Source organism: Bacteroides sp. AF39-16AC (assembly GCF_003602735.1).
Taxonomy (GTDB): domain Bacteria; phylum Bacteroidota; class Bacteroidia; order Bacteroidales; family Bacteroidaceae; genus Bacteroides; species Bacteroides uniformis.
Genome location: NZ_QTLN01000010.1, coordinates 57672 through 115342, shown reverse-complemented (window position 1 = coordinate 115342; position 57671 = coordinate 57672). Strand labels below are relative to the sequence as shown.

General features: G+C 48.7%; 39 protein-coding genes and 1 pseudogene (2 of these 40 cut by a window edge). 10 read left to right on the top strand and 30 right to left on the bottom strand.

The window, feature by feature from the left end:
• Positions 1-34 (top strand): annotated as a pseudogene (locus DW039_RS21255) (glycoside hydrolase family 105 protein) (its annotated part extends 1076 nt beyond the left edge of the window); the annotation flags it as partial.
• A 1524-nt stretch (positions 35-1558) separates the two neighbouring features.
• Here the strand turns inward: DW039_RS21255 and DW039_RS10625 are convergent.
• Both DW039_RS10625 and mdh read right to left on the bottom strand, forming a co-directional pair.
• Positions 1559-4816, bottom strand: coding sequence for a S41 family peptidase (locus tag DW039_RS10625; RefSeq protein ID WP_117963363.1), 3258 nt, complete (start codon positions 4814-4816; stop codon positions 1559-1561).
• A 94-nt stretch (positions 4817-4910) separates the two neighbouring features.
• Positions 4911-5852, bottom strand: a complete 942-nt coding sequence (mdh, locus tag DW039_RS10620; protein ID WP_005829779.1) for a malate dehydrogenase — start codon at positions 5850-5852, stop codon at positions 4911-4913.
• Positions 5853-6082: 230 nt separating this feature from the next.
• Between mdh and DW039_RS10615 the strand changes: the two genes are divergently transcribed.
• The 5 genes from DW039_RS10615 to DW039_RS10595 all read left to right on the top strand — a co-directional run bounded on the left by DW039_RS10615 (position 6083) and on the right by DW039_RS10595 (position 12028).
• A complete protein-coding gene (locus DW039_RS10615; RefSeq protein WP_005829777.1) occupies positions 6083-6961 on the top strand; it encodes a hypothetical protein in 879 nt (292 codons plus the stop codon).
• Between the two features lie 121 nt (positions 6962-7082).
• On the top strand, positions 7083-8549 hold the full coding sequence (locus tag DW039_RS10610; RefSeq protein ID WP_008664221.1) for a TolC family protein: 1467 nt from the start codon (positions 7083-7085) through the stop codon (positions 8547-8549).
• A 45-nt stretch (positions 8550-8594) separates the two neighbouring features.
• Positions 8595-9584: an HlyD family secretion protein gene (locus DW039_RS10605; protein WP_005829771.1), complete on the top strand. Its 990-nt coding sequence runs from the start codon at positions 8595-8597 to the stop codon at positions 9582-9584.
• Between the two features lie 27 nt (positions 9585-9611).
• Complete coding sequence (locus tag DW039_RS10600; RefSeq protein ID WP_009037852.1) at positions 9612-10790, top strand: ABC transporter permease; 1179 nt, start codon at positions 9612-9614, stop codon at positions 10788-10790.
• Positions 10790-12028: an ABC transporter permease gene (locus DW039_RS10595; RefSeq protein WP_005829766.1), complete on the top strand. Its 1239-nt coding sequence runs from the start codon at positions 10790-10792 to the stop codon at positions 12026-12028. Before DW039_RS10600 ends, DW039_RS10595 begins: the two co-directional genes overlap by 1 nt.
• 220 nt (positions 12029-12248) lie before the next feature.
• Here the strand turns inward: DW039_RS10595 and DW039_RS10590 are convergent, their stop codons facing one another.
• Complete coding sequence (locus tag DW039_RS10590) at positions 12249-13316, bottom strand: SGNH/GDSL hydrolase family protein (RefSeq protein WP_005833392.1); 1068 nt, start codon at positions 13314-13316, stop codon at positions 12249-12251.
• 146 nt (positions 13317-13462) lie between these two features.
• Here DW039_RS10590 and DW039_RS10585 point away from each other — a divergent pair, with 146 nt between their 5' ends.
• Entirely contained in the window at positions 13463-15364 is a 1902-nt protein-coding gene (locus DW039_RS10585) for a TlpA disulfide reductase family protein (protein ID WP_120381926.1), read from the top strand.
• 69 nt (positions 15365-15433) lie between these two features.
• Here the strand turns inward: DW039_RS10585 and DW039_RS10580 are convergent, their stop codons facing one another.
• On the bottom strand, positions 15434-16972 hold the full coding sequence (locus DW039_RS10580; protein WP_005829763.1) for a Gfo/Idh/MocA family protein: 1539 nt from the start codon (positions 16970-16972) through the stop codon (positions 15434-15436).
• A gap of 289 nt (positions 16973-17261) precedes the next feature.
• On the opposite strand from DW039_RS10580, the gene DW039_RS10575 reads away from it, so the two are divergent.
• Positions 17262-17624 (top strand): BlaI/MecI/CopY family transcriptional regulator, encoded by a 363-nt coding sequence (locus DW039_RS10575; RefSeq protein ID WP_005829755.1) that lies wholly within the window; start codon positions 17262-17264, stop codon positions 17622-17624.
• A 2-nt stretch (positions 17625-17626) separates the two neighbouring features.
• Positions 17627-19447, top strand: a complete 1821-nt coding sequence (locus DW039_RS10570) for a M56 family metallopeptidase (RefSeq protein ID WP_120381925.1) — start codon at positions 17627-17629, stop codon at positions 19445-19447.
• Between the two features lie 92 nt (positions 19448-19539).
• On the opposite strand, the gene DW039_RS10565 is transcribed toward DW039_RS10570, so the two are convergent.
• From DW039_RS10565 to DW039_RS10520, 11 genes are all read right to left on the bottom strand, one after another.
• Complete coding sequence (locus tag DW039_RS10565; RefSeq protein ID WP_005829749.1) at positions 19540-20640, bottom strand: Mrp/NBP35 family ATP-binding protein; 1101 nt, start codon at positions 20638-20640, stop codon at positions 19540-19542.
• 74 nt (positions 20641-20714) lie between these two features.
• Positions 20715-21473 (bottom strand): tRNA (guanosine(46)-N7)-methyltransferase TrmB, encoded by a 759-nt coding sequence (gene trmB, locus DW039_RS10560; RefSeq protein WP_005829747.1) that lies wholly within the window; start codon positions 21471-21473, stop codon positions 20715-20717.
• A 162-nt stretch (positions 21474-21635) separates the two neighbouring features.
• Positions 21636-22655: a branched-chain amino acid aminotransferase gene (locus DW039_RS10555; protein ID WP_005829743.1), complete on the bottom strand. Its 1020-nt coding sequence runs from the start codon at positions 22653-22655 to the stop codon at positions 21636-21638.
• Between the two features lie 53 nt (positions 22656-22708).
• Positions 22709-22924 carry an exodeoxyribonuclease VII small subunit gene (gene xseB / locus DW039_RS10550; protein ID WP_022401344.1) on the bottom strand — a complete coding sequence of 72 codons (216 nt, stop codon included), beginning with the start codon at positions 22922-22924 and terminating at the stop codon, positions 22709-22711.
• A gap of 12 nt (positions 22925-22936) precedes the next feature.
• A complete protein-coding gene (locus DW039_RS10545; RefSeq protein WP_022401343.1) occupies positions 22937-23335 on the bottom strand; it encodes a lipocalin family protein in 399 nt (132 codons plus the stop codon).
• A gap of 78 nt (positions 23336-23413) precedes the next feature.
• Positions 23414-24646: an exodeoxyribonuclease VII large subunit gene (gene xseA / locus DW039_RS10540; RefSeq protein ID WP_005829738.1), complete on the bottom strand. Its 1233-nt coding sequence runs from the start codon at positions 24644-24646 to the stop codon at positions 23414-23416.
• A 4-nt stretch (positions 24647-24650) separates the two neighbouring features.
• On the bottom strand, positions 24651-25499 hold the full coding sequence (locus DW039_RS21485; protein WP_227239148.1) for a S8 family serine peptidase: 849 nt from the start codon (positions 25497-25499) through the stop codon (positions 24651-24653).
• 155 nt (positions 25500-25654) lie between these two features.
• Entirely contained in the window at positions 25655-25699 is a 45-nt protein-coding gene (locus DW039_RS21480; protein WP_366244142.1) for a hypothetical protein, read from the bottom strand.
• 315 nt (positions 25700-26014) lie between these two features.
• Entirely contained in the window at positions 26015-27109 is a 1095-nt protein-coding gene (gene mnmA, locus DW039_RS10530) for a tRNA 2-thiouridine(34) synthase MnmA (RefSeq protein ID WP_005829733.1), read from the bottom strand.
• Between the two features lie 563 nt (positions 27110-27672).
• The gene (locus DW039_RS10525) at positions 27673-28707 is read right to left on the bottom strand and encodes a C1 family peptidase (protein WP_005829726.1); all 1035 of its coding nucleotides are present in this window, start codon (positions 28705-28707) and stop codon (positions 27673-27675) included.
• A gap of 103 nt (positions 28708-28810) precedes the next feature.
• Positions 28811-29719 carry a YafY family protein gene (locus DW039_RS10520; RefSeq protein ID WP_005829725.1) on the bottom strand — a complete coding sequence of 303 codons (909 nt, stop codon included), beginning with the start codon at positions 29717-29719 and terminating at the stop codon, positions 28811-28813.
• A 131-nt stretch (positions 29720-29850) separates the two neighbouring features.
• Here DW039_RS10520 and DW039_RS10515 point away from each other — a divergent pair, with 131 nt between their 5' ends.
• A complete protein-coding gene (locus DW039_RS10515) occupies positions 29851-30639 on the top strand; it encodes a hypothetical protein (protein WP_005829722.1) in 789 nt (262 codons plus the stop codon).
• Positions 30640-30766: 127 nt separating this feature from the next.
• On the opposite strand, the gene DW039_RS10510 is transcribed toward DW039_RS10515, so the two are convergent.
• The 15 genes from DW039_RS10510 to DW039_RS10440 all read right to left on the bottom strand — a co-directional run.
• The gene (locus DW039_RS10510; protein ID WP_005829720.1) at positions 30767-31546 is read right to left on the bottom strand and encodes a hypothetical protein; all 780 of its coding nucleotides are present in this window, start codon (positions 31544-31546) and stop codon (positions 30767-30769) included.
• A gap of 40 nt (positions 31547-31586) precedes the next feature.
• Positions 31587-31808, bottom strand: coding sequence for a DUF6140 family protein (locus tag DW039_RS10505; RefSeq protein ID WP_005829718.1), 222 nt, complete (start codon positions 31806-31808; stop codon positions 31587-31589).
• Positions 31809-32343: 535 nt separating this feature from the next.
• Positions 32344-33432, bottom strand: a complete 1089-nt coding sequence (locus DW039_RS10500; protein ID WP_005829712.1) for an acyltransferase — start codon at positions 33430-33432, stop codon at positions 32344-32346.
• A gap of 76 nt (positions 33433-33508) precedes the next feature.
• Positions 33509-35566, bottom strand: a complete 2058-nt coding sequence (locus DW039_RS10495; RefSeq protein WP_005829711.1) for a beta-L-arabinofuranosidase domain-containing protein — start codon at positions 35564-35566, stop codon at positions 33509-33511.
• 8 nt (positions 35567-35574) lie between these two features.
• Positions 35575-37059 (bottom strand): glycoside hydrolase family 125 protein, encoded by a 1485-nt coding sequence (locus tag DW039_RS10490; RefSeq protein WP_120381924.1) that lies wholly within the window; start codon positions 37057-37059, stop codon positions 35575-35577.
• A 35-nt stretch (positions 37060-37094) separates the two neighbouring features.
• Positions 37095-38099, bottom strand: a complete 1005-nt coding sequence (locus DW039_RS10485; RefSeq protein ID WP_120381923.1) for a glycoside hydrolase family 43 protein — start codon at positions 38097-38099, stop codon at positions 37095-37097.
• 129 nt (positions 38100-38228) lie between these two features.
• Positions 38229-40535: a GH92 family glycosyl hydrolase gene (locus DW039_RS10480; protein ID WP_120381922.1), complete on the bottom strand. Its 2307-nt coding sequence runs from the start codon at positions 40533-40535 to the stop codon at positions 38229-38231.
• A gap of 17 nt (positions 40536-40552) precedes the next feature.
• Positions 40553-43048, bottom strand: coding sequence for a glutaminase domain-containing protein (locus DW039_RS10475; protein ID WP_120381921.1), 2496 nt, complete (start codon positions 43046-43048; stop codon positions 40553-40555).
• A 59-nt stretch (positions 43049-43107) separates the two neighbouring features.
• Complete coding sequence (locus DW039_RS10470) at positions 43108-45288, bottom strand: hypothetical protein (protein WP_009037839.1); 2181 nt, start codon at positions 45286-45288, stop codon at positions 43108-43110.
• A gap of 121 nt (positions 45289-45409) precedes the next feature.
• Complete coding sequence (locus DW039_RS10465) at positions 45410-46225, bottom strand: DUF3823 domain-containing protein (RefSeq protein ID WP_005829701.1); 816 nt, start codon at positions 46223-46225, stop codon at positions 45410-45412.
• 28 nt (positions 46226-46253) lie between these two features.
• Positions 46254-48320: a RagB/SusD family nutrient uptake outer membrane protein gene (locus tag DW039_RS10460; RefSeq protein ID WP_120381920.1), complete on the bottom strand. Its 2067-nt coding sequence runs from the start codon at positions 48318-48320 to the stop codon at positions 46254-46256.
• 34 nt (positions 48321-48354) lie between these two features.
• A complete protein-coding gene (locus DW039_RS10455) occupies positions 48355-51525 on the bottom strand; it encodes a TonB-dependent receptor (protein WP_005829697.1) in 3171 nt (1056 codons plus the stop codon).
• Between the two features lie 18 nt (positions 51526-51543).
• Positions 51544-53001 carry a glycoside hydrolase family 76 protein gene (locus DW039_RS10450; RefSeq protein WP_005829695.1) on the bottom strand — a complete coding sequence of 486 codons (1458 nt, stop codon included), beginning with the start codon at positions 52999-53001 and terminating at the stop codon, positions 51544-51546.
• Between the two features lie 103 nt (positions 53002-53104).
• The gene (locus DW039_RS10445) at positions 53105-54946 is read right to left on the bottom strand and encodes a carboxypeptidase-like regulatory domain-containing protein (protein WP_120381919.1); all 1842 of its coding nucleotides are present in this window, start codon (positions 54944-54946) and stop codon (positions 53105-53107) included.
• Positions 54947-55512: 566 nt separating this feature from the next.
• Positions 55513-57671, bottom strand: the 3' portion of a protein-coding gene (locus tag DW039_RS10440) for a hypothetical protein (RefSeq protein ID WP_120381918.1). Its footprint extends 379 nt past the window's final position; only the last 2159 of its 2538 coding nucleotides appear in the window; its start codon lies off the right edge, out of view; its stop codon occupies positions 55513-55515.

Here is a 57671-nt window from a genome sequence, read left to right as displayed (position 1 = left end):
TCTTGCAGCAGGATGCCAGATATACAAGATGGCTGTAGATACGGAAGCTGATTATATAAAAATCTGGCCAGACAGAAAAACCATGCAGGGAAACCCTTTAAGTGGTTGGGTTGTTTATGCAAATGAGAATGTCAGCGATGACTTCTGGAAGAAATACGACCATATCTATGTACCGGAAAAAGGAACAACCGTGAAAATCTCCGATTATGCACGCGCACTCTATATCCGTACGCATTGGAGTACCTTCAATCCCGCCGAAGGAGTCTACGGCTGGGATACCAACGAAAAGTTGAAAAAAGTAATTCAAGGGGCACTCGACAGAGGTATGCGTCTCTCTTTCCGTGTAGTTGTCGACAGCCGCGACCGAAAAAATGAAGCCACTCCGGCCTATGTATTCGATGCAGGAGCCAAATACTATACAGACAATGGAAAACGCTCTCCCTATCCTGATGACCCTATCTTCCAGGAGAAATATGCAAAGTTCATAGAAGCATTTGCCCAAAAATACAATGACCCTGACCTGGTGGAATTTATAGACGGCTACGGTCTTGGCAAATGGGGTGAGGCACACACTATGAAGTACATTGACCCCAAGAACCGGGAAGCTGTGTTCAATTGGATTACAGACCTCTACGTCAAACACTTCACCAAAGTACCTTTAGTTATCAACTACCATCGTTGGATGGGTGCAGGCAAAGACTGGGCAGGTGAGGAGAATTTTGATCCCGATAGTAAACGCTTGTTGGACAGCGCTTGCGAGAAAGGCTTTTCCTTACGTCATGATGCTTTCGGAATGAGAGAGTATTACGGCCAGTGGGAGCGAAACTATGTGAAACCTTGGATTATGAAACGCCCGGTTCTACTGGAAGGTGGATGGATTGTGAGCAAGCACCCTTATCACAATGACCCGAGCGGTTACAAAACAGCCAAAGATGTGCGTATCGGAGAATTTGAAGACGGTCAGGAAGCTCATGTCAACATGATGGATTTCCGTGTAGGAGACGAAACCATGAGTTGGTTCCGTGATGCCTATCCTTTGGTTGAGCGTTTCATCTCCGAAGGAGGTTATCGTTTATATCCCGATTCCATTGTAGTTCCCAAAGAAATGAAGAGTGGTTCAAGAATAAAGATAGTACATCGCTGGAACAACTTAGGCTGGGGATATTGCCCAACCAATATACCACAATGGAACCAAAAGTATAAAGTAGCTTTCGCATTATTGAACCAAGACAATCAAGTAGTCTACTCTTATCTGGACAACAATACTGATTTATCCGTCTGGATAAAAGGCTATCCCACTTCCTATGAGTTCACTCCCAAACTTCACGGGGTAAAAAAAGGAACCTATACCTGGGCAGTAGCTTTAGTCGATACAACCAAAGGCAATGGAAGCAATGTTAAGGGGCTGGATATCTCTGCCAAGGGAACCTTCACTAATTCTGGTTGGTTAAAACTGTCAGAAGTAACTGTAAAATAAATAAGACACCCCATCGACTTTATAAACAAGAGGCTGAATTCAATCTTGAATTCAGCCTCTTGTTTATAAAGTCCAATCCATCTATTTCTTTTGCGGCAACCTCTTCAGCAAGTGGTCCACCGCCGCTTTCAGCTGTGCATCTTCTCCCTTCAAAACAGCTTCCGGTTCATTATAGACCAGGATATCAGGCTGCAACGTGCGGTTCTCCAGATAGTTGCCCTGCATATCCATGCAACCTACCTGCGGAATACCGAATACAATACTTGGATCGATCTGGCTTTCCCACCAGACAGCAGTCATGGTTCCTGCCACGGGAGCACCTATCAGCTTACCGATACCCAACGTCTTGTACACAAAAGGAGTACCGTGGGCATTGCTGTAATTATCCTCGCAAACCAGCATACACGAAGGTTTCAGCCATCTGTCAAAAGGATCGCTGCCGATGTACTGGCCACGCGGCACAAAGCGTTCATACTCCTTGCCGCTAAGTAACGTCGCTACTTGTTCGTGCAGCCACCCGCCTCCGTTATGGCGGGTATCCACCACAACAGCCTCTTTCTTACGACTGCTTTCGCTCAACAAATCGGAGTAAATCTTACGGAAGCTCGGACTATCCATACCTTTGATGTGAATATAAGCAATGCGTCCGCCGGAATATTCATCCACCTTCTTGCGGCAGTTTTCCACCCAGCGCTTATACAACAGCTCATTCTGGGCACCGTAAGATATGGGCTTCAAGGTTTCTTCAAACCGCTTTCCGGTAACAGGATCATAGACCGAGAGAATCACCTTGCGGCCTGCCTTACCTTCGAGTAACGGGAAATAATCAGCGCCAGCCTTAATGGCAACACCATCCACTTTCTCGATAATACAGCCCGGCTTGACATCCGTCTTTTTCTTCGTCAATGGACTCTGAGCTATAATTTCTTTAATCTTCAATCCATCGCCCGCATAAGCTTCATCATAGAACACTCCCAAAGCAGCCGTAGGAAGTGCTGCGCCCGAAGCATAATAACGCGCTCCCGTATGAGAACCGTTCAATTCACCCAGCATCTCACTCAGCATTTCCGCAAAATCGTAGTTATTGTTGATATACGGCAAGAAGCGCTTATAAGTTTCTTTGTATCCATTCCAGTCCGTACCTTGCAAGTCTGCCACATAGAACTTATCATTTACCTGCTGCCAGATGTGGTCGAAGATATATTCACGCTCACCATAAGGGCGGTAATCGAAGAAAGCCTCAAATTCAATTGGAGAAATCTTGCTGCCTTCAATCTCTATCTTCTTCATTCCGTCGCGGGCACAAAGGAAGATATTCTTCCCTTCCTTGTCAGGCTGCAAAGCGCCTGCACCTACTTTCTTCAAAAGAACTTTTGTAACATTCTCTTTCAGATTGTGTTCCCAAAGATCGTACCCATCCTCGAAAACAGAAAGATAATAGAGTTTATCCCCTTTAGCAGAAAGCATGGCATCTGCCATATGCGAGGAGTTGACGGTCAGGCGTACAATACGGTCAAAGCGGTTTGCGAGGTCGAACTTTAACGGCTCTACCTTTTTCTCCTTATCTTTGTCGGCATCCCCTTTTTTCTTCTTGGCATCCTTTTCGTCTTTCTTCCCGGCTTTTTCCTTCTCTGCCTTCTCCGCTTCCTCGAGTAAAGCGGTTTCTTCCTTATTCATCAAAAAACGGTCGTATGCTTCAGCATCAAAGAACATGATATAAGTATCGTCTTCGGCTCCCCAACTGCCGTGGCTGCGATACCCCGCACGGTCACTGGTCCAAATCATGGCTTTTCCACCCAATACCCATTTGGCATTGCCATCGTTGTATCCGCTCTCGGTCAGGTTCACCATTTCACCCTTGCCATCGGCATTCAGCAGCACAACATCTTTGTTGTTCCATCCACCTACACCGATATAGTCCGAAAGAATCCATTTGCTGTCCGGACTCCACTGAAACCACTGGTCACCGTCCGAATAAGAGTATTGATACTTGCCATCCATAACGGTACGCACATCCTTTGTCTTCAAATTGATGACACGGATGGTGCTGCGGTTTTCGAGAAAGGCAATCTCTTTACCGTCAGGGCTGTATTGGGGTTGGAAAGAAGCGGCATCCGAGTTTGTCAAGCGTTCTTCCTTCAGCTCTGTGGCATAGGTAAACAGCTTTTCATCCTTACGCACAATCGTCGAAGTGTAAAGTTGCCAAAGCCCGCCACGTTCGGAAGCATAAACCAGTGTCCGCCCATCGGGGGCAAAGTCTACGGTACGTTCCTGACAAGGAGTATTCGTTATCTGCTTCGTAGTCTTATATTCCACTGAAGTGACGTAGACATCGCCGCGCAAAACGAAAGCCACTTCCTTACCATCCGGAGACACTGCCATTTCCGTGGCACCGCTACTCTTAATCTGGCGGATAATATCCTTGTCGTTTCTGTCGGAAACAATGCTGATGTTCACCTTTTGCGCTTCTCCACCGGGAAGCAGGGTGTAAATCTCACCATCAAATCCATAGCACAACCTTCCGTCCGTAGCGGCACTGAGATAGCGTACCGGATTTTTGGTATAGTGCGTCAACTGCACGGCCTTCGCATCTCCGGGAGTACGTCGGTAGATATTGAAAGAGCCGTTTTCCTCACTCAGATAGTAGAATGTTTTTCCATCAGGAGCCCAAACCGGTTCACGGTCTTCTCCTCCGAAAGTGGTCAGCTGGCGGTACTGCGGTTCTTTTCCCGGAGTATACATCCAGATGTCACGGGCAATGGGCGATACGTGATGTTTACGCCAGTAGTCCTCGTAACCTTTCTTATCTTGATACAACATCGCTCCCTCCTTATTGATGGAGATGCACTCCATAGGCATGGACGAAATCATCGTCGGGCGCCCTCCCTCCACTGATACTCGATAGACCTGGTTGAACTGCCCGTTAGAGGGAAAGACAACAGCCTCGGCAGACGGCATGATGCCCGCAGAGAACAAGACATGTCCGGCATCTGTAAAAGCAAGCGGCGTTTCGCTTCCCGAGTGGGTAGTCAGCCGTCGTGGTTCGCCTCCGTCTTTGGCCACAATGTAGACGTCCAGGCTTCCCATACGATCCGAAGCAAAAGCAATCCGCTTACTGTCCGGACTCCATACCGGAGCCGTATCATATGCGGGATTGGTAGTTATCTGCATGGCACGTCCACCGGCAACCGGCACCGTATAGATGTCTCCTTTATACGTAAAAGCAATGGTGGTCCCATCGGGAGAGATGACACTATGACGCATCCACAGCGGAGCATCCTGCGCAAAAGTAAAACCAGCCAGGCAAGCGGCAGCAATACCTAATAGTAGTTTTTTCATAATGATTCTTGTTTTTGGAGAATAAAAAAACCTCACGACTTTTCCTTTCGGAAAAAGACCGTGAGGTTTGCTTATCATTTTAAGTTACCCTCAATTAGAGAGCACCTACTTCCTTCAAAGCGGCATTTGTCTTGTGAACGGCAGCAGCGCTGGCAGCAAATTTAGCTTTTTCGTCAGCAGTCAGTTCCAGTTCAACGATTTTCTCGATACCGTTCTTGCCAAGGATTACGGGAACACCGATACAGATGTCTGATTCACCGTATTCTCCTTCCAGATATACTGAACAAGGAATCATCTTCTTCTGGTTGTGGATGATAGACTCAACGACATAAGCGCCTGCCGCACCCGGAGCATACCATGCAGAAGTACCCAGCAACTTAGTCAGTGTAGCACCACCTACCATAGTAGAAGCTACCACTTCGTTCAGTTTTTCTTCGCTCAGCAGTGTGCTTACCGGCTGTCCTTTGTAAGTAGCCAGACGAGCCAACGGAATCATGGTAGTATCACCGTGACCACCGATAACCATGCCTTCCACTTCGTTGGCGTTGCAGCCCAAAGCCTGAGACAAGAAATATTTGAAACGAGAGCTGTCCAAAGCACCACCCATACCGATGATACGGTTCTTCGGCAAGCCCAGAGACTTCAATGACAGATAAGTCATGGTATCCATCGGGTTGGAGATAACCACAAGGATAGCATTCGGAGAATATTTCAAGATGTTCTGTGCAACCGACTTAACGATACCTGCATTAACACCGATCAATTCTTCACGAGTCATACCCGGTTTACGGGGAATACCGGAAGTAATTACTACAACGTCGGAGTTGGCAGTCTTCTCATAATCGTTGGTACAACCTACAACAGTGGTGTCGAAGCCCAGCAGTTGAGCAGTCTGCATCATATCCATTGCCTTACCTTCTGAAACGCCTTCTTTCACGTCCAGCATTACCACTTCGTCAGCCACTTCATTAAAGGCTAACACATTAGCGCATGTAGCACCTACGTTACCTGCACCTACTACGGTTACTTTTGACATAATTTCTAAAGTTTTTTGTTTATAAGTGTTCTTTAAAGATGACGCAAAAGTACAGCGAACTTCGTAATTAGAGAAATATTTCCGTAATAATTTTAGTTAAATACACATTTAGCCAATGATTAGTGGACGATGATTAATGATTAATGATTAATTTTGCGGACGATTAATGAATGTAGGACGAATAATCAGCCACCAACCATTAATCACTTAACCATTAATCATTATCAAAAATGGCAGTTAAGAAGAATACACTTCTCATCGTGGCAGGCAGCCTCCTTATCTTATTATTAATAGGAGTTACCATTCTGCTGATTTCCGAAAAGCAAACCAACAAGGAACTGGTGATGGAATTCAATCTGGATAAAGAAGACCTTGAAAATCAATACACAGACTTCGCCAGACAATATGACGAACTGAAGTTGACAGTCTCCAACGACTCCCTCTCCGTACTCTTGGAGCAGGAACAATTGAAGACCCAACGTTTATTGGAAGAACTCCGCACCGTGAAGAGCAGCAATGCCACCGAGATACGCCGTCTGAAGAAGGAACTGGCCTCTCTCCGCAAAGTCATGATAGGCTATATCAACCAGATTGACTCGCTAAACCGCCTGACTGCTCAACAGAAGGAAATCATAGCCGATGTCACCAAGAAGTACAACGCCGCTTCCCGGCAAATCAGCAACTTGTCCGAAGAGAAGAAGAACCTGACCAAGACCGTGACACTTGCCGCCCAACTGGACGCCACCAACATCTCTGTGCAGCCCACAAACAAACGCGGCAAGACTGCCAAGAAGGTGAAAGACATCGTGAAGTTCAAAATAAACTTCTCCATCGTGAAAAACATCACTGCAGAGACCGGCGAACGTACCCTCTACATCCGCATCACCAAACCGGACAATGACGTGCTGACCAAAAGTTCCTCGAACACCTTCCCATACGAGAACCGGGAACTGGTATATTCCATCAAGAAGTATATAGAATACAACGGAGAAGAGCAAGCCGTCACCGTATATTGGGATGTAGAAGAATACCTCTATGCAGGCACCTACCGCGTAGACATTTTTGCTGACGGTACCCTTATCGGTTCGCAATCATTCAGCTTGAATTAATACAAAAAAATCTAAATTATTTTGCAATATCATTGAAAGCCTATACATTTGCATCGTTGTTTATGCAATTATTGTTGCTGTATAAACAACAGATTCATCACCTTAATTAATGTATAGCCCAATGAAAAAGTTCTTCTGTTTCATCTGTTTGGCATACCTATCCTTCCCCATGAAGGCCCAGGAAGCATTAAGCTTGGATAGTTGCCGTGCATTGGCAATCTCCAACAACAAAGAACTGCTGATAAGCCAGGAAAAAATCAACGCTGCCCACTATCAAAGGAAAGCGGCATTTACTAATTACCTTCCCAACATTTCGGCCAGCGGCGGATATATGCGCAGTCAAAAAGAGTTGTCCATCCTCAGCGACGCTCAGAAAGGAGCCTTGTCCGGATTGGGTACAAGTCTCAGCGGACCGTTACAGCAGGCTGCCCAAGTCATCGCACAGCTTCATCCAGAACTGGCAGGCCAATTGCCGGCTTTAGGACAAAGCCTGGTAGGTGCCCTCGACGGTGCAGGCCAATCCTTGGTTGACGCCTTTCGTACAGACACCCGCAACATGTATGCGGGCGCACTGACCTTGACCCAACCCCTATATATGGGCGGCAAGATACGTGCCTACAACAAAATTACCAAATACGCCGAAGAGCTGGCCCGCCAGCAGCACAACACCGGTATGCAGGAAGTAATCCTGAGTACAGACCAGGCATATTGGCAGGTAGTGTCCCTTGCCCATAAAAAGAAGCTGGCAGAAGGTTATCTGAAACTACTGCAGAAGCTCGACAGCGACGTTGACAAAATGATTGCCGAAGGCGTTGCCACCAAAGCAGACGGACTCTCCATCAAAGTAAAAGTGAATGAGGCCGAAATGACCCTGACCAAAGTAACCGATGGCCTGAGCCTTGCCCGGATGCTGCTGTGCCAATTGTGTGGTCTCGACCTTTCCACTCCCGTCATGCTCACAGACGAACAGAAGGAAGACCTGGCTCCTACTACTCCGGAAAACGGTGCCATCGACATCAACAATGTTTATGCTACCCGTCCCGAAGTGCGTAGCCTGGAACTTGCCACGCAGATTTATAAGCAGAAAGTAAATGTCACCCGTTCGGAATATCTTCCTTCCATAGCACTAATGGGCAGCTATATGGCAACCAACCCTTCCGTCTTCAACAGTTTCGAGAAAAAGTTCAAGGGGATGTGGAATGTGGGTGTCATGGTGTCGGTACCCATCTGGCACTGGGGCGAAGGCATCTATAAAGTAAAAGCTGCCAAATCGGAAGCACGCATCGCCCAATACCAGTTGGATGACGCCAAAGAAAAGATAGAGCTGCAGGTCAACCAGTCGGCTTTCCAAGTGAACGAAGCTGCCAAGAAACTGACCATGGCCGAAAAGAACCTGGAAAAAGCCAACGAGAACCTGAGATACGCCACACTTGGCTTTGAGGAAGGCGTTATACCTGCCAGCAATGTGCTCGAAGCGCACACCGCATGGCTTTCTGCCCAATCGGAAAAGATAGACGCACAGATTGACGTAAAACTGACGGAAATCTATCTGAGAAAGGCAACGGGGGAATTGACAATTGATAATTGATAGTTTCTTCAATCGTAAATAGTAAACAGTCAAATAGTAAATAATATGTTGGATACAAAATCACAAAACAGTAACATGTTGTTGGCATTCCTCACGCTGACGGGAGTGATTGCCATCGTTGCCCTTGTAGGTTTCTTCATGTTGCGTAAAGGGCCGGAAATTGTGCAAGGACAAGCAGAAGTAACGGAGTATCGAGTATCGAGCAAAGTGCCGGGACGTATTCTGGAATTTCGTGTAAAAGAGGGACAAAGCGTACAAGCCGGAGACACCCTTGCCATTTTGGAGGCTCCGGACGTGCAGGCCAAACTGGAACAAGCACGCGCCGCCGAATCGGCAGCCCAAGCCCAGAACGAAAAAGCTCTGAAAGGCGCCCGTCGGGAACAGATACAAGCTGCCTATGAAATGTGGCAAAAGGCACTGGCCGGACTGGAGATTGCCGAAAAATCCTACACGCGTGTGAAGAACCTGCACGACCAAGGCGTGATGTCTACACAAAAGCTTGACGAAGTTACCGCCCAACGCAATGCAGCCCGGGCTACGGAGAAAGCCGCCAAAGCCCAGTATGATATGGCCAAGAACGGTGCGGAACGCGAGGACAAAGCCGCTGCCGCTGCCTTGGTGGAACGTGCCAAAGGAGCTGTGGCCGAAGTTGAATCGTACATCAAGGAAACTTACCTGATTGCACAGACTGCCGGTGAGGTATCCGAGATATTCCCCAAAGTAGGCGAGCTCGTGGGCACGGGTGCTCCCATTATGAACATCGCCATTCTGGACGATATGTGGATAACCTTCAATGTACGCGAGGACTTGCTGCAAGGGTTGGGTATGAATACCGAATTCGAGGCGTTCATCCCTGCACTCGATAAGAATATCCGCCTGAAAGTGTACTATATGAAAGACCTCGGCACATATGCCGCCTGGAAAGCGACCAAGACTACCGGCCAGTTCGACCTGAAAACATTCGAAGTAAAAGCCGCTCCGCAAGAGAAGGTGGAAGGACTGCGTCCGGGAATGAGTGTTGTATTGAAGAAGTAAAGGAGTTATGAGTTATTGGAGAGGATGATGGAAAGAAATAAGAAACATACGGCTTTGTGGAATGTAGCAAGACGCGAATGCCGCCGTCTTGTTTCCCGCCCGCTCTATCTGTTCTGTATGGTGATAGCACCGTTGTTCTGCTACATATTCTTCACCACGCTGATGGACTCCGGGCTTCCTACGGACATGCCCGTAGGTGTGGTGGACCAAGACATGAGTGCCACTTCACGCCAGCTGATACGTAACTTGGACGCTTTTGAGCAGACAGCCGTCGTCGCCCGCTACCCTACCATCAACGAAGCCCGTACCGCCATGCAGCGCGGAGAGATTTACGGTTTCTTCTACATTCCCGAAGGTACCTCTGCCAAAGCGCAGGCCGGACGGCAGCCCAAACTCTCTTTCTATACAAACAATACCCTGCTCATCGCAGGTTCACTCCTCTTCAAGGACATGAAGATGATGAGCGAATTGGCATCCGGTGCCGCAGCACGTAGCACCCTATATGCCAAAGGAGCTACCGAGGAACAAGCGATGGCCTTCCTCCAACCCATCGTCATAGATACGCATCCACTCAATAACCCGTGGCTGAACTACTCCGTATATCTGTGCAACACCTTTGCACCGGGCGTATTGATGCTGCTTATCTTCATGGTAACCGTCTATTCCATCGGAGTCGAGATAAAAGACCGCACCGCCCGCGAATGGCTGCGCATGGGCAACAACTCCATCTGGATTTCCCTTGCCGGCAAACTGCTGCCGCATACCGCCATCTTCTTCCTGATGGGAATATTATATAATGTATACCTCTACGGTTTCCTCCATTTTCCCTGCAACAGCGGCATCCTGCCGATGCTGCTTGCCACCCTTTGCCTGGTGCTGGCATCGCAAGGCATGGGAATATTGATGATAGGAACCCTGCCTACCCTGCGTCTGGGACTCAGTTTCGCTTCCCTATGGGGCGTACTCTCTTTCTCCATGTGCGGATTGTCATTCCCTGCCATGGGCATGCACCCCGTATTGCAGGCATTGGCAAATCTGTTCCCCCTGCGCCACTATTTCCTGATTTATGTGGACCAGGCACTGAATGGATACCCCATGATTTACTCGTGGGTCAACTACGTAGCGCTGCTTATTTTCATGATGCTCCCGTTCCTCATAGCCCATAGGCTGAAAGGAGCGTTGGTTTACTATAAATACATGCCCTAATGAAAGACCTGACGTTCAGACAGAAAGTGATACAAGGCATTCATGACTTGTTCTATATATGGAAACGGGAATTCGGCACCACCTTCCGCGACCAGGGCGTGCTCATCTTCTTCGTGCTCGTTCCGTTGGTCTATCCGTTGATATACGCTTTCATCTATACCAACGAAACTATCCACGAAGTGCCCACTGTCGTGGTGGATGACTCACGCTCCTCGTTGAGCCGCGAATACCTGCGGAAAGTGGACTCCAGTCCCGAAGTGAGCCTCGTGAGCTACTGCGCTGATATGGAAGAAGCCAAACTGATGTTGAAGGACCGCAGGGCATACGGTATTATCTACATCCCCTCCACCTTCAGCGACGACATTGTACGCGGTAAGCAAACGCAGGTCAGCATCTTCTGCGACATGAGCGGACTGCTGTATTACAAAGCCTTGCTGACTGCCAACACCAACGTGTCGCTTGCCATGAACGCAGACATCAAAGTGGAGCGAAGCGCCAATACCACCGACCGCCAGGACGAGATTACCGCCTACCCGATAGAGTATGAGGATGTCGCCCTCTATAATCCAACCAACGGATTTGCCGCTTTCCTGATTCCGGCAGTATTGGTATTGATTATCCAGCAAACGCTGCTACTCGGCATCGGCTTGTCTGCCGGGACGGCACGCGAACAGAACCGCTTCCGCGACCTGGTGCCTATCAACCGCCACTACAACGGCACACTACGCATTGTGATGGGAAAAGGGCTGAGCTACTTCATGGTATATTCACTGGTATCGGTATATATACTGTGTGTGGTTCCATGGCTTTTCAGCCTCAACCAAATAGCGATACCCGGTGTCCTGACTCTGTTCACCCTGCCCTACCTGGCCGCTTGTATTTTCTTTGCCATGACAGCATCCATTGCCATCCGCAACCGCGAAACGTGCATGCTGCTGTTCGTGTTCACCTCCGTGCCGCTGCTGTTCCTCTCCGGCATTTCATGGCCGGGAGCTGCTATGCCCGCTTTCTGGAAGTACTTCTCGTACATCTTCCCTTCTACCTTCGGCATCAACGGCTACGTACGCATCAACAGCATGGGAGCCACACTCAATGAAGTCTCTTTCGAGTACCAGGCACTATGGATACAAACGGGCTTCTACTTCATCACCACGTGCCTGGTATATCGCTGGCAGATATTGCAGAGCAGGAAACATGTGATTGAAGAGTATAAGAAGCATAAGAGTATAGAAGCGTAACACATTGTTCCAAGCCTACGAAACAAAGTGTTCACATGCGTTTGAACACTTTGTTTCAGCGTATCAGAACAATTTGTTCCAATATATAAAAACAGTTTGTTCGCCATATTGAAACAGTCTGTTCCCTTATAGGAAACAGACTGTTTTGTTAAAGGAAACAAATAGTTGCCCTACAGCATCGGCAAGGCAGCAAACAGACAAACGGGGCTGTAATACCTAATTACGGTCGCATGTGTTTCTCCAATATCGGGTAAAGTATCTCAGCATACCTCATAAAGCCCAAATCGGTAAAATGAATGCCGTCTACTGTAGCCTCCCCGTCGTGGCCGATGATGTCACGGGAAGCAAGGAAATAGATGTTTTTCTCTCCACGTTGCTTCAAAGAACGGAAAAAGGCATTCAATGTCTCATTCTTGTCCTTTACCTCCTTGGCAATCCTGGTGTCAAAAGGAGAGTGAGTAAAGAGAGGGTCTTCCACGAAAAGGACAGGCGTATCGGGATGCTTGCTGCGGATAGTGGTATAGAATTTATCGGCACGCTCTCTCATTTGCTCCACGGTAGCATTGGGCACAAAGTCGAGGACAAACATAGAAGCGTCCACACCGGCTATGACATCGGCAATCTCCAGGTCGAGCAAGGCATTGCCGCTAAATCCCAGATTGATGCACTCACGATTGAGCCAACGTTCCAGAATATTGGTATGCGCCATGCCGGGACGGGAAGCGCAGCCTCCCTGCAAGATGCTGGTACCATAGAATACCACCGGCTTCTCACGTTTCGGCAAGTCTACTGCCGGCGGGGTAATGGCGGATAAAGAATCCACGCCGATGGAAAGCGAGGTAACCCCATCATATAAAGAAAGGTACAAAAGGTATTCGCGCTCCTCGGGCAACATATTGCTTACGATAGTCGCCTTATTGATTTTGCCCTGCGGACGTCCGCTACCGGCAAATATCCACTTACCGTCTTGCAAGCAGTAGAGGTCGAGGCCTTTAATGCCGGTCGGTGTCATGTGGTTCATACTCATATTGTTCCTTACTTCCCATTTGGCAGAAATGCTTGTAGAGTTGGAACGGAAGCGCACGGCGAGTCCGGCACTGTTGCGGCCTAAGTCCCACAATGGCTTGCGGGAGATGTTCTGCAGAGAGTCCGGCAGACGCTCATAGCGGGTAAGGGTAGATTCTGTTGCTTTGCCCAGAAGGGGGAAGGCGGAAGCATCATGATAGATAGTCTGGGCATTGGCAACAGCGGCCAACAACAAGCCCATCAAAAGAATTCTGGTTCTCATATGACAAGATATTAAGTGTTAAGTATCAGATGGCAAAGATACAAGGTTTCTTTGAAAAACGAAGAAATGGAAGTATTTTACATCAATTAACTCCCACATGCTTGTTTCTTTACGAAACATTCGTATTTTCGCAGAAAACAATTCATATGAGACACATCCATTTCCTCTTAGCAGGCTTCCTGCTGTGCATCTGCTGTACCCTGCAAGCCAAAAACCGTGTGATTGACCAACCACCGTTTATCGTAAGAAACACGACTTCCATCGAAGTGAGTAAAGTAGTCATCAGTGACACGGCAACCGTGCTCCACATCTATGCCAAGTATCGTCCCAAGTACTGGATACAGATTGCACCCGACAGCTACCTGACAGACAATAACGGAGAAACCTACCAACTGCGTTCCGGTATAGGCATCATACCAGGTAAAGAATTTTGGATGCCCGAATCGGGCGAAGCGGAATTCCAGCTGGTCTTTCCTCCCCTATCCGACAATGCTACCTCCTTCGACTTCACCGAAGGCGAAAAGGTGGAAAACGGATTCAGCATCTGGGGAATACAACTGAAAAGCAAGAAACTGCCGGAACTAGCACTTCCCCAGAACACCGTAGTACACAAAGCCGACCCTAATGCCAAACTTCCCGAACCGGTCATCCAATACGGAAAAGCCATGCTGAAAGGAAAACTCCTGGATTCACGCCCCAATATGGGAATGCCAATCAGTATTGCCGTGTGGGAGAATATCAAAGGAGACATCACGGACATACCACTCGACATCCAGCCTGACGGCAGTTTCACCAAAGAAGTAACATTGCCCGGCACTACCCCATGTACCATATATTTGGGTAGAGAGCATATGCTCCAGTTCTTCATGGAACCCGGCAAGACAACAGAAATATACGTCAATCTACGCGAAGCTTCCCGGCGCAAGTCTAAATTCCACAGCGAAGGGAAACCCTATGGAGAAATGGTATATATCAACGGACCGCTGGAAACCGTGGCACAAGAGTTGAACGGAAACCACCTCAGCATCGACATGCAAGACAAGCTCTATCAAAACATAGCTGCACTGGCTGGCAAGGATATTGATGCAGCCAAAGCATACGTACTTCAAATATCCGACGAAACACAAGAAGCAATAGACAAGTTGCCTTATAGTGCTTCTACCCGACAACTTTTGACTATCAATAACAAACTGATTACAAATGCCATGCTGTCTTCCGTTGCCAGCATCTTGACATCGGCTGCCCTACACGCCAATCTCATCAAACGGGAGGAAGCAAACAACTACTATCAGGAACTTGCCCGGAAAGTACCCGCCAACTACGTGTCCGACGAAGATATGAGTATATTGAATGTGCCGCAGGCAGTCTTGTCCAACCAGTATGTACAAATGGCTTCAAGGAATGTCGAACGGAGTGGAGAATTGGCCAAAGCCTGGGGAACCGACAAAGGTATCTTCTTCGATATAGCCCGTAATGTCACCCTCTACCGGGGTATCAAGAACTTCACCCCGCTCACCGACGAGCAAAAGGCCACCGTTGCCGCCATGCCCGCCGCATACCGTGAAATGCTGACTGCCGCCAATGACGAACTGCTGGCACAACTCGAAGCCAACAAGAAAAAGACGGGCTATACCATCAACCAAGTGGACGCCAACGTCAGCAACGAAGATTTGTTCACTTCTATCATCAGCAAATTCAAAGGAAAAGTATTGTTAGTAGATTTCTGGGCCACTTGGTGCGGTCCATGCCGTATGGCAAACAAGACGATGGCCCCCATGAAGGAGGAACTGAAAGACAAGGATATCCTATATCTGTACATCACCGGCGAAACCTCCTCCTTGAAGACCTGGGAGAATATGATTCCCGACATCCACGGCGAACATTTCCGTCTGACAGATGCCCAATGGAAATACCTATCGGATACATTCAAGATAGAAGGGGTACCGACTTATCTGATTGTAGACCGCGAAGGAAACACCACGTTCAGACAAACCGGCTTTCCGGGAGTAGAGAAGATGAAGGAAGAGTTGCTGAAAGTGACTAAATGACAAACTGATAAAACAAAAAAACAGCAGGCTTATCACCTGCTGTTTTTTTGTTTTATCAGTATACCGCTATTACTTTTCAGCCCATTCCTTGGCTCCCTGCTCTTTCAGTTTAGCAGTAAATGCCTTTGCCTTCTCCATAGCAGCCGCTTCCTCTTCCGGAGTTGCATATGCATGCTTGTAGCCCTTCACCACATTCCATTCACCACGGGTGAAATCGGGGAATGCCACAGCCGCACAACCGTTGTCCATAGAAAGTTCTCCCAATTCTGCAAGGCAGCACCACTCAGCAAGGTCGTATACATCCATATCCAAAGGAAGACCGTTTTGCAGGCAATATACCAGACGGCTGTCCATCACGAAGTCCATGCCACCATGACCTCCTACTTCCTTCGCCATCTCACCGTACTTCTTTAAAATGGGATGCTGGTATTTCTCCACGAGTGCCTCCATCTCCGTCTCCGGCAGGAAACCGTGTGAATTCAAATCATCCACTTTGGGCTGAACGCCCGATGCACTCAGCTGGTCAGCGTCAAGCGCATACCCTTCTACCGGATATTTGTTGGCGAATCCCTTGGTACCCGTAAGCTGATACAAACGGTTATAAGGCTGTGGTGTCATTACATTGTGCTGAATCTCAATCACCTTTCCATTGGCTGTACGAATCATGGTCGTGGTATGGTCACCGTTACGGAATTCCTTGCACTCCTCGCCGGTTCTTTTTTCTACCAGCTCCTTGCCCACTACAGACTTGGTATCCATGGCTACCAACGTTTCCATACGGTCACCACGGTGAATATCCAGTGCTTGCGCCACCGGGCCAAGGCCATGGGTGGCATACACGTCACCACGATGCTTCATGTTGTAGTCCAAACGCCAGCCCAGCTTGTCATTTTCTCCATTCTTCCAATAATGGTCCCAAAACGGGCTCAAATTATGTATATAAGCACCCTGCGCACGGATAACTTCACCGAACACGCCATGCTGCGCCATGTTCAGCGTATTCATCTCGAACCAGTCATAGCAGCAGTTCTCCAGAATGAAGCAATGCTTACGGGTAGATTCACTCAAGTTAATCAAATCCCAGCATTCCTGCAGATTCATAGCCGAAGGCACTTCTATCGCTACATTCTTTCCATTCTCCAACGCACACTTGGCAACGGGGAAGTGATGCAGCCAGTCTGCAGCAATATAAACCAAATCTATATCATCACGTTTGCAGAGTTCCTCGTATCCTTTGTCACCGGAATAGACGGCGGCCTTGGGCATGGATGCCTTCTTCAAGAGCTCCTGACATTTATCTGCACGGGCCTCTTCATAATCACAAAGAGCCACTACCTGCGTACCCGGAATATAAGTGAAACGCTCCACTGCTCCGGGGCCACGCATACCCAAACCAACAAAACCCACACGGACTGCCTCCAACTTCGGAGTAGTCAGTCCCAATACACTCTTCTGTCCTGCCGGACGCTCGGGAGTTTTGACAACAATGGTACCATTCTGCCATTCCCATTGAGTTCCCTTCTCTGTGGTTTGCACAGTAGAAGTCTGGCTTGTGCATGCACCCAATACGAAGCACATTCCCAGCAACAACGATTTAACTGTTCCCATATTTCTGCTTTATTTAAGGTAAAAGAATTCATTGCAACAAAGACAGCGCAAACCGAATGCAGGATAAAATGAACCCGTTCATTTTTTATGCTGAGGTGCCGCCAGTCTTCGCTTCTTCTGCAAAGATAGACAATCTTAGCCAAAAGAAGATTATCAACAGCCATGTTCTTTTCAATCCGGCAAAAGAATATACACACAGCAGGAGCATTTAGATTAATTAACTCACTGTTTGATGTTAGTTTACGAAATATTCGTAGATTTGCATTGAATTCATTTAAATACTTTATCCATGGAAAAGTTAACGATACAAGAAGAAGAAGCAATGTTGTACATTTGGGAACTGGGCAGTTGCTTCGTAAAAGACATTGTTGCCAAATATCCCAAACCGGCGCCTCCCTACACAACTGTAGCATCTATTGTGAAAAACCTGGAGCGCAAGCAGTATATCCGTGCCGCACGTGTAGGCAACACTTACCAGTATACCCCGCTTATACGCGAAAGCGAATACAAACGTACCTTTATGAGCGGTTTTGTGCGCAACTACTTTGAAAATTCTTATAAGGAAATGGTTTCGTTCTTCGCCAAAGACCAGAAGATTTCGGCCAATGACCTGAAAGACATTATAGACATGATAGAGAAAGGAAAGGAGTAAACATGTTAGCCTATTTTCTGAAAGTGAATGTAGCGATAGTACTGTTTTATGCATTCTATCGGCTATTCTTCTACAAAGACACGTTTTTCGGCTGGCGCAGAACCGCACTGCTCTGCTTCTTTGCCGTTTCTGCCGCCGTACCTCTGCTGAACATACAAACGTGGATTACGGAGCAGGAACCGATGGTGGCCATGGCAGACCTCTATGCCAGCGTTGTGCTACCGGAACTCACAATAGGCACCGAAGCGGCTCCTACCGACTGGAAAAGCATCCTTTCAGAATATGCCAATATCGCCTATTGGGGAATAGTGGCATTGCTGATGATACGCCTCATCATGCAACTGGCGGGCATCATCCACCTGGCATGCCGATGCCGCAAGGTACAAATAGGCAACACAAATATACATCTGCTTCCCAAAGCAGACGGGCCTTTCTCCTTTTTCCACTGGATTTTTATCCATCCGTCCTCGCATACGGAAGAGGAATTCAACGAAATATTGACCCATGAGCAGACACACGCCCGGCAATGGCACTCCATTGATGTCATCATCAGTGAACTGGTGTGCATTTTTTGCTGGTGCAATCCCTTTGCCTGGCTCATGAAACGGGAAATCCGCACCAATCTGGAATATATGGCCGATGCCCGCGTATTGGAGAACGGCTATGACTCCAAAACCTACCAGTACCATCTGCTAGGATTGTCACATCAAAAGGCTGCAGCAACTATCTATAACAGTTTCAATGTTTTACCTTTAAAAAAACGCATCAAAATGATGAACAAAAAGAGAACAAAAGGAATAGGAAGGACCAAATATCTGATGTTCCTTCCCTTGGCAGCCTTACTTATGATTATCAGCAATATCGAAGCAGTGGCGCGTACCACAAAGAAGATTGCAGCGGAAGTCATAGAGGCCGTAGATCCCAAAACCGAACAACCGGCACCGGAAGTTCAAGACCCTCAAGCAGCTCCCCAACCGGAACAAGACACGAAAACCGTGACTTACAAAGGAAAGGTAGTGGACAAGGATACTCTCGACAATCCTATTTTCGAAGTAGTGGAACATATGCCCGAATTCCCCGGTGGAGGCATGCCGGTACTAATGGAATATTTGAGCAAGAACATCAAGTATCCGGAAGCAGCCATGAAGAAAGGCACACAAGGACGGGTAACCGTACAATTCGTGGTGGAAAAAGACGGCAGCATCGCCAATGCGAGAGTGCTTCGTGGTATTGACCCCGAACTGGACAAAGAAGCCGTGCGCGTAATCAGTGCCATGCCCAAATGGAAACCCGGCACACAAAAAGGAGAAGCCGTGCGGGTAAAATATACAGTTCCCGTGATGTTCCGTCTGACGGAAAACAATACACAGGTTAAGTATGCTCCCATTGAAAGCAAAATAGATGAAATGGTGGTAGTGGGTTATGCTCCCGAAGAGGCAACCTACCCGGAGGAAGTAACCGTTTTCGAAGTCGTAGAAAAAATGCCGGAATATCCCGGCGGCATGTCCGCAATGATGGAATTCATCGGCAAAAATATCAAATATCCGGTAGCCGCACAAAAAGCTAAGATTCAGGGAAGAGTGGTCATACAGTTTATAGTGGATAAAGAAGGGAACATCATCTGCCCCAGAGTAATCCGTGGTGCCGACCCACTGCTAGACGCTGAAGCAATCCGTCTGACTACTATCATGCCCAAGTGGAAGCCCGGCATGCAAAGAGGACAAGCTGTAAACGTAAAATATACAGTCCCCATCATGTTCCGTCTGCAAGAACCGGAGAAAAGCCCTGCTGTCCAGAATGCCACTGTTACTCCAACTAAATAAACTAATTTTCTCTCTAAACAAGTCTAAATGAAAAAGGAGCAGTTACCCGTCGCCGGGTAACTGCTCCTTTTTCATAAGGAAAATATCCATGTTTATTTATGCACTTCCACAATCCGTGTCGGCGCCATTTCCATATTTCTGCGGTCTACCTGACGGACTACGGCAGCAGCCAGTTGCAGGAAAGCGCGCCCGGTCACCGTATTCTCATCCAAAGCAACTGGAGTCCCCTTATCACCGCTCTCGCAGATACTCTGCACGATAGGAATTTGTCCCAGCAAGGGTACGTTCATTTTCTCAGCCAGTCTCTTTGCGCCTTCTTTTCCAAAGATATAATACTTGTTTTCCGGCAATTCGGCAGGCGTGAACCAAGCCATGTTCTCCACCAAACCGAGAATGGGCACATTCACCTTATCATTGGTAAACATATTGATGCCTTTGCGGGCATCTGCCAGCGCCACAGCCTGCGGCGTGCTGACAACGATAGCTCCTGTCAGTGCCAAAGTCTGCACCACTGTCAAGTGAATGTCGCTCGTTCCGGGAGGAAGGTCGATAAGGAAATAATCCAGTTCTCCCCAATCGGCATCACCAATCAGCTGCTTCAAGGCATTGCTTGCCATACCTCCCCGCCACAAAGTGGCCTGGTCGGGGTCTACAAAGAAACCGATGGAAAGCAACTTGATGCCATACTTCTCTATCGGAACAATCAAGTCACGTCCACCAATGTTCTCTGCCACCGGACGGGCATCTTCCACTTGGAACATCTTTGGAACAGAAGGCCCGAAGATATCAGCATCCAGCAGACCTACTTTATAACCCAACTTTGCCAAAGACACGGCAAGGTTGGCAGCAACCGTGGACTTGCCTACCCCACCTTTTCCGGAAGACACTCCGATAACATTCTTCACCTGGGGTAATAGTTTACCCACTTCCGGACGTGCCGCCTGACGGCTTTCAGTCGTAATCACAACCTCCACCTCGGGAGAGACATACGTATGTATAGCTGTCTCGGCAGCCTTCACCATTGACTTCATGAACGGATCAGTCGGTTTCTCGAATGTCAACGAGAAGCTGACCTTCATCCCGTCAATCCGCATGTTATCGGCCACCATCTCAGCCTCAACAAGATTCTTTCCGGTACCGGGATAACGCACTGTTGCCAATGCATCAAGGATTAATTTTGGATATAATGTCATTGTATTTACTATTTGACGATTTACTATTTACTATTTTTATGCGAATCAGTAGTAGTTTTAACCACTGATTCACATCATTTGCTGGTTTGCAATCCGCTACGCTTGCTACGGTTATAACTGCGGTACTCATCCAGCTCTATCTCCACATCCGGTTCCTGCAACTCGCCCTCTTGCGGAAGATGGAACTTGATGTACTTGATATTCAAACCACGATCCAGCCATTGTTGTTCATAATAGGTCTTGATGCTGAGTATCTCATCAGCCATGCCGGAGTGGTACAAGTCTTCCGTCATCACATCCACCGGCAGCCGGTTTCTTTCAATCATGTACCGGGTATAGGTAAACATGAAGTTGCTGTCCGTCTTCAGATGGACTATGCCGTCATTCTTCAGGAACTTGCGGTAGCGCTCCATGAAATAAGTGGAAGTAAGCCTTTTGGTCGCCTTCTTCATCTGCGGGTCCGAGAAAGTGAGCCAGATTTCGCTCACCTCATCCATAGCAAAAAAGCGGTCGATGATTTCGATATTCGTACGCAAGAAAGCAACGTTCTTCATGCCCGACTCCAGCGACTCGGTGGCTCCCGTCCACATGCGGGCACCCTTTATATCCACTCCGATGAAGTTCTTTTCGGGAAACATGCGTCCCAATCCGACAGTATATTCTCCCCTACCACAGCCCAGTTCCAGGACAATGGGATGGTCGTTCTTGAAAAACCGCCCGTGCCAGTTCCCTTTCATGTCAAACGGCACATTATCCACCGCGGAATACGGATACTCGAAAACATGCGGATAACTCGCCATATCGGCAAACTTCTCTAACTTGTTCTTTCCCATTTAAGAAGCATTGAAACATAAAACATATTATTTTAGGCACGGATTACACGGATTTTCACGGTCTCTCTTCAATCTATCCGTGCTTTCCGCGCAATCCGTGCCTAAAAGTATAAAAAACAAAGTCCCGGCAAGTCTTATACGATAGACATTGCCATCACCGTATTATTCAACAATCGTCACCCACCCGTGAGTATCCGGCTCGTCACCATACTGGATGGCACGCAGCTTGTTGTAGAGCTTCGTACATACCGGTCCGGGTTTTCCATCCTTGGAAATAACGTATGACTTGCCGTTCTCTACGTCGTCTATACGTTCGATGGGGCTGATAACGGCAGCCGTACCGCAGGCACCCGCTTCCTCGAAAGTCAGCAACTCTTCTTCGGGAACCGGACGGCGTTCTACCTTCATGCCCATGTCCTCTGCCAGCTGCATCAGGCTCTTGTTGGTGATGGAGGGCAGGATGGAAGTGGACTTCGGAGTGATATATGTATTGTCCTTGATGCCGAAGAAGTTGGCGGCGCCACATTCGTCCATGTATTTCTTTTCTTTGGCATCCAGATAGAACTCGCAGGCATAGCCCAAATCGTGCGCCTTCTTGTTGGCACGCAAGCTGGCTGCATAGTTGCCTCCTACCTTATAGACACCCGTACCGAGCGGTGCCGCGCGGTCGAATTCGCGGATAATGACATACGGATTGGTTGAGAATCCACCCTTAAAGTAAGGACCTACCGGGGTCACGAACACCACAAACAGATATTCGCTGGCAGGATGTACGCCTACTTGTGCACCGGTACCCACCAGCAACGGACGGATATACAGAGAAGCACCCGATTCATAAGGCGGAATGAAACGCTCGTTCAGCTTCACCACCTTCAGAATAGCTTCTTTGAAACGCTCCGTAGAAAGTTCCGGCATCAAGATGCCACGGCAAGTGGATTGCAGGCGGGCTGCATTCTCCTCCAAACGGAAGATACGCACTTTACCGTCTTTGCCACGAAAAGCCTTCAAACCCTCAAACGCTTCCTGACCGTAGTGCAAACAAGTGGCAGCCATGTGCATAGGAATGGTTTCCTCACTGCAAACTTCCAGTTCGCCCCATTGTTCGTTACGATAGTAAATTCTCACATTGTAATCTGTCTTCATATATCCGAACGGCAGATTAGCCCAATCAAGTTCTTTCATATCTCAAAGTATTAGTTACTTCTATTACGTACATTTTGCAACAAAAATAGCTTTTATTCTTCAGATTTCCACTTCTCCGACAGTAATTTTTCAATTTCCTTATCGGCTTTGGTCAATTTATCGCTGCAAAATGCTATAATTCCGTTCGCCTCCTTTATCTTTTCGGCAAGCACATCTATCTCCAGCTCGTTGTTGTCTATCTGGCTGACTATTTTCTCCAGGCGCGCCATGGCTTCGGAGTAGGTTTCTTTTTTCTTGGTTACCGGCATAATTGAAATTAATTAATCGTTGTACTTCTCAAGCCGTTTGTCAGAATTCCCGTTTTTGGGCGATGCGTTCTCCCACTTCATCTCCTTGGACGTCAGTTTCAAAATATGATATTGTTCAGTATAATGTCCCTCTTTATCATACAACGTAATCAATTTTTCATCAAGACTTATGATATAAGTTCCACGAAAAGGGACTCCGTTAGATAACGGGCTTCCGGTATAAACTTCATAGGTCTTGTCTGCATTAAACGTATAGCAGGTCACAAAATCGTCCTGCAGGACTGGTTCTTTCACAATCCACTTACCTACCAGTTGAGGAATTTCGACCTTATCATCCTCATCCGTACATGAAATAAAACTAAATGCCATACTTATCAGTATCAGCATAAAAAACAAATTTTGTGTTTTCATCTTTGTTCATTTTAAATGATTTAAACAATATTCATAAAATGCAGAGATTTGCAAAACACTGCATGAATGAGAGGAGAGTTAAATATGTACTATTGAAACCACTTCACCATTCTGCAGACGGGTTGTTATCATATCATTCTCCTGCAGTTCATCTGCATTCTTCACTACTTTCCCATCTTTCAACGTAATGCTGTAACCGCGGGCCAACAACTTTTCCGGTGAAGCATCTGCCAATCGTTGTTGCAACAATTCCAGGCGATGGCGATGGCGGAACAAAGAGGAAGTCACAGCCTGCACCACATCTTTCCGCACAGTCAGCAAAGCCATTTTTGCATCGGATATACGATGGTATGCGGCAGAAGGAATCCGGTTCTTGTAACCAGAGAGTCTGCGCTGTTCCTGCTGCAACAGATTCCTGACACCCTCATGCAAGCGAGAAGCAAGCATTTCCAGTTCATCAGCAGCGCTGTCCATGGACTCTATTAAGAATTCGGCAGCCGCCGTAGGGGTCTTTACACGGGTATGTGCCACAGAATCCAGCACCGTGTCATCCCGCTCGTGACCGATGCCCGTTATGACAGGCAACGGAAACTGTGCACAAGCAGCAGCAAGCAGATAAGTATCGAAACCGGATAAGTCGGACGTGGCGCCTCCACCGCGAATAATGACAACCACATCAAACTCGGACAAGCGTGCATTTACCCGGTCGAGAGCAGAGAGGACAGACTCCTCCACACGGTCGCCCTGCATCAGGGCAGGAAACAGTTCCGTATAAAAGTAGAAACCCCGGGAATTGTTTTCCAGCTGATGACAGAAGTCACCATAGCCCGCCGCCGTCGGTGAGGATATGACGGCAATACGTTGCGGCAGGCGGGGCATATCCAGTTCTTTATTAAGAGTGAGCACCCCCTCTTCCTCGAGCTGTTTCAGTATCTCCCTGCGGCGGCGTGCCATATCGCCCAAGGTATAGGTGGGGTCTATGTCCTGCACCGTAAGGCTATAGCCGTAAAGTTCGTGGAAGCTGACGGTGACCTGCACCAGCACTTTGATGCCCGCAACAAACGCCTGCCCCGTGGCTTCCTCAAAATAGGGCTTCAGCAGGCGGAACACATTTGCCCAGATTGTTCCTCTCGCCTTAGCTATCAGGCTGTTGCTGCGAGGGTCTTTCTGCACAAATTCCAGATAGCAATGCCCCGTACTGTTGGTACGCACATCGCTCAACTCCGCCTGCACCCAACACTCGTCAGGAAGGCATTGTTCCAGACTGCGGCGCACAAGGGCGTTGAGCTCATACAAAGACAACGATTCCATATGGCTATCTTTTGAGCAGATAATCCTGATATGCTTTCCACATATCGGGCACGCCATAACCGTAGATGTTATCGGGAAAATCGGCACGGTCACCGGAACGGCGCACCAATTCCATCACTTCTTTTGCCGTAAGTTCGGGGCAAGCCTGCCACAAGCAGGCCACCATGCCGCACATAATGGGTGAGGCAAAAGAGGTACCGTTCGCCCTTCCCTGGTTGCCGTCCGTGCGTATCACGTCGGCACCCAGCCCGACGGCTACAATATCCGGCTTTATCCGATGGTCTGCCGTATTCCCTACAGACGAGAAAGGAGCCAGGACAGCCTCCTTGTCGACAGCGCCCACCGTCAACACATTCCCGGCATCGCCCGGAGGCGTAATCTTCTTCCAAGAACCGGCGCCCGAATTTCCGGCACTGCATACCAATACCATGCCCTTATCGGCTATGCGCGATGCCTGACGTGACATCAGCGCATGGTGCCCATCCAGATTGCGGAGCTTATAATTCTTGGATTTATCATCGAAAGCGTAATATCCCAATGAAGTATTGAGTACATCCACTCCCACGCTATCGGCATATTCCACAGCCGCAGCCCAGTAGTCCTGCTCTACCAGATGCTCGGAGTATTCGTCTTCGCTGCGCAGCAACCAGAAAGAAGCTTCGGGAGCCGTACCGGTCATGACACCGGGGCGGTTCATGGCGATGCACGAGAGCACCGCCATGCCGTGGCTGCTTTCGGCAAATATATCCGATTGGGGGTTCACAAAATCCTTCGTACCCAGGATGCGGATATTCTGCATGGCGGTTATCTTGTCGGCATTGTGGAAGCCCGCGTCGATAACGGCAATCGTCATTCCTTGTCCCTTGAAGCCTTCTTCGTGCAGCTTATCGCCATTGCTCAGCCGTATCTGGTCGACAGCCAGTCCATAAATGCTGTCGGGATGCACGCTCGGGCGGTTTATCAGAGAGTCGCGCTCCGTTGCCATGAACGGCCCGTCACCTCCGGGAGCTATCCATACCTTTTCCGTCTCCCGGACAAAAGGCAGAGCGGCAATGCGCTCCACCAATGCAGAGTCGTTGCAGGACACTGTAACAAAATTCTCCCACTTGCCGGTAACGACAATCTTCACGCCTTGCCTGCGAATCTCATCCACATACTTACGGCATACCGGAAGGTCTGTCGAGTCTATCGGAAGGTTCTGCTTGCGGCGGCGCTCAATCGCCTTTTCAGAAAGGAACGCTTCCGGATGTTCCAGCGAATACGTGGTGGCAGCCTTGTCCTTCAGGCTGATGCGATACTTCAAAGTGTCTTGCCGGGCCGATGCGCCTACAGCAGCCAAGATGAAAAGTAGAAGGAAAAAGAGTTTTCTCATATATCTGTGTTTTTATTATTTTCTGCAATATACATCCCGATGCCCCGTTGGGAAGCGATGAATGAGCCGCCAACCACACGCCGGCCGACGTAGAACACGGCAGACTGTCCCGGAGCAATGGCAGAAGCCTCCGACAAGAAGCGCACCAGCAGACGCCCGTCCTCCAGGCGCTTCACGGTGCAAGGGATGGGTTTGCTGCGGTAGCGGATGCGCACGGTAAGCTCTTCACTGCCAAAGAATTCCGCCTCGTCAATCAGGTTTTCCTCTTCGGCAAGCATGTATCCGGCTTTCAACTGCTCCGCATCGCCCAGCATCACGGTGTTCTTCTGCGGATTGATTTTCAGCACGTAGGCAGGTTTGCCCAAAGCAATCTCCAGCCCCTTCCTCTGCCCGATGGTGTAGTAAGGGAATCCTTTGTGCCCGCCCAGCTTGACGCCTTCCGAATTGACAAACCATCCCGGCCCCACCTCGCTGTCTATCTCCGGAGAGTGCTCGCGCAAGAAGTCGCGGTAGTCGCCCTTGATGAAGCAGACTTCCATACTTTCCCCTTCTTCCGCCTTGAGCGTATATCCTTTATCACGAAGATACCCGCGGACCTGCATCTTGGTGAACGCCCCCAGCGGGAAGATGCACCGCTTCAACACCTCCTGCCCCAGCCGCCAGAGGAAATAGGACTGGTCTTTCTTGTCGTCATCTCCGGCAACGATGTAAGTCTTCCCGTTCCGCTCCTCCAGACGGGTGTAGTGCCCGGTAGCGACGAACGCACAGCCCAGCCTGTCCGCCCACTCCGTCAGGATGCGGAACTTGAACAATGGATTGCACATCACACAAGGATTGGGAGTACGCCCCCGGCGATACTCATCAATAAAGTTCCGAACGATAATCCGGCGGAAAGCATCGCGCTCATCCGCCACATAGTGCTCAATTCCCATACTGTCGGCAAGGCTGCGGGCTTCCACCGGTTCGTCTCCCCACACCCACATGGTGAGACCGATTATCTCATAGCCCTGCTCCCTCAGCATCAGACAAGTGGCGGTACTGTCTATACCTCCGCTCATGCCGACCAATACTCGCTTCCCGGGTTTGTTCATATTCTGCAATTCATTTATATAGTCTGCAAAAGTACGCGTTTTCAAGCAGAATACACAGCTTTTTCGCTAAAGAGAAATGTATTTTCATCCTCCATCTCCTTCACCTTCTCCCTCAATCTTCCTATTCATCGGCTTTTGCGGTGAAACTCCTTTCCTTCGCGCTACCTCGCCCCGCAGGTGCTCCCGCATCTTCTTATCGACTGCGTACCGGTCTTTCACTGCACATTCCCTCCCCTCGGCATAACCATGTATGAATCAGCAGACAAGCACTGCAAAGACAGTGCATCCATTTTGCAGTAGCACTGCAACCGTATTTGCAGTGACGCTGCAACTGTTATGCAGTGACACTGCAACCCTTTTGCAGTGACGCTGCAACCGTTGTGCAGTGATGTTGCAGAAGTGAGGGAGTGAGGCTGATGAAGGGAGAAAGTGTCGCCGCGCCTTTACCGCAGTGAAGCCGGCAGCTGTCAATTGACGGCTGCCGAACCTTCAACGGGAAAGCGGACACAGAGTAAAAGCAGTTTCATCGCAAAAACCGATGAACGGGAAAGATTGGAGGGGGATTACTTCCTCAGCAGAACCGAGACAGTCTTCGCTCTGAAATAATCTTCGGACATGTAGAGCAGCCCTGCGTAGGCGCCATATCTTCCGTACGAATTCTTCAAGAGATAGTAGAAGCGTCCCGCCTCATCGTGCGCCGTGCCGATGAGGTGCATCATGTGGTCGTCTGTGGTAAGGAAACGCTCGAACTCATGTTGCCGCATCTCCTGTGTCACCGGATGCTGCGTCCAAAGAGCCATTCCCTGACGCGGACTGAAAGTATCTTCGCTCACATCTCCATGCCAAGCCACCGTCTTGCCGGCAGACAGCGCACGGCGCACCACCTGCTCCAACTCGTCCAGCGGAAGGTTGAAATAGCACTGATGCTCCCAGTTGTCCGGTACTTCCAATATAAAAGGGGTATAAAAAGGATGATGCGTGAAGCTCGTCAACTGCACATAATCCTCCGCCTTGAAGCGAAGCGAGTCGGCAAACGAACGGGCGGTATAGCTCCTGCCACGGTAGAGAAACGAATCGGGCACCGCCCCCATCTGCTCGTCCAGCAGGGCTACAGCGCGTTTCCTGTAGCCGGGGAGGTCGCAATGCTTCACGGCCTCCTCCGCCAGCTTCTTCAGTTGTTTCAGCAAAGCCCCGTGGTCATGCCTTTTGCTTCCCTGCCGTCGCCCCCGATATGCTTCCAACGGCAGCACACCGTCTTCCTCCAGCACACGGAGGAAAGAATGTCCCAGTCCGCCATTCCTGATTTCTTCCCTGCCGCAAGAGTAATAGTAGGCATCAAGCTGATTCAAGTATTTCTGCCTGACCATGTACATAGGCGACAGGCGCACGGTATCTCCGGGATGCCCCGCCAGCCAGTCAGACTCCAACAGAGAGGCCGAAGCATAAGTCCAGCAGGTAGAAGTGCGGCCCTGGTTCAGCGCCGGCGTATGGGCACACACTGCATCCGGTACGAAAACATGCGCCTCCAACCTCTTTTCCGTACGTGAACAGGCGGACAGAGCGAGGGAAAGGCATAAGAGGGGAAGTAATTTATTCATATGCAATCTATTAAATACAAAATTATTATTTCTTGTCTTGCCCTGCAAATATATTCATAATGAAATTAAAACTCAACCTATTCCGTACGCGTAATGCAAACCATTACGGAATATTGTAAAGAGCAACCATCTCTTTTGCTATATCACCCAACCGGCTACGCAACAATGAAGGCTGCAAAACCTCCACATCTGCCCCGTGCGAAAGCAACTCCTGCACAAAATCATACGTTGGCCGTATTCGGTATTCGTAAACGGTATGTCCTTCCGTAACTTCTACCGTACGTTGGGAATGATGCAATGGCAAGGCATCAAAATACTTGTCCTGAGGAGCGTAGACCTTCAACTGCACAGTCTCTATCCCTATATCATCATCTGCTACAATGCCAAAGCAGGCATCAAAATAAGACTGAGGATTGAATTCTTCCGGATAGTAAAACGTTTTCTCCGACACCTCCAAATCAAGAATACGGTCAAGCGAATAAATCATCACGCGATTATAATGCGGACTGCGTGCCACCACATACCAGCGCTGCCGGAACAATTTCAGACAATAAGGTTCTATTTCAAAGTTAGCAGGTACCTGTTGCCGAAAACTCTGATAGTCCACCTCAACAATCATACCGTCGCGCATCGCTTCAATCAGCGGAATCAGATACCGCTTTCCAGAAGGAACTTCTTCAAGCAAAATACGTGATTTTAGCTTACGGCTTTCAACTATCAGGTTGTCTACCGCAAACGAATTCAACAGCCACTTGCGCACACAACCTTTTTCCAATTCTTCTGTATCCTCTATATAATAGCAATAACCTCCACGCTTGATGCATTCAATATTGATGTCAAACAGCTCTTCTATCGCATCCCGATGATGATGAAAAGTACGGAGTGAAAGAGTTTCTCCACCACTTAGTTCCGAACGAAGCCAGCGAGCGTTGATTTCCTCGAATGTAATCTTACCCGCACGATGAATGGTCTCCAAGAGCCAAACATAACGACTAAAAAGTTCCTTACCCATATTGTTTTAACTTATAATTATTTATAGCCAAGTCTCAATCCTCAATTATCTTATACCAGAGTTCTGCCGCCAAATGGCATAATCCCTACCTACCTTTGCCGTAATCAAACCAATTCTAAAAACAACAGACCATGGACGTATACTCAAAAGAAACCTTTGAACTCATCCAATCAGAACGAGACACTGCCCGAAAACGGCACATACTGACAGCCATCGAGATGGAACTAAAACGAATTATCCCCACCACAACCATCCCGGGCCACCATTGCACTTATCCGCGTTTAGACAAAATCCAAGATAGAGAGACTTTGGATAGAATAGAATACCTCTTACACACAAGAAGCTATCTGCTGAACCAAATGTTCCTATGCAACCAGGCCGAAAAAGAACGTTTCAAACAAATCAATGAACTGCTTCTCGGACTGACCAGGCAAATGTATGCCCACACTGCTAATCTATATCGAGCCATGCACCAATCACTGAAAGACGAAACTTTTGATGATGATTGTGAGATTGAAGGTCGATTGCTGTTTAGCCACAACGGAAGCGAGTCCGTACTTGTTCTGGAAGAAGATATGTTCTATTCTTCGGACTTCAACCGCATAATCAAACTCATCGATACACTGCTCGATAAAAAAGGGCTTGCCGAGATAGAAAGTTGTTCCATTTCAAATGGCATCGACAATATACCGGATGTAACTGACAAAGCACTCGGTTTAACCGATGAACTCGATGACGAAACAAGCTGGGCAGAAGGCTGCTTGAGCAGGTCTGAACTGGAAGACATCTGCATTTGCCATGCAGTACACGACATTTGCACCCATAAGCCCTACTCTATCCCCGACCTATTGCGGATGAATGATTTCTGGGTGGAAGCCGAAGTGACATTCCAGCACTTTGCTTCCCAAACCAACGAGTAACGTCCAAACCCCTTATCTGCATCATCTTTTTCAGACATCAATAAGACAAGCTGTAAAAACATGCTGTTTGAAAAAACTGTTCCTACAATGTCTGAAAAAGATTTTGATTCCATCCACACTATCTTGGTCAGCGAATGGCGGCAAATGTATCAGCCAAGCTCCCTGCCATCTCTTCGATGTTGGTTCCTAAATAGGAATAACGCCGGGGATGGGAAGTCCATATCACCTTGGTAGAGTAGCCGGGCAAGGTATATACAGCCTGTAGCTTGTCCTTGTAATACACTTTCTGCCACTCAAAGTCCATACCCTCGAATACATCGTCACGTTCTTCCCAATTGAAAATGAAGATAAAATCCGGGTGGTAGGCTTCTATCACCGACTTCAATTTCTCAAAAGGGCGACCGGCTTCCCGGATTTGACAATAACCGTCCAAAGAAGTTATCGCTTCCCAATACCCTTCTTTCGATAAGCTGGTCTGCTGCTCTATGGCATTGATGTTTCCGTAACCAATCTCTTCGAGTATCACTTTGTCTGCGGCACTTATCTGCATTATGTCTTCAGTGTATCTGCCCGTGCGTATCAGTAGATGCAGTTTGGCAACCATTGTCCAAAAGGAACCGGCGTTATTTTTCCATCCCAACATTTTTTCAACATCTACACATGCCGCGTTTTTCCCCAGATAGTCTTCCAAAACATGATTCGTAAAAGCTTCGAAAAGTTCTTCTTGCTCCACCCAATAATAAGTATCCCTGCCCATATAGAATATTTTCACATCGGCATCGTTATATCGGGGCATCGTATAGGGCACAAATGGTCCCCATGGATACCCACAAGTATACAACGGTTGTGTCTTCTCGCAAAAAGCCTGCAAAAAAGGCTTGAAGTAATCTGTGTTAATACAGTTCATATCTTTAGCTTTTTAAGGTTGGCACAAAAAAATATACCGGTCAATCAAGTGCCGCGAAATCAAAATCCCCTCTGTTGCAACAAGCTTTCTCATAATCGAAGCTGTAGAGACGCATATAAGCCTCCTTCAGTTCTTTTGCACAATTACTGAAAGGATCCGACATATTGATTTTAGTCGTAACAATCACTTCCATCTCCGGTGTCAATACCAGACCATTTACTTTTTTAAGTCTCTTGGGCTTTACTTTAAATACTCTTGACATAATTACATTGTTCTCTAAATTCACCTACTCTTCTCGGTTTTCGGCATTTCCGGCTGTCATAACAAAAGAAAAAGGACACAGCACTCACTTTTTCCTATTTCTCCGGTTAGGTTCTGGTAAACCTTGAAATCAAAATAAGTAAAAGCAGCCTGTGCCCTTCGTGAGGGTACAAACCAACTTAGACCTATTGTTCTTGATTTCATGTTTAATTTACCAGATTTAACCGAATCGAACAATTGTCCGCAAGTTTGCAATATGTCTTGCCCGAAGGCTATTATTATCGTTTACATTCCAAAAAATCTTTTATTCAACACAAAGCTATAAAAACTTTTCCAAAATGCAAGCAGTAATCCCCAACATACCATGCAGACTACTTTTACTTTACCGCAAAAGTAGCTGCCGGATATGCCAAACAGTTGCATATCATCGCTTAAATGCAAGGCACTTCCGCCACAATTCCTAAACAGAAATTTATGTATCGGCATGAAAAGTTGCCTTACCATTCTCACTGCTGTATCTTACAGTATTACCGTCTCTACCCGATAATCCACTTACTGCCCGGTATCAACGAGATGAGCTTGGTTGCCACGAAACAACTGATAAACGTACATACCGCTATAACCGGAATGGCAGCCACGGTGGGCAATCCCAATGTAGACTTAAACACCGACACCCACAAGCCAAGCCAGAATATGTGCATAAGGAACATGCCGTAGCTGAGTCTCGACATTTCGGCAATGAAGCGCGGAGGCTGCGGAATGCTGATGCAACTGAACAGCAGAAACGTGCCTGCCGTCAACGCCACGCAATTAAGGGTGCAGAAAGCCCATCCCACCTCAATGACCGGCGTAGAATGAACCACTCCCGGAACAGCCTGGACATAGAACGACCATATGGTAGCCACCGCCCCGACCAGCATAAGCAGGAAACCGACCCACAGACGCAAGGAACGCCCCCAAGTAAGATGCACGCGGATATAATGTGCCAGCACAAGGTAGCCCAAATAACCCGAGAAATACCATAGCATGTGATATTCGTTCCAGAAGCACTGTCCCCACACCTCACCAAACCAACGGTTGAGGAAAGGTATGCAAGTAGAAACCAGGAACAGTCCGATGAAGAAACGTTCTTCTTTCGCCGAAACCTTCTCCAGCCACGGTGAGATGACCGGGATGAACAGGTAAAGGCCTATCAACGGATACATGAACCAGAAGTGTCCGGCAAGCATAGGAAAGTTCAGCCAGATGCGTGAAAGGTCGTTCATAGACTGTTCGCCGTCTATCTGTCCCCACAACATGGGCAACGTGCTGTACAGCACCATGAAAAAGATGAACGGCGGCATGATGCGCAGGAAACGTTTGCGGTAAAACTCCCAACAGCTTTGTCCCTTCTTCATAGGCGCAAGCAGGTAAGCCGAAACAATCATAAACAGAGGCACAGACATACGTGAGAAGCCATCGTAAATAGATACCCATAACCTATCGGCCTCGTTCTGAAGGAAAGCCTGCGGTCCCACCATGTCCGTAGAACCTACAGCTCCATAATAATTCTCGCTGGCATGAACCAGCATGACCAAGAAGCACGCAAACACGCGCACATAATCCAAAAAAGCAATACGTTTCATTTTATTTCAAGTTTTCTGTTTATGCAAAGGAGTTAAAGGTATCAGCACTTCACTACTGTCCGCATCATTCATCAATTTATTCTTTTGTATTCGGGAACGCAGTTATCCTTAACCGCGCCGCTCCCATGGGGATGAGTGTGATTTCTTCTTTATCGCCTCTCGCCGCATCCTCTTCGGGCAACACACCACACAACCCGGTTTCATCTATTTCCCATTCGGGAACCAATCGGCCGACAGCCTTCACCTCCAAAGGTACATTGGCCACCGTAAAAGGGTAGTCGTCAGCCGGCCATGATTTACGGATTACCTCGAAGTGCTTCAAGGGTTCTGTCTTGTCCAACACCAGCGAATAATTCCACGCGCTGCCGGGATATATCTCAGTAGTGGGCCATTTTTGAGGGTCAGCATCTTTCTGCCATTTAGAATCACCGATGGCCGTTTCGCGGCTGTCCTTCTCCACATATTTCTCAGCAATCTTAAGAGAGAGCGTGAGAGGACCGTAATCCACACTTACGCTGTTTTTATTGACCTGCCAGGTGCGCATGGACAAAGACATCGGAAACGTCAATTCCACGCGGTCCCCATCCGACCACTCGCGATGGATGCAGAGATACTTTCCTGCCACGGGAGCCGCATCCACTTCCTCACCATTCACGCGCACTTTCGCCTTTTGAGTCCATGAAGGAATCCGGAAATAGAACGGGAAGACGACTTTCCCCCCGGTAGAGACAGAAAAGCGGATGTCTTCCTCAAAAGGATAATTCGTCTCTTCGTGCAAAGTGATTTCCTTTCCATCAGCTACTTTCACCACAGCCTTGCAAGCTGCATAAAGAGCCGTTGCCACTCCATTGTCGGGAGTTGCCAAAACCAGATGTTCGGCAAAGTAGGGCCAGCCTTGTGCATGATTGTGCTGGCAGCAACGACTGCTGAAAGGATTCATCGAAAGAAACGGTCCGCGGTTGTCGATGCCCGGATGATGATTCTTGGAATCACTGACGACATGGTTCGGGCAAGTGATGTAGCGCAGCGCTTTAAAGTCCGGCATCACGGCAACCGGATAAGAGTTAAATGCCACTTCTTCGCAATGCTCGGCCCATAAGGGGTCGCCCGTCATGCGAAGCATAATTTCATCGGAAGCCATCTGCTCAACCAGCCCGCAGGTTTCCACCCCCTGGCGAGGGTCGATATATCCCAAACGGGCATTCTCATCCGCCCCGAACATGCCGCCGGGCACCTGCCCGAAAGTACGACGGATCAGCCGATGGACATTATAAGAGGCTTTCAGCATGGCAGAATCACCGGTCTGCATATAATAAGTGGCAGGCTCACGGAAACATTGGGCAATGTTTACGTTGTGCCAGTTGGGCAAAGAGGTCGACTGAGTCCAGTCCGCAGTGTTGCGATGAATCTTTTCGGCCAATTCGAGCAAAAAAGCATCTCCCGTATGGCTGTAAAGCCAGTAGATGCTGATGATATTATCACCTCCACGACTGTTCTCCCAAAAGTCTTCCAGAAGCCGGTCGTCGGGGACCGTCATCTGCCATTTAAAGTAGTTTGTCATCAGGTCTATGACACGCCGGTCCTGAGAATACTCGTAATAAGATTGCAGGCACCAGAGCATAATCATCTGTGCCCAAAGTTCGCGCTTCCCATTGCGTTCGTTGACCGGGCCGAAATAACCGTCCGGCTGGCAGCTGGCAAATACGCCTTCAATCCAGTATTTGGTTTCTTCTATCATCTCCGGATCATTCAGAATATATGCCAAACTGCTATACCCTTTGAGCCAATAGGGAACTTCCTCCCAACCATGGTCTCCGCCGGTCGTAAGCCAGGCATTGTCATCCTTTTCCAACCAAGCGCTGATTTCCCCTAAATGTCCGGTCAGGCCGTCGCGCTGCAACTCCAGAAATTTCCTTACCCAACCCTCGGGGCGGATGCTGCCTACCGGCAATTTTATAAAGTTCAACGGACGAAGCGGGGCACGGTAACCCATATAATTGGCATTGACAGCATGTGTATCCGGCCGGTCCACCACCGTCACCGTACCGGCAGAAGAGGCAGAAGTACAAGCCGTAACCGAAACTGTCAATGCCACGAAAAGGAGGGCAGCCACCCATGTATATAAGTTCTTCATGTTATATCTTAATCTATGTTATTCAATAAATCCACCTTCCCCTCATTAACCAACTTCAATATCAGCTCACCGAAAAGGGTGTTCTGCCAGGCAAACCAGGGGCGGGTGAAGTTGGTTGCATCATCCTTATGAAACGATTCGTGCATAAAGCCGGTACCTGCATCCGTATCCATCAGCATCTTGATGCAAGTTTTGATTTCGGCATCATCCCGGCTTGTGAAGGCTTTCATCATAATGCTCATGGGCCACACCATGTCATAGCCGATATGCGGTCCGCCGATACCCTCGCCGGCTTTGCCGCTGAAGAAATAGGGATTGCTGTCGCTCCACACAAAACGGCGGGTATTCTGATAAATGGGGTCATTGACATCTACATCTCCCAAATAGGGCATGGCAAGCAAGCTGGGTACATTGGCATCGTCCATCAGCAGATGATTGCCGAAACCATCAACCTCGAAAGCATAGATGGTACCGAATTCAGGATGGTTGTAGGTTGCATAGCGTTTCAAAGCCATCTCCACCTCATCGGCCAAGGCACGGCAGTCGGCAGCCAGGGCAGTCTCCCTGTTCACTGTTTCCAGAATCTCGGCAGCCTTGCGCAAGGAAGTGACGGCAAAGAAGTTGGAAGGCACAAGGAACTGAAGCGTTGTGGCATCGTCCGACGGGCGGAAGCAGGACACGATGAGTCCCACCGGACGGACAGGAGCACCCAGACCGTCATTGTTCAGCGTATCGAGCGCACGCTCCGTCTTGCGTTGGAATTTGTAGGGACTGACACCCTCTTTGCGCTGCTGCTGACAAAAAGTAGTATAAATGTTGCGGATGGCTTCCAGCCATTCAGCACCGAAAACCGAAGTGTCACCCGTCACCTGCCAGTAGTGATAAGCCAACCGCAAGGGATAACAAAGCGAGTCGATTTCCCATTTGCGTTCATGCAGTTCGGGCTTCATGTCAGTAAGGTCACTCATCCAATGCCCATCGGGCAGCGCACCGTCGTTGTAGGCATTCGCATACGGGTCGATATTGATGCACTTGAACTGGCGCAGAATAACACCGGCCAGCATCTCTTTCAGTTTCGGGTCGTTGTTGGCAAGCTGCACATATGGCCATACCTGCGCCCCTGAGTCACGCAACCACATAGCATGGATGTCACCCGTATATACAAAAGTATCAGGCTTTCCATCGCTACCCTTGCGGAAGTGCACAGTAGTATCCAGCGTATTGGGAAAACAGTTGGCAAACATCCAGGAAAGCTTGCGGTTCTTCAAAAGTTTCTGTACACGGGCAATCTCTTTCTCCACGGCAGTGGAACGGAAAAGGCGTTGTTTCTCTTTAGGACGGTTAGAGGAATAGTTTCCGGCAGATGCCGTATTGTCCTGCACGGCCACAAAACCCGCATCGGCAAGAAGGCAGCTACCATTGGCAGCCTGAACCATCCCGGCAGCCGCAGCCAGAACAAGACTGAAACAAATCTTTTTGGAATTAAGACTCATATTTCTTCTATATAAATTTGAATTGAAAATTGCTATTAGTCAAGTGGGGTTTGGGTAGCTTTCACTCCCTCGAAAGTCATGCGCACCGGCTTTATCTTTCCTTTTTTGTCAAAGTACATCCGGTCAATGCAGGTGGCACGGCTGTTTGCAGCCGTTTCTCCCAACGGGCGACGGTGGTAAATGATGTACCATTCGTCCTTGCCTTTTCCACGCACCACCGAATGATGTCCGGCACCGGTAGCTACACCGGCATCCTGCTGAAGAATTATTCCCTCGCGATGGAACGGTCCGAAAGGAGAGTCGGCAATGGCATAGGCCACACGGTAGTCGGGGCTTCCCCAACCGCCTTCCGACCACATGAAGTAATACTTTCCGTTACGTTTCAGCATGAAAGGCCCTTCTACATAGTCCTGAGGAGTCACTTCCTTATAGACTGTGCCATCATCAAAAGGAACGACACCAAGTAAATCGGGAGACAGTTTCACGATGTTGCAATGCCCCCATCCGCCATAGTACATATAGTAAGTGCCGTCGTCATCGCGGAACACAAACTGGTCGATGGGTTGTGCTCCATTCACAATCTTATCAATCAAGGGCTTGCCCAGCGCATCTTTGAAAGGACCTGCCGGATTGTCTGCCACAGCCACCCCGATACCGCCAATCTCAGAGTTGTTCTGTATGTCGTTCCCTCCGAAGAAAAGATAATAGCGGCCATTGGCCTCGATGACAGCCGGTGCCCACAAAGCACGGCGCAGCCATGGGATGTTTTCCTTTGAAAGCACGCGTGGATGCTTGGTCCAATGCACCAAGTCGGGCGAAGAATAGGCATCCATAAAAGTCTGTTCATCATAAGGAGCGGAATATGTAGGATAAATCCAGAACTTCCCGTCCAGCACCACCCCCTCAGGGTCGGCATACCAACCGGGAAAAATCGGATTGCCGCTGCGTTTCTTTTGAACTTCTTCACCGGATTGCGCATAAAGAGAAGAAGAGGCACAAAACAATGCCAAGCAGTAAATAGTAAGTTTCTTAAGTTTCATGGTAAATAGGGTTTTCGAACAGTGATTTATCGTAAAAGAGAGAGGGTGTGCCAAAACGTTTTTCAGCTATCATTCCGTCAGACATTCGGCACACCCTCATCATTAATTGCTATGGTTTTGGCTTTGAAATCACTTCTTCTTTTTAAGCGTTTTCGAGAAGGAGTAAGGAGCGTCCTCCTCTCCTGCCCCACGCTGTTTGTTGGGCACATTGTCCATAGTGAAACGCAGTGAGGAGCCGTTCATCAGTTGCCCGTGCGTCAGATAGTTGCGTGTATAGTCAACGCCATCCACTGTGAGTTTCTGCACGTAGCGGTTGGCACGACTATTCTCAGGAGCTTCAATCGTCACAGTCTTGCCATTTTCCAAGTGCAGACGCACAGAACGGAAGAGAGGAGCACCCAGCACATACTGGTCTGTACCCGGACAGACGGGATAGAATCCCAAAGCTGAAAATACGTACCAGGCAGATGTCTGGCCGTTGTCCTCATCACCGCAATAGCCGTCGGGATTGGCATTGTACATGCGCTCCATGACCTCACGCAGCCAGTACTGCGCCTTCCACGGCTGGGAGGAATAGTTATAGAGGTAAATCATGTGCTGTATGGGCTGGTTGCCGTGAGCGTAGTTGCCCATGTTCATGATCTGCATCTCCCGGATTTCGTGGATGACACTGCCATAATAGCTTTCGTCGAATACAGGCGGCAGCACAAACACGGAATCCATCATCCGGTTGAAGGAATCCTTGCCCCCCATCAAATCAATGAGCCCTTGCGGATCGTGGAAAACCGACCATGAATAATGCCAGCTGTTTCCTTCGGTAAAGGCATCACCCCACTTCAAGGGATTGAACGGCGATTGGAACGTACCGTCCTCATTCTTGCCGCGCATCAGCTTGTGGGCAGGGTCGAAAAGATTCTGGTAGTTCAGCGCGCGTTTGGCGAAAGGAGCCAGTTCTTTCTTCGACTTGCCGAGCGAAAGTCCCAACTGGTAGATGCACCAATCGTCATAGGCATACTCCAGCGTACGGGCTGCATTCTCGTTGATACCCACATTATAGGGCACATAACCCAGCTTGTTGTAATACTCATGTCCCAGGCGTCCGGTAGAGGAAACCTCGGGATGCACATTCTCCGTACCGCTCTTCACGGCTTTCCATAATGTCTCGATGTCGTAGCCACGCAGACCTTTCAGCCAGGCATCCGCCACCACAGAGGCGGAATTGTTGCCCACCATGCAACCACGGTGTCCCGGACTGGCCCATTCGGGCAGGAAACCGCTCTCCTTGTAAGTGTTGGCCAATCCTTCCTGCATCTTGGCATTCATGGATGGATACATCAGGTTGAGGAAGGGGAAGAGACAACGGAAAGTGTCCCAGAAACCGGTGTCGGTAAACATATAGCCGGGTAGCACCTCACCATTATAGGGGCTGTAGTGCATTACCTGACCTTGCGCATCTATCTCGTAGAAACTGCGCGGGAAAAGCACCGAACGGTAGAAACAAGAGTAGAAAGTACGCAGACGGTCGAGGTCGGTATCCTGCACTTCAATGCGGCCCAGCACCCGGTTCCATTCGTCACGCCCGGCTTTCGCCACCTCTTCAAGCGTCCGGCCACCCAGTTCCTTCAAGTTCAACTCAGCCTGCTCGTGACTGATGAATGAGGAAGCCACACGTACATTCACCTGCTCGCCACGGAGGGTATGAAAACCGATGATGCCACCGGCATGATTGGCACCTGCCTCGGTGGTACGGGAATCAATCTTTCCGTCCTTCACGGCAGCAGTATAAGTAAAAGGCTTATCGAACTGCAATACAAAGTAGTTCTTGAAATTGCTTGGCACGCCACCGCTGTTCTTGGTAGTGTAGCCTATGATTTTCTTTTCAGCCGGAATGATTTTCACAAAAGAGCCGTTGTCCATGGCATCTACCACCACATAGGCTTCCTCCGTTTCAGGGAAAGTGAAACGGAAAGCAGCGGCACGCTCGGTAGGAGCAAACTCCGCCGTCACATCATGGTCGGCAAGATAGACCTTATAATAATAAGGAGTGGCAGTCTCGGCTTTGTGAGAAAACCAACTGGCACGCTCGTCCTGGTCGAAAGCCACCTTTCCGGTAACGGGCATAATGGCAAACTGTCCGTAGTCGTTAATCCACGGGCTGGGCTGGTGCGTCTGCTTGAAGCCGCGAATCTTGTCGGCATCATAGGTGTAGGCCCATCCGTTACCCATGGTTCCGGTCTGTGGAGTCCAGAAATTCATGCCCCAAGGCATAGCCACGGCAGGATAAGTATTACCCGTAGAAAGGGAATGCTTGGACTGCGTGCCAACCAAGGTGCTGACGTAATCCACAGGTGTAATCGGCTCATCAACCGGCAACGAGGCCGCCTGCATACCGCCAACAAGAAGGAGGGCGGTTCCCCATGCAAAGAGTCTTTTCATTCGTTTGGTAAATTTTGTCATTGTTTATTTTGCATCAACTTGCCTTCAAGCATCTTCATGTAATATCCGCCTATTACCGAGCGGGCCTTGAAGCCACGCCAGTTGGGTTTGTCGGTAAACACCCAGTCGGACATCGGCACGCGGTCTATCGTTTCGTTCATGAACTTATGCACCGGGACGATGAATTCACGGAAAGTAGCCTGGTCGGGAGCCATAGTGGCAGTCCACATAATCCAGTCGGTCTTGGTGTAAGTCTCACGATTGTCGAGGGGCAGACCATAGATATTCTGCTTGGCCAGATAATAAGGTATCTCCATTTCTGCAATTTTGCTGTCGAAGATGTCCAGTCCGAGCAGTCTGTCCCAAACCAGGTTGTACTTCTGGCTCCATGTACCCGGCTTGTCGAAAGTCAGGCGATAATGGTCGCCGTCGTTGGCCATGCGCTCCCATTCGGTAGCCATCTGGCGTGCCTTCGTTGTATAGGCTTCGGCCACATCCTTCTTGCCGAGCATTTCAGCCAACCGGCCATAAGAGGCCACTCCTAAAATTGCCTTGATGGAAAGATTGGTGTTATGCGCAAAGTGTCCGGCGAAGTCATCGGTACAGAGTTGGTTTTCAGGGTCAAGTCCCTTTTCCACCAGATAGTCTGTCCAAGTGGTGAGCACTTCCCAATGTTTGGCAGCATAGTCGGCATTGCCTTCTACGGCAGCAATGGCAGCTGTAAGAATCAGCATGTTTCCACTCTCTTCCACCGGCATATCGCCTCCGTAGACCTGGCCGTTGGCAAGAGGATAGGTACCCAAATCATGGGCGGCGAAGGGCTTGGTCCATTTGCCGCTTTCACTATAATGGAAGATACCGTTCATCATGCCCTTCTCCAGTTCCGGATTATAAATCAGATAGAGGGGAGCTGAGGGATAAGTCAGGTCCACCGTATTGATACAGCCGTTACTGTTGTTTTCCTTCGACAGCCACAACAGGTCACCGTTGGGGGCTTCCACCAGTTTGTGGGCGGCAATGGACTGACGGTAGGCCAACGCGCAGAGTTCGGCATATTCCTTGCCGCCTGCTGCTGAAGCGTCTTCCATCAACTTCTTATCGAAAGCATAGCAACGTGCCAGCAATTTGTCATACTCATTGTAGGCAGCCAGCATTTCAGCCTCGATGGTACGGTCGCCTTTTGAGTTCCAGTAAGGACGCAGGTTTGTACCGAAGTACTGGATGGAATAGATGTCGTCATAGCCCAGCATTATCTTGTCGGTAACATTCTTCACTTTGCCATGGCTACGCACCAAAGCCATGTTTCCATTGCTGTCCTCTCCCTCGAGCGAAGCTGAGTTCAAAGTTCCGTTCACGAAGTTCTTGCGCAGTTCGGTACTGTTGCCGACACTGTATGCAGTGTTTTCCTTGCCGGCAACCATGTAGAAATATCCCCAGTCAATGCGGAGGTCATCGCCCTGCTTTGCCAGGATGTTCTGTTCCTTGCTTCCACTCTTCAGGTAGAGCAGCCCGTCAGCTTCATATCCCTTGCTTGCAGATTGCTGGTAAGGCTGGTCGAGCGCCCAGCGCGGAGAAGCCTCAAAATACACCTCCACTTCGTGTTCCTTGCCGTCACGGGCAGCAACACTATAAGTAAGGTAATTCACGGGACGGCTCAGCAGCTTCAGGTCTTCCATAAAGAGAGGTGCCGTGAAGGTGACTTTCAGGTCGACATCACCACAGGTAAAAGCGTAGTGTGTCTGCATGGGCTGCACGTCGGCAGAGGTCTGCACGGCTGTATTGCCAAACACAGTTTCCAGATGTTTCGGAATCTGCAGGCCGAAGTCGAGCAAGCCGTTACCAACCGGATTGATACATTCGGCGGCAATGATGTTGTCGCCCTGCTTCAAAACCGCCAAAGCCTCATCGGGAAGTTTCACGACTTTGTTCTTGTTGCACGTGGTTCCTGTGCCGTGTATTTTCACTCCGTTGATGTAGAATACGGCATCGTCATCGTTGGAGAATTCCAGATAGACAGGTATACCGGTCAAATCACGGTCAATATTTACCATACGGCGCACCCAGATATTACGGGTTCCCCACTGGGTTTTTGCCGTAGGCTCATTTTCCTTGGTACCAAAGGCACCACGGTCTGACTTCCATTTGGAATCGTCGTAACCCGCAGAGGTCCAATCGCCCGCAGGCTTCTCTGTGGTATACCGGCCCGTCCAATCGCCTTGCTGCGAGGTGGGCACGATGGCATTCATCTCCAATTCCTCGGTTCCCATAAAACGGTAGGAAACACCGTCTACCTTCACCACGCCAATCAGTGGGAAATCCTTACCCGTCCAATGGCGAACGGGGCTGTCATAAAGGTTATCGCTCATGGACCATGCACTGGCATAAGGGTCGATGGTAACAAGCGGGTAGGCTGGAGCTCTCAAGTCATTCTTGACGACTTCATAAGACGTATCCTTGTCACTGCACGCAAAAAGGCATGATACCAACAAGGTGTATAAAAGCTTTTTTCTCATATTGTTTATATAAAATAATTGTTTATGTTGTTACACTTAAAAAAATAAAAGGCCTGAGATTACCAGCAAAACTTCACCGACACTCCGTCAGGATTATTCTCAAACTCTATCAAATATGTATGGCTTGCTGCATGCCAACGCTTGGCATCGAATACTTCTCTGCCGTCGACTGTCACACTCTTAGGACAACGGGGCAGCAGCACCCGCGATACGTTTGAAGTCTCGGCAGGACTTTTCGCCACATAGGAGTACCGGCCTTTTCCGCGTTCTTCCTGTTCTTCGCGACTTGCTGAAGCCAGAACCTGCGGCTTCTTCTTACCGGCTACACGTTCTACATTCAGCAACAAGGCTTGCTCACCCGGATTTATCCGCTTGGAAGTGTAGATCGGTAATTTGGGGTCGAAAAGGTCAATCAAACATCCTTCCACAGTAAACGGCTCGTCGCTCACGCTTTCTTCAAGCACAGCAGCCAAGTCGTAATCTCCCCTTTGCAGATAGAAGTTATTTTTGAACTCCAGCTTCCCCGCTTTCGCATTCTGCTCGTACATTCGGGCCGCAAGATACAAAAAATCTTTGTCACCGCCTTCATGCAGGACATAATCTTTAGGGTCGGTACGGACAATACATACGGTTCCCTTACCGTAACTGTATTCTCCCTGTTCCGGTCTGGCAGGAAGTCCCATCTGCTCAAAAAGATGTGCGGAAGGAGTAGTATAGTTATGCCCGTTGGTATTCCACCATTCTCTTACATTCTGAAAAGGGTCGTTGTCCGTCCCGCTGTAAATCAGCACTCCGCCCTTCTTCACCCAATCGGCAATGTGGCTGTGCGCTTCGGACTCAAGCGGTTTCATGTTTGCATAAGTCATCAGCAACACTTTTGTGTCAGCCAGCGCTTCTTTATAGCCGAGGTTCTCAATGTGGACGGTCTTGACGGGCACACCTCGTTTGAGCAAAGGCAACGCCTGACCGTAGAAGTTGGCAAGTTGTGGGTCTTCATATCCGTTGTGCGTAGGGAAACGCTGGAACATCAAAGAATTTGCCATCAGTACGCTGAATCCTTCGCTTCCGGTCAGTTTATTATCGGTCAGAGGCATACGGTTCAGGGCGTTAATCATCACTTGCATCTGTGTGGAATAGAAACGGGGAATGCGTTCTTTCTTGTCGCTATTGGCACTTGTACGGTATAGCCCTTCGTAGATACGTTCCGGCCAAGGCATCACTTCGTAATCGGCTATGTTGGGATAGAGCAATTGCGCCGTAAAGGTGGCCTGATAATTCTTCTTATAGTCTGCCCAGTCACGCGGCCAGTCTTCAATAGGATCTGTCAGAAAGAACATCTTACGACCGGTGGGAGCAGTCATCGACTCCATGGAACCATACTCCAGATAGGCAGTCTCGAACACACGCTCACGTTTGCGACCGTCAAAGAAATTCGGCTCGCGCGAAGTTCCGGTCCATACCTGAGCGATGTAACCGTCTACACAAGGAAGTGAAGCAAGACTTGCTTCCGGACTGACAATCTGCCATTGCGAATAGTTCACCAACGAGTGGGTGGGAACGTAGCACTTCACGTCCATCCCTTTGCTTTTACCATATTCCTTGGCAAAGGTGAAGACTTCATTCAGTGCACGATAATACAAGTAATACTTGAGTTTGCTCGACAAGTAAGTGTTTTCCGGAGATTCATGTTGCGGTCTCCAGTCGAAGCCATAGTATTTTTTCCATTCTTTCTTAAAGGACTCACTGTAACCGGCTCTTGCCCAGAATTCCGGTTCCTCCATGAAGATGGCATCCACGCCGGCGTCGATTACTCTCTTCACATGTCTCTCTTTCAGATAACTTAAAAAATTCTCCGATGGTACGATATAGGGCACCATGTGACCGTGCCATATCGTGTCTCCGGCCTGCGTGACCTGCCCTTCGTCCAAATGCCATTTCCCGTCCCATTGTCCGGTGAAATAGTCCTGATATTCACCCCAGGCAATACCGGTCATAAAGTGTATGATATATCCACGCTCTTTCCAGGACTTTACCCGGTCCTCGAAAGACAGCTTGCGTGACTTGTCCGAGGGATTTCCCCCTACTCCATACACCATCACCGCATCGGCCCTGTTGTCGATGGAGGGCTTCCACTCGCGTGAGGTTTGAAAAGTGGTCTTGACATTATCCTTGGTTTGGGCACCTACGGAGATGCCTGTTGCCAAGACAGCCAAACTTATCAAAAAATGTTTTTGCTTCATATTGGTTTCTCGTTTTTATGGTATTAATCATTACTCTTGCCATTATAGTGGCAAAAGATTGCCTATATACAGGCAAGACCGTGCCACTATAGTGGCACAGTCCCGGCTGTATGTCATCAGGCTACGGAATAAGCACTTCCATCGGCTCGCTGTAGTTCCAACGGCGTGTACCGCTACCTACGGGTGTGTCGTAGTTAATACGTGCGGCAGCGCGTACAAACACTTTGCGGCCCGAAGGTACGTTACCGTTCGACTGGATGGTAACTTCCTTCCCCAATAAGCCCTCGAAACTCTTGCCTTCATAGTTGATGCTGCTCGACCAACGCTCGTCGCGTGCCCGGTAGCCTACTGTGTTTGAGTAGCTGACGAAGAATTGGATGTCGGTCACGTTCAAGTATTCGTCCTTCCAATTGCCCATCGGCTGGATTTTCTCACGGAAGACCTCATCCGACACGCCGCGTGTTACGCGTACTTGTGCCTTGATGACACCGTTGCTCACCTGCGGATTGCCCACAAACTCGACGTTCAGGAAGGGCTGCACCTCGAACTTCACTTTCGTCGTGCCACTGATTTCAGTATTGACAGAGCCGTCGTGAAGCAAGGTACCGTCTGTATTCTCACGTACTAACGGAATGAACGGACCGTCGATACGGACATTATACTCACCCTTGAAGATTTTCGTGTTCTGGAATGTACCGTCCATCATGCAGTAAAAATCCGGGTTGTGTTGCACATTGTCACCCCAACTCAATTCGGTCAGGCGGACACGGATGCCCTCACTGCCCTGGTCGGTCAATACACGCTTACCGGTCGCTTCATCTACCACCTCACCCCAGATAGTCTCGGAAGGTTCCTCATAGTTGTCTATTTCGAACATACTACACGAGGTTAACATGAACAGGGCGCTGAATAAGCTATAGAATATTGTCTTTTTCATACGTTTTAAGTTTTTAAATTATTGAGTTTTATCGATTAGGCTGCTGGTCAATCACAGGACTCTTAGAAACCTCACCACCCGGAATCGAGAAGTAATAGTCCAAAGGAGTGTAGCCAAAGTCTTTGTCACCGGCAGTCGTATAGTTGAAACAAACGTCGAAGAACCACTTGCCTGTCTCCGTCGAATAGAACGGATAGATACCACGGAAACGATAACGGGTCGTGTTGCTGAAACGGTCCTTGTCACGTTGCTCACCCCAGAATCCGTCGCGACCTTCATAGTGGTTCACACGCCAGCGGCGCAAATCCCACTTGGTCTTATGTTCGAAAGCCAACTCTTTGCGGCGTTCCTTGCGGACGATGTCGCGGCTGTCGATTGTACCAGCCAGTGAGGAAGTCAGTAACCGGGCACCAGCACGTTCGCGGATGTCGTTGATAGCTTTCGTTGCAACACTTAGCATATCCGTGTCGTCCGGCGAAGATACACCAGCCAGTGAAAGTTCCACAGCAGCCTCGGCCGCATTCAGCAACACCTCGGCATAACGCATCAAGATGAAAGGTTGTGCACTGTTACCTTCCCGGGGAACAAATGCAGGGTCAGGATTCAACCATTTACGTGCCAACAGACCGGTCATGGCACTTCCACCATCTTCATAGAAAGGACCGTTCTGACCGGCAGCCTTCATCGTAGAGCCGTCGGGCAGGGTTACAATTTCCTGCTGGTCTTCCGATTTCGGACTGAGATAAAGCGTTTTGGGCTTCTCTTTATAAGCACTCAGATGGTTGTACTTAGTAGTGGCCGAACCATACGAATAGTCGCTAAGAAGTGGCTTGATAGGCGTGGAACCCGTATAAACACCGGCATAAATCTCAATCTCCTTGCCTTTGAACATATCACCGGGGAAGATGACATAAGCACGCAGACGAGGCTCAGCATTTTTGTAGTAATCCATCGGACTATCATACATAACGTAGTTGCCTTCGGTAGAAGAATTGCCCGTCGTCACCTTCAGGGTACCATCAGGATAACGGTCGAAACCGTCGAACAGCTCTACAAAGTCGGCTGTCGGGCAAACGCCACAATTCAACGGAGCCTTGAAGGTAAGCGGCAGATTGTAAGAATCGTAAGCGTGAGTGCTCGTGGGATAAGCGTACTCCTTCACATAGATGTTCTCAGGATTATTACTGAGATCGGAGAACATATCTACCATATTCTGATATTGCGCTTCCAGATCGTTAGCAGCCCATTTCTTCTTGTAAAGTGAATATACACCGCTTTTAATCACCTCTGAAGCAGCTTTGTAGGCTTCGGTGAAGTACTTCTTGGATGCCTCTTGCCAACGGCTTTCATCGAATCCAATCACACGTACGCCCGTTTTGGCACCCAAGCCGGTCAGACGGCCGGTTACCGTTTCATTGTATTTAGCTACACTACCTGCATAGAGCATCGCTTCCGACTTGAAAGCCAGAGCCACGTACTTGTTGCTATAGCCGCTCTTGGGACTGCCGGGCATCATCAGTTCGATGGCCTTGTCATAGTCAGCCAAAACCTGATTCCAAGTTTCTTCCTCACTGGCACGGGGCACTTCCAAGTTGCCGTCTCCGGGATACTGGATGACCTTTGTTACCAAAGGGATACCACCGAAACGACGGGCCATGGCGTAGAAGACCGTGGCACGCACGTAATAAGCTTCACCCAAATAGTGATTGTAGGTAATCTCGGCGTAAGAGCCTTGGTATTTCGGCAGGTTCTCAATCAGGTAGTTGGCATCGCGCAACAATTCAAAAGCTTTACCCCAGTAAGCATTGTCTTCACCGGTAAACGCACGGCAAATACCATCGCGGTTCATTGCTTCGCCGGTACCATCGATACCGATAGCATTCAGCCATCCGTTAAAATTCAAACCCCATTGAGACAGATATTTGAAATCTTCCCACGGCATATTGCTATATAGACGCGCCATGTAGATGTCCATACCCGATTCGTTGGAAAGCAACGACTCGGAAGTCACGATATTTTTGGGAGCAATATCCATATCGACACATGAAGTGGCGAGAGTCATGCACAACATCGCGGATATCAGTTTATGTTTCATATTTACTATTTTTTAGGTTTATATCATTGATTACTTAGAAAGAGAGGGAAACTCCCAGTGTATAGGTCTTGTTCAACGGATACATACGGCCCAGATCGTCATCGGGATGCTCAGGGTCAACGAACTTCACGCCAGTGAAAGTCAACAGGTTGTAAGCATTGGCATAAACACGCAGGCTGGCATTGGGAATCTGCTTCAGTTTTGGGAAGGTATAGCCCAACTCGATGCTCTTCAGACGGAGGTAAGCAGTGCTTACGCGGTTGAAAGCAGAATTATTTTTTGCCCAACGGCCTGTGTAAGCATAGTGACCAGAAGTCCAGACTGTAGAAGGATCATAGGGATCGGCTTTCGGGTCTACAGGATGCCAGCGGTCGAGGAACTGTGTCAATGCACCACCGCCATTCTTACCCCAAATTTCGTGCAGAGGCTCTTTGTATTCCATAGAACCCAGTGCAGAACCTTGCAACAGCATATTGAAGTCGAAGTTCTTCCATTGCAGGCCGGCATTCAAGCTGAATTGCAACCACGGAGTCTGGTCAAAGGCAAACGGATGTTCGTCCTGACCGTTAATCTCGCCGTCACCATTCCAGTCTTCATACTTATAATCACCCGGCAGGACGTCGCGTTCCTTGAAGCCGTAGTAATTCCAAATATCGTTCCAACTGGTGTAACGACCGGCGGAAGTATAACCAAACTGTACCCCTTGATAACGGTTCGTCAGGTTGTCGTTGCGCCAGCGATCATACGAGTTGGCCCAAGGTCCTTTTTCCGAAGCAGTCAGGTATTTCTGACGGGTAACGGTAGCAATACCCTTCAGGTTATAGCCTACTTCACCAATCTTATTACGGTGGGTCAGCTCCAATTCCATACCGAATTGGCGGTCGCTGTCCAGGTTTTCACGCGGAGCAGTGGCACCTACCACGGTAGGCAGGGCACCGGTACGGCGAGCGAAACGGCCGGTACGCAAACGGTTGAAGTAGTCGAACGAAACACCCAGCAGACCGTCCCATCCTTCAAAGTCGAAACCGATGTCGAATGTCTTCGATTTGAACCAAGTGATGTTCTCGTTAGGCAATGCCATAGGACTGGCTGCACTGATAAACTTGCCGCCGAAAATGTAGCCCGGCGAATAACCGTTGTAGTCGCCGTTGGCCATGTTGCCGCTAGTCGAAGGATAGGTGTACCCCATAGCCCAGTCATAATTCAGGTCGCCGTCATCACCAAGTACACCGTAGCTGGCACGCAACTTCAACTGATTGACAAACTTCAGAACATCGATACTCTTGAAGAAAGGTTCTTCGGAGATTCTCCATCCAGCCGATACGGAGGGGAAGAAGCCCCATTGGTGTCCCTTGGCAAACTTGCTGGAACCGTCGTAACGGAACTGTGCTTCCAGCAGGTAGCGGTCGGCAAACGAGTAATTGATACGGCCTATCAAGGCTTCGTTGGCCTGTTCATAAAGGTCGTTATTACCGGTCTGCATGGCACCAATCTGGCCTTCGGTCACACCTGCCAGCAGGTAAGGCATGGAGAATGCTAGGTCGCGGACAGCGTAGAAGTTGTCGCCGTTGCGTTTCTGCACCTCCCAACCAATAACACCACCCACGTGGTGAACATCGTTAAAGGTGCGGTCGTAGTTCACTGTGAATTGTCCCAACATCTGCGACTTGTCATAAAACTCGCGGCGCATGTTGCTGGGCGAACTTTCGTTATAGACTTTCTGCTTGTAGGTACCGGTCTGTTCGTCATAAGCATACTGGTAGTACTCTTTACGGAAAGCCTCGTTGTTGTCGGCACGGTAGTCGTAACTGAACATGGCTTTGGCAGTCAACCCCTTCAATACCGGAGTGTATTCGCCGAAGTCTGCCGTCAGAGTAGCCGAGGACTGGAAATATTTCTGTTTGTACTTCTTGTAACCGGAAATGTCGGCCGTCATCATGGCCACAGTGTTCTGTTCCATATCCAAACCGTTGTAGTTCAGCATTGTTCCCTCGGGATCGGCGTATGCCGGATAGAGAACACCTTGACGCCAGTAGTTACGGATGATGTCTTGTGAGCTGGTGTAAGGCGTGTTGCGTTCGTCGGAGATACCGCTCACGCCGAGTTCGAACTTTATACCTTTAGCAATTTCAGTCGAAATGTTAGAGCGCAGGTTGAACTTGTTGTAGTTCAAGTCTCCTGAGCGGAAGATACCTTCCTGATAGAAGTAGCCCATGCTGATGTAGAACTTCGTCTTCTCGGTACCACCGGAAATACTGATGTCGTGTTGCGTTTGCGGAGCCACGTTAGAGATAATCAGGTCGTTCCAATCCGTTGTACGGCGCGTGCCGTTGCGGAATGCTTCGAAACTCTCTTCGCTGAAAACCCATGAACCGCCGTTGATGTTATTCATCGACATTTCGTTGAACAGTGTCATAGATTCATAAGGATCACACAGTTCAGGCATACGTGAAGGCTGTTGGAAAGTGTAGGAACCGTTGTAAGAGAATTCCGTTTTTCCTGCTCCTCCTTTTTTAGTAGTCACCAGCACTACACCGTTGGCGGCACGTACACCATAAATAGCGGCTGAAGCATCTTTCAACACAGAAATGTCATCAATATCCATTGCATTCAAACGCTGGAATTCTTCCGTGCTCCGGGGAATTCCATCGATGATAATCAATGGAGCACCCATACCGCGAACATCGAAACTGTTGTTGAAAGTTCCGGGTTCAGAGCTCTTCTGCCATACACGCAAACCGGGAATACGTCCCGTCAGCATGTTCTGCGGATTTTCGTTCTTGGTCTTTATCATATCCTGACCTTTTACGGCAGAAACGGCACCCGTCACCGATCCGCGACGCTGTGTTCCGTAACCTATCACCACCACTTCGTCTATCATCTTGGAATCGGTTTCCATGATGATATTGATAGTGGTACGTCCGTTCACTTTCTCTTCCTTGTCTTTCAATCCCACATAAGAGAAGCTGAGGATACCGTTCGCGGGAGCACTGATGGTGTAGCGTCCGTCAATGTCGGTAATGACACCGGTGGTAGTACCTTTCACCATGACGGCAGCGCCAATGACCGGCTCGTTGGTATCGTCCATAACTATTCCCGAAACGGAAATAGAGTTTTGTGCGAAAATATCTGCCGGAATCAGCATCAGAAGTAACGCCATAACCATGCAGGATAATCCTTGTCGCATCTTGCTAAAATTCTTCATAGTCCATTATTTTTAAAATTATTTTTTGCTCCATTCATAATTCGCCAACACTGCATACTCGGCTGCAAAAGCAAAAGTGAACATGCCTTCCACATTGTTCTTGGTCCTTTCGGCTTTATTCCAGCCCACCAGCAGGTTAGTGGGAAGCATATGCTTGTATTGATAATTTTCGTAGGCATAATCCAGATTGTTCTGGAAAGCCTCGATACAGCTTGCAGCAACAGTGTGGGCTGAATAAGCATCCACATATCCGCGCATCAGCACACCGTTGAACCAATTGCAGAATCCACTGATGTCAAATGTATAGCAACCTGGTTTTGTGGCATCAGGTTTGGCAAAGTAAGCAAAGCTATTATCAGTCAATTCAGCCAAGTCCGTCCGATAGGCAGCATCGCCCGTAGCTCTGAGAAGGTCGGCAGCACCGGAAAGCATCGTACCGCTGTTGTAAGTGATGGCCGGACCTACGCGATCGCGCAATTTGGAACCCGTCCGATAGCGTTCGCCATCAATGGTGACATATTTTATGTCCGGCGAATCATAACCGCCCATCATGTCGTCGTACACTCCATCGGGTCTCAGCAAATACTTCTTTTGCCAATCATAAACGGCTTTGGCAAAACCCAGATAATAGTCGGACTTTTTCTCCGTGCGCAGCTTGCGGCTGTTATCGGCAGCCACATAACCGTAGGTCACTTCGTCTGACTTGCCTTTGTAAATTTCATGAAGCCACACCAACGGGCTGACAATGGGACCGTTGCTACAAGAGTGCTTGGTGAGATACCCGGGGCCCCATGTGATGCCTCCCAACGGATTGCCTTGTTCATCAAGAGTGCAATCCCAACCGTCGAGCACGTATTCCATCAGGTATTCCGCCTTTTCCAGATAACGTTGCTCACCAGTGATATGATAGGATTCCAATAATTCACGTACCAGCCACATCTGGTCATCGTAAACATTGAGGATGCCTTCTACCTGGGCAGCTCCTTTGTCGTTTCCACGGTTTACGCCGTATACCGTCCACTGCTTGGTCTGCGTATAAGAGGTCAGCGTAAAAGTACCTGCATAATACTCCAAATTATCATAAAGTTGGGTCAAGAGTTCCTTGTAACGGTTAAAGTGAGAATCATAAAGAGCCGTTTCACCCTTTGCCTGCCCGGTCTTCATGGCTTTCATCGCAGCGTTTACAGCCTCAATGGAACTGGTGTACATCCACACACTGCCCAACTCGCTGGAACGATTGCCTGTATAAGGATTGTAATAACGTGACATAGCCATGCCCGTACCCGTGAAATAGCACTCCACGGCATTGTCAATCAGCTCTATGGCACGCGCCACGTTCTGCATCGGCAGATTACCCGCAGGAATATCCGTCCCCCCGCTGCCCGGCTTTTCATCAGCAGCAGAGTCGTTGCTGCAAGCCACTAACGTCCATAAAAGCAAAGTCAGTAAAGTAAATAAATTTTTCATTCTGTTCATATCATACTATTAGTTTCTTCAGCCTTCCCCCTCCTCCTTCTTCCATAAGATGCAGAAAGAAGTAAGGGGAAAGCTTCAAGAATAATTAAATATCAGTAGTTTGTCATTCCATTGTTATGCTACGCAGCACCAGCTTGTTCTCGTCGCCGTTCTCTTCTCCTTTGAAGATACCGATAGTCAACATCACGTCTTCTCCGTTGAACTGAGACAAATCGTAAACAAAATCGGCATATCCTTCCGGATCTCCCTTTCCTCCTGCCTCATGGATAAACTTCCAGCAACCGTCGGCGGCAGCCTCCGCAAACTGGGTCGTATTGGAGGCAGGTGCCAAGTGCATGAGAGTTCCATCCATGCGGATGGCTGTCACCTTGAAGAAGGTGGCATTCGTTCCGCTGAAATTGCGGGTCTTCAATGTCATCTTGTTGCGTCCGGATGCAATGGAGAACTTGGCATAGAAATAGGATTCGGGCACGGTTGTGCTCACATTGTTTCCACCACGTGTCTTTATCAGATAACCTTCGGAAGGAAATACCTCAGGGTCTTTGCTGAGCGGCATATACGACCACTCGGCACAAACGTGGTCTACCTCGCGCCATGCACGATAAGCGTCCACATAGTTATCGCGGCTTCCTCCGATGGGGCTCATACCCGTGAACTGCGACTTCACTTGCGGCATGGTAGAACGTACCATTTCCTGAGTCATCTTCCAGCCGTCCAGTTCTTCGACTGCTGTTCCCGGCAACCATCCCCATCCTTCAACAACTTCCTTGGCAAAAGCGATGCGACGCAATACCAATTGCTTCCAGTAGTCGCCTGTCTGGGCGCGGAATGTACCGATGGCAATGATTACTTCCTTACCGATGTATTTGCTCAAGTCTACCGGAACAGAAGTGTAATTTTCCGAGGCATAGGTTCTGACGTCGCCCACCATCTCAGCCTTCGGATCGGCAGCAGTCAGGTCTACCACCTGCACGCCATAGTATGCCGGAGCAGCTTCGTCGGCACTGTGCGTACGAATCTGGAGGGTCATCATGTAGTTGTCTTCTGTAATCAGCTTGCTTCCGAATACAAAGGAATCGAACATCTCCAAGTCGGCGGGGTTCTTGCGGTCGTCTTCACTGTTGCGAATGCGGAGAGTGGTACCTTCGTTCTGCTCTTCCCAGTCGCCACGGAAATCCATCGTACACATGTAATTGCAAGCCCAGTCCCAATGGGGATAGCTTTCGGCGTTTCGTCCACCGCGGTATTCGTTATAATACCATTTTTCGGCAGCTTTCAAGTCGTCGATGGTCAGTCCGCGCAGGATTTCCGTTCCCCCCATACGCACGTCTGTAGTAGCAATGCCATCCACAAAGTCGGCCATAACCACTTTCTTCACGATAGAAGCATAACCATCTTTCGTAAATGTAACGGTATAGTCCGCCAGCGGCAAATTGCCAATTTCAAACGTACCGTCGCTTCCGGTGGTGGTAGTCTGTGTAGAGCTGATGCTGACTGTCACCCCTTCCAACGGAGCACTTCCCTTTCCTGCATCGGTCACTTTTCCTTTGATTTTTGCAGCTGCATACTCCATCTTAGGGCTGACTTCGGCTACTTGTTCTTCGTTGAATTTTCCTGCCACAACGGTAACGCTTACCGTCTGGTAATCGGCTTTCGTAAATGTAATTATATGTGTACCTATTGAAATGTTTTCGAGTGTATATACACCCTGTGAATTTGTCGTGGCTTGAGGACCGTCCGGTGTAGCCGTTATACCGGAACCATCGACCAAGACCGTTACCCCTTCAAGGGGAGAAGATAAATCGTCTGTGACGACACCCGTCACTTTTCCATAAGATAAAGCCCCTCCGCCCGTGTCATCATCCGAGCAGGAGCTTACCATGAACACCATACTTATAAGCATGGTCATCAGTCCGAAGACTTTTAGCTTTTTTGCCTGTTTCATAGTTTAATTATTATTAGAAGTTAATATAACAAAGGAGCCGATGCCAATCGCCCACATCAGCCTCAGGGCATTGTAAACCGCCCCCTCGACCACAAATTTGATTTTGCATGGGTTAATTTTAGGGTTAATTTGCGTATAATGGGACAAAAAAAACATTAATCCGAGCTATTTTAACCCATAAAAGAAAGGACAGACTGCACTTGACTCTTCAAGTATCGAAAGGGGAAACGTGAATCAAACAATTATCGCACGGTTCTACTAACCCCCCATTTCCAACAGTCCATTTGTCCTCTTTTATCAACGCCGGAACCTTAATTCTTAAAACGCTAATTATCAGAGGCTTTATAATAGTGTTATCTCAGTATACGACTAAGATACCCTAAGTATACGACTGAGGGTACCTAAGTATAAGACTGAGGTATCCTGAATATGCGACTGAAGTCAAAAGCTTTTTGATTTGTAAACATTTATCAGACATAACAAGAGCCATCGGACAAGCTGAAAGAGGCAGACCGAAGAATAAAAAGAGAGAAGACTGAAAGCACCGGATGCAACGTGCCGGGGAACTAACTCCAGTAAAGACTGAAAGGATGAGGATAATCTTCCCCCGTATATTTTTTGTATTCTGCCACAAATTTCTGGTAAGTGCCAATAGCGGCATTCTCATGCTTGAGTATGAAAAGCGACTTGAGGCAACAAGACAAGGCTGTCTCGTTCACCGGGTCGATATTGAATTCCGCTTCGGCCAAACTCACAGTTTCCGCATAATCCTGCGCCTCGAAAGCCTCCTTCATCAACTGCAAGACAAGCACTTCCAAGAGGCACTCCACATCTTGCTTAAAACCGTCGAACAACGGACCGTCCATAAAGCCGACAAACTTGCCACGCCCTACGATATACAAGAACTCTTGTCGGCACTCCTCTATCCGGTTTTCGGCAACTATCGCCATAAAACGCAAATAGTCGCAATAAAAATCGGAGGACAGCGTGAAACGGAAACATCCTTTTTCGTAAACCAGTTCTATGCCATCCAATTCTTTTAGAATTTTGCGCAGGTGATTGATGGCTACTCCACGCGAGTTTTTCACTTTGTCCTTTGGCTTGTCGGGCCATATCAAATCGCTCAGTTGCTTGGAAGAAATTCCGTCGGCATCGCTATAACGCAAAATGAGACAGAATATCTGCTTGATACGCAAGGAAAACATATAGGAGATATTGCGTCCGTTCCGGTCGAAAACGGAGAAATCACCGAATAAATACATCGAATTGACAGTTCCCGTATCCACTGCCATCTTCTCCACCTTTACATCAGAGGCTTCAGGAAGTTGTTCCTTGTCCTGTCGCACAGCTTTGCCATCCTCGCCCTTGCCGGAGTTTCGATGCCGCTTGTACACTATCCACACGCTTCCGCCAGCTACAGCCACAACCGCGGCTACCAGTACCAGCCACACATGTGAAGCATTTCCTCCACCGTTATTTGCTGTATATTTTTCAAGAGAAACCGGTGGAAACAACAGTGAGTAGACAGAAAATTTGGAAGACACGTCGTCGCTTGTTTCCTGCACGGTCACAAAAAGCCTGCTTTGACGCTCGTTGTAATAAAGACGAGCGTTCGTCGTGATTTTGTCGGAGTAAATGGGAATGGAATCACCCAATATATGACAACTGCCATCTTCTACAGAAAAACGGTAAAGATGCAAAAACGAGTTGGAGACACTCTCGGGATAACGCAAGACATAGAAACAAGAGTCATTCAGTATAACCATATCCTGCGCCGGAACCATATTAGGCTGTCCTTCTGAAATGTCCCAAAGCTTCTGCACACGCATTTCTTGCAAATCCACCTTATAAAAATCGTGAAAATAACGACGACCTATCACCTGGTCGCCCGACTCATTGCCCATGCCCCCGAAAATGTAGACAGAATGATTACTGTCCAGATAACCGGCCGAAGAGAAATAGCGCGGACAAAGAAAATCGCCGGACAGAGAACCCAGCGTATTCCAACGTTCCTCCTCTGCATTGAACATATAGAATTTATTGCTGTAGTACATATTGCCGAAACCGCCGAAAATGGTGTAACGTTTGCGAACTGCATCATAATAGGAACAGTGATGATGCAATTGCATACTCAGCCGACTGTAACTCTCCACCCTCCAGCCCAACGTATGCAAGTCCAAACTCGCTATCATAGGCTCTGAATCTCCATTCTCGGTATACACCTCGTAGGCATAGAGCCTTTCACTGTCACTATCGAAGAAACTGCCGGCAAGAAACAGCTTCACAGGACACCGTTCGGCAAAAGCCTTGGCAGAAGTGCTTCCCGTCTCCATATTGTAGACGAACAACGAATCACGGTTGAAATAATAAATCTCGTTTCTGTCGGCATTGTAGCAAGAACCAGCTTCCGAAGCCGACGCAAAGCCACCCTCTTTCCTCCAGTGATAGGCCTCGTTAATCAGCCATATCGGGTTCTCCACTTTTCCATAAAGAGTACCCTCTTGGTTACAGACAGATTCTCCGTCCGCCTCATCCAAGGGAAATGTGTAAGTATGCTCGGCATTCACAACCAGCTTGTCAACAGCTATCTCCGGAACGTCAATGATGTGGTCGCTCTTACCGAACACGATTTTCGGACTGAACTCATCAGAGAGCAACACCCCCTTACATACCTTTTCTTGATCGTGAATTTTGAGAGTAATCTCATCCTGCTTCAGGTTGAAAG

Bases quoted from the DNA above. Each gene is read 5' to 3' on its own strand.
- trmB (WP_005829747.1), bottom strand. From the start codon at position 21,473: ATGGGAAAGAACAAGTTAGAGAAGTTTGCCGATATGGCGAGTTATCCG.
- xseB (WP_022401344.1), bottom strand. From the start codon at position 22,924: ATGCCGGTAACCAAGAAAAAAGAAACCTACTCCGAAGCCATGGCGCGC.
- DW039_RS10570 (WP_120381925.1), top strand. From the start codon at position 17,627: ATGTTAGCCTATTTTCTGAAAGTGAATGTAGCGATAGTACTGTTTTAT.
- DW039_RS10580 (WP_005829763.1), bottom strand. From the start codon at position 16,972: ATGGGAACAGTTAAATCGTTGTTGCTGGGAATGTGCTTCGTATTGGGT.
- DW039_RS10585 (WP_120381926.1), top strand. From the start codon at position 13,463: ATGAGACACATCCATTTCCTCTTAGCAGGCTTCCTGCTGTGCATCTGC.
- xseA (WP_005829738.1), bottom strand. From the start codon at position 24,646: ATGGAATCGTTGTCTTTGTATGAGCTCAACGCCCTTGTGCGCCGCAGT.
- DW039_RS10515 (WP_005829722.1), top strand. From the start codon at position 29,851: ATGGACGTATACTCAAAAGAAACCTTTGAACTCATCCAATCAGAACGA.
- DW039_RS10505 (WP_005829718.1), bottom strand. From the start codon at position 31,808: ATGTCAAGAGTATTTAAAGTAAAGCCCAAGAGACTTAAAAAAGTAAAT.
- DW039_RS10600 (WP_009037852.1), top strand. From the start codon at position 9,612: ATGGAAAGAAATAAGAAACATACGGCTTTGTGGAATGTAGCAAGACGC.
- mdh (WP_005829779.1), bottom strand. From the start codon at position 5,852: ATGTCAAAAGTAACCGTAGTAGGTGCAGGTAACGTAGGTGCTACATGC.
- DW039_RS10565 (WP_005829749.1), bottom strand. From the start codon at position 20,640: ATGACATTATATCCAAAATTAATCCTTGATGCATTGGCAACAGTGCGT.
- DW039_RS10555 (WP_005829743.1), bottom strand. From the start codon at position 22,655: ATGAAAGAACTTGATTGGGCTAATCTGCCGTTCGGATATATGAAGACA.
- DW039_RS10455 (WP_005829697.1), bottom strand. From the start codon at position 51,525: ATGAAGAATTTTAGCAAGATGCGACAAGGATTATCCTGCATGGTTATG.
- DW039_RS10460 (WP_120381920.1), bottom strand. From the start codon at position 48,320: ATGAAACATAAACTGATATCCGCGATGTTGTGCATGACTCTCGCCACT.
- DW039_RS10470 (WP_009037839.1), bottom strand. From the start codon at position 45,288: ATGAAGCAAAAACATTTTTTGATAAGTTTGGCTGTCTTGGCAACAGGC.
- DW039_RS10605 (WP_005829771.1), top strand. From the start codon at position 8,595: ATGTTGGATACAAAATCACAAAACAGTAACATGTTGTTGGCATTCCTC.
- DW039_RS10490 (WP_120381924.1), bottom strand. From the start codon at position 37,059: ATGAGTCTTAATTCCAAAAAGATTTGTTTCAGTCTTGTTCTGGCTGCG.
- DW039_RS10480 (WP_120381922.1), bottom strand. From the start codon at position 40,535: ATGAAAAGACTCTTTGCATGGGGAACCGCCCTCCTTCTTGTTGGCGGT.
- DW039_RS10465 (WP_005829701.1), bottom strand. From the start codon at position 46,225: ATGAAAAAGACAATATTCTATAGCTTATTCAGCGCCCTGTTCATGTTA.
- DW039_RS10590 (WP_005833392.1), bottom strand. From the start codon at position 13,316: ATGAGAACCAGAATTCTTTTGATGGGCTTGTTGTTGGCCGCTGTTGCC.
- DW039_RS10500 (WP_005829712.1), bottom strand. From the start codon at position 33,432: ATGAAACGTATTGCTTTTTTGGATTATGTGCGCGTGTTTGCGTGCTTC.
- DW039_RS10545 (WP_022401343.1), bottom strand. From the start codon at position 23,335: ATGAAAACACAAAATTTGTTTTTTATGCTGATACTGATAAGTATGGCA.
- DW039_RS10615 (WP_005829777.1), top strand. From the start codon at position 6,083: ATGGCAGTTAAGAAGAATACACTTCTCATCGTGGCAGGCAGCCTCCTT.
- DW039_RS10450 (WP_005829695.1), bottom strand. From the start codon at position 53,001: ATGAACAGAATGAAAAATTTATTTACTTTACTGACTTTGCTTTTATGG.
- DW039_RS10445 (WP_120381919.1), bottom strand. From the start codon at position 54,946: ATGAAACAGGCAAAAAAGCTAAAAGTCTTCGGACTGATGACCATGCTT.
- DW039_RS10575 (WP_005829755.1), top strand. From the start codon at position 17,262: ATGGAAAAGTTAACGATACAAGAAGAAGAAGCAATGTTGTACATTTGG.
- DW039_RS10495 (WP_005829711.1), bottom strand. From the start codon at position 35,566: ATGAAGAACTTATATACATGGGTGGCTGCCCTCCTTTTCGTGGCATTG.
- DW039_RS21485 (WP_227239148.1), bottom strand. From the start codon at position 25,499: ATGACGATTGCCGTTATCGACGCGGGCTTCCACAATGCCGACAAGATA.
- mnmA (WP_005829733.1), bottom strand. From the start codon at position 27,109: ATGAACAAACCCGGGAAGCGAGTATTGGTCGGCATGAGCGGAGGTATA.
- DW039_RS10520 (WP_005829725.1), bottom strand. From the start codon at position 29,719: ATGGGTAAGGAACTTTTTAGTCGTTATGTTTGGCTCTTGGAGACCATT.
- DW039_RS10595 (WP_005829766.1), top strand. From the start codon at position 10,790: ATGAAAGACCTGACGTTCAGACAGAAAGTGATACAAGGCATTCATGAC.
- DW039_RS10525 (WP_005829726.1), bottom strand. From the start codon at position 28,707: ATGAATAAATTACTTCCCCTCTTATGCCTTTCCCTCGCTCTGTCCGCC.
- DW039_RS10610 (WP_008664221.1), top strand. From the start codon at position 7,083: ATGAAAAAGTTCTTCTGTTTCATCTGTTTGGCATACCTATCCTTCCCC.
- DW039_RS10485 (WP_120381923.1), bottom strand. From the start codon at position 38,099: ATGAAACTTAAGAAACTTACTATTTACTGCTTGGCATTGTTTTGTGCC.
- DW039_RS10475 (WP_120381921.1), bottom strand. From the start codon at position 43,048: ATGAGAAAAAAGCTTTTATACACCTTGTTGGTATCATGCCTTTTTGCG.
- DW039_RS10625 (WP_117963363.1), bottom strand. From the start codon at position 4,816: ATGAAAAAACTACTATTAGGTATTGCTGCCGCTTGCCTGGCTGGTTTT.
- DW039_RS10510 (WP_005829720.1), bottom strand. From the start codon at position 31,546: ATGAACTGTATTAACACAGATTACTTCAAGCCTTTTTTGCAGGCTTTT.